This is a genomic window from Leptolyngbya sp. O-77 (assembly GCF_001548395.1).
GTDB lineage: Bacteria > Cyanobacteriota > Cyanobacteriia > Elainellales > Elainellaceae > Thermoleptolyngbya.
In genome coordinates, this window is the sequence record NZ_AP017367.1 from 2,523,278 (window position 1) to 2,580,948 (window position 57,671).

Sequence of the window (57,671 nt, forward strand, 5' to 3'; positions counted from 1 at the left end):
TACACAGGCATTTACACGCTTATTGTATGAATTCCACAGCAAGGTTGGCGATTCCGGATTTCCCTGATGGCACGGATGGGTTTCCCGATGATTTCCCAGCCACGCAACGCTAATTTGGAAAAGCTTGCGAGATGTGGAGAACCTGGAAGGGCGATCGCCAAACACGCCATCATAGAAAAGCCCCTCCCATCCTACTCCCCATCCCATCATCTCCTCATCTCGAACACCCCAACACCCCAACCCTCCCTCAATGACCCTTTCCACCGTTTCTACCCAAACCCTCCGCTACGCCTATTTTCCCGGCTGCGTCGCCCAGGGAGCTTGCCGAGAACTGTATCAATCGACCCAGGCGCTGACTCGTGCCCTGGGCATTGAGCTAGTGGAGCTAAAAAAGGCTTCCTGCTGCGGCTCCGGCACGTTCAAAGAAGATTCTCAACTGCTGGAAGACACCGTAAACGCCCGCAACATTGCCCTGGCTGAAGAACTAAACCTGCCGCTGCTGACCCATTGCAGCACTTGCCAGGGCGTGATTGGGCATGTGGACGAGCGGCTGAAGCACGCCAAGGAAGCCGATACTGCCTATTTTGACCAGGTGAACGGGCTGCTGAAGCAAGAGGGCTGCTCGCCCTACAAGGGCACCAGCGAAGTGAAGCATCTGCTGTGGGCGCTGGTCGGCGACTTTGGGCTGGAAGAGTTGCAGCGGCGGGTGACGCGCAAGCTGTCGGGGCTAAAGTGTGCGGCATTTTATGGCTGCTATCTGCTGCGGGCGCAAGATCATCTGGTCTACGACGATCCGTATAATCCCCAGTCGATGGAAAATGTGTTTCGGGCGGTGGGCGCAGAACCTGTGTTTTATCGGGGACGGACGCAGTGCTGCGGCTGGCCGCTGTCGAGCTACGCCACCGAAACTTCTTTCAAGATGGCGGGTGGGCACATTCTGGAGGCGATCGCCGCTGGAGCCGACTGCCTCGTGACACCTTGCCCGCTGTGCCACCTCAACCTGGATTCGCGCCAGCCCGAAGTGCAGCAGGTCATCGGCGAAACCTTGGGTCTGCCCGTTCTGCATCTGCCGCAGCTCGTGGCGCTGGCGCTGGGCATCAGCCCTAAGGAGCTAGGGCTGGAACGTCATGTGGTTTCGACTCGTCCTGTGCTGGAGAAGTTAGGGATTAGGGGTTAGGGGTTGGGGGTTAGGGAGCAGGCATCAGGAGGTGAGGCGGAATGACGGAGGCAAATTCGCGGGGGAATGCTGCGGGCAATTTTCTGCACAGCCTGTCGCTACTGCTGAGTGGCGGCGTGATGGCGGCGGGGCTGGCGGTGGGCGTGGGGCTGTGGCAGGGGGGCGATCGCTTCTTGACGCAGCTTCGGGCGTTTTTCACGGTGCAGCAGCCCGCCCCGCAGGTGGATGTGCAGTCCCTCGTGGTGCAGCAGGTGCGGACGATGAGCGAACTGACGACGGCGGTGTTTGGGATGCAGGCCGTGGTGCCCACCAGCCGCGATCGCACGTTTGGCGGCTACACCATTGGGCAAACAACGCTGCTCTACATTGCCTATGGCGAAGTGCGGGCGGGCATTGACCTGTCGCAGATTTCGCCCACCGATGTGCAGGTGGTGGGAGAGAGGGTGACCCTGCGCCTGCCGCCGCCGCGCATCCTGGACAGCAAAATCGACGTGACCCGCTCGCAAGTTTACGACTACGATCGCGGCTTTTTGGGACTGGGGCCAGACGTTGCGCCGGAGCTTCAGGAGCTGGCGCAGCGACAGACACTCCAGGAAATCATTGCGGCGGCCTGTAGCCAGGGCATTTTGCAAACGGCGAGTGATCGCGCTCAAATCGCCATTACCCAACTCCTCAGTGCCGCAGGCTATCAGATCACGGTTCAGCCCCAGCCGCCCGCCCCCGACGCTTGCCCCGCTGCCACTGTGCCCGCAGGCGACCCCACAAGCCTGCCCGCCTCGCCCTCGCAGTCACCCACCATCAGTAACACGCCCGGAGCCGCGATGAACCCTGCCCCAGCAAGTCCAACCCCGGTCAATGCTGCACCGCTGCGATCGCCGCTAAATCTGCCAACCCCAAACCCAGTGCCCCCCAACTCGCCCTCGCAAAATAACTCGCCCGAACTGCCAGGGACAGTCGGCAGCCGCCAACGTATGACCTTGCCGCTTGTCTGACTCTCTAGCGACAGAAATGCTCGACGCAGCGCACGAAGATTTCCACGCCCAGGCCCAGCGCCGTTTCGTCGAAATCGAAGCGGGGATGGTGGTGCGGGTAGGCCAGCCCCCGGTCGATGTTGGCGGAGCCGAGGAAGAAATAGCAGCCGGGGACTTCCTGCAAGAAAAAGGACATATCTTCGCCACCCATCGTCTGGCAGTCGGGCACTACGCCAGCGGGCGTTTCCACCACGTCTTCAGCAACCGAGCGGATCAGATGGGCGATCGCCCCATCGTTGATGACGGGCGGATAAAGGCGATGATAGTGGAACTCGTAGGTTGCGCCGTGGCTCTGGCAGGTGCCCGCGATAATCTCTTCAATGCGACGATCGAAAAAGTCCGCCAGCGCCGGGTCGAAATAGCGCACCGTGCCCCGCAGGTAGGCGCTGTCGGCGATCACGTTACTGGCTTTACCCGCCTCAAATTTGCCCACCGTCACCACGCCCGATTGCAGCGGGTCGAGATTTCGCGCCACGATGGTTTGCAGCGCCGTCACCACCTGCGCCCCCACCAGGATGGAGTCCACCGTCTGATGCGGCATTGCGCCGTGGCCGCCGCGCCCGTGAATCGTGCATTCAAATAGCTCCACCGCCGCCATCATCGCTCCGGCGCGAATGCCCACCTGGCCCAGCGGCAGATTGTTCCACAGGTGCAGCCCGATGATCGCGTCCACATCGGGATTTTTCAGCACGCCCGCCGCCACCATCGGCTGCGCGCCGCCGGGCCCTTCCTCCGCTGGCTGAAAGATAAACTTGACCGTGCCCGCAAAGTCCCGATGCTGCGACAGGTAATAGGCCGTGCCAAGGGCGATCGCCACATGCCCATCGTGCCCGCAGGCGTGCATCCGCCCGTCGTGCTGCGAGCGATAGTCCACCTCGTTTTCTTCCTGAATCGGCAGCGCGTCCATGTCGGCACGGATGGCCAACACCGGCCCAGGGCGATCGCCCTCCACCAAGGCCACAATGCCCGTCTGCGCCACCCCCACTTCATGCTCAATGCCCCACTCGCGCAGCTTGGCGGCGATAAAATCCGCCGTGAACTGCTCCTGAAAGCCTAGTTCCGGTCGCTGATGGAGCTGTCGCCGCCACACCGAAAGCTGCGGCTGCAAGGCGCGGATCTGGAGCCGGATGCGAGAGGTATCAACCGAAGGCGAGGCAGTGACAGTGAAAACCATTGTAGTTAGGGGTTAGAGGTTGGGGGTTAGGGGTTAGGCGCGTCCCTTCACATAATCCATGATTACAAATCTTCTTAATCTCACCCCATCACCCCATCACTCCATCACTCCCTCTCACTCCCGCAGACTGTGCAAAATCTCCCGCTTGAGGCTGAGAAACTCCGGAGACAGCTTCAGATCCAGATCGCGCTGTTCAGGCAGATCGATGGGGACTTCTTGCTTGAGGCGGCCGGGGCGGCTGCTCATGACGTGGACGCGCTGCGACAGGTAAATGGCTTCTTCGACATCGTGGGTAATCATCAGCACGGTGATGTGGGTCTGCTGCCAGAGGTCTTGCAGAAATTGTTGCATCTGCTCTTTGGTCTGAGCATCCAGTGCGCCGAAGGGTTCGTCCATGAGCAGCACTTCGGGTTCGGTGGCCAGGGCGCGGGCGATCGCCACTCGCTGCTTCATGCCGCCAGAAAGCTGCTTGGGGTAAGCTCCGGCAAACTGCGTCAGCCCTACAGTGTTGAGGTAGTAAGCGACGCGCTCTTGCTGCTGCGCTTTGGGCATTTTTTGCAGTCGCAGCCCAAAGGCAACGTTTTGCGCCACGGTTAGCCAGGGATAGAGCGTGTAGCTCTGGAACACCATGCCTCGATCGGCTCCCGGCCCCGGCACCACCTGCCCATCCACCCGCACTTCCCCGCTAGAGGGCGGCACCAGCCCCGCCACAATATTCAGCAGGGTAGACTTGCCGCAGCCCGAAGCCCCCACCAGACAGACAAATTCACGCGGAAAGATCTCCAGGTTAATCTCGTCTAAGACCTGAAGCAGCTTGCCCTGTACCCGATAGGACTTGGACACCTGGCACACTTCGAGCTTGGGCAACGCAGCGGATTCAGCAGCAAAATCAGGCATGGAGGGCGATCGCCAAAGGCTTCAGCACAAGGAGAATTGCCCAAAGTATAGCCTCCGCCCCCGCCCCGTTTGGTACTTTAGGTGTCAGGCTAAAGGCTTAGGCTGCGGGAGCGACAGTCCCAAAACCCAAAATCCCAAACCCAAAATCCCAAACCCAAAATCCCAAACCCCCCATTCTCTATGACCGCGCTCCCCGATCCCCCATTCGCGCCCGCGCCCAAACAATACCTCCAGCCCTCCGTCTTCTGGGGCATTCGTCAGGACTTTCCCAAACGGCTAGCGCTGCTGCTGATTGGGCTGGCGCTGGGGGTGCCGCTGCTGCTGTGGGCGATCGCCAGCTATGGCGGCTGGGTGCGACCGATATTTTTGCCCACGCCGACGGCTGTCGTTCAGGCGGGCATTGGGCTATTGCAGGATGGGCTGCTGCGCGATGTGCTGGCAAGCTGCGGTCGGGTGCTGGGGGGCTTTTTGCTGGCGGCGCTGGTGGGCGTGCCGATGGGCATTCTCATGGGCACGTTTGACAGCATGGAGAGTCTGTTTGCACCGCTGGTGGGCACGGTGCGCTACATGCCTGTGGTTGCCTTTGTGCCGCTGATTGTGATTTGGGTAGGGCTGGGGGAATGGTCGAAGGTGCTGATTATTTTTCTGGGCGTGGTGCTGTACAACGCCATCATGGTAGCGGATGCGGTGAAATTTATCCCCAACGAGATGATCCACGTTGCCTATACGCTGGGGGCCAAGCGGCGCGACGTGCTGTTTAGGGTGATCATGCCTGCGGTCTTTCCCAGCGTGCTGGATACGCTACGGGTGAATATTTCCGGCGCGTGGAACTATCTGGTGATTGCAGAATTGGTAGCAGCGCAGAGCGGGCTGGGCTTTCGCATCGTGCAGTCGCAGCGGTTTCTACAAACCGACAAGGTGCTGTTTTGCATTGCCATCATCGGCGGCATCGGGCTACTGCTGGACTACACGCTGCGGGCAATCTCGCGCCGCCTCACACCCTGGGCTGATCAAACCCGCTGAATCAGACAAACCGGCTGTTTCTGGTCATAGCAATGGGGAGTGCCCTTTCCTCTATTGCAATCATTAGGAAATCTTCAGATGGAATCACGGGCGATCGCCCCTCGGATTCTTGACGGCATCTTGAAGTTAAGGGACACTAACAACAAGAGTCATTACTATCCCTTCTACAACGTTTAGTTACGGTTTATCTCCAATTGACTCGATACATTTCTTTGGACTTGACCCAGCTTTTGAGCAAATTGCCGGATTTGGATTTCAGGAAATGTTGAGGGTCTGAGCCTTTAGGAAGCGTTGTGTTTTCCAAAAGTCCGTTGGCTTCGTTGGGCTTGCGGAGCAGCAAGGCAATTTTGAGGCAGGCGTTGTGGGGTGGATACAGACTTTGGCTTAATTTGGCTCAAACGTTCGTTCGATTTAGGATTCGCTGAACGTATGGAAACGCTAGAATTCATCATCTACCCCCGATGGTCGCGTGCAGGAAAAAAGTCACTGGCATTGTCGGTGCTTCCTGCGCCGAGGTCACTGCTGCGATTGAAGCGCAGTTAGGACAGGTGCTGAGCCAAGAGCCAACTTCTGAGTTTTTTGCACAGCCGAATACAGTCTCTCCGACCCAATCTCAGTCAGCCTTCAGCGAGTGGTAGGCTGAATTTTTCATCCAAACCTGCTGATCCTTGAGAGTTTCATTACTGTCGCTCCCCTCCTTTTATTCTTTGGTTTAGTTAGAAAACTCATGTCACACTTTAGCCAAATCAAAACTCAGATCCGCGATTTAACCTCCCTCCAGCAAGCCCTGACCGATTTGGGCGTGGAATGGAAGGCTGGCCCCCAGCCTGTGCGCGGCTATCGCGGACAAACCCACGAGGCAGAAGTCGTCATCGAGCAAGACAACGGCTACGATGTCGGCTTTAGTTGGAATGGTCAGGAATATGCACTGGTGTCTGACCTGCAATATTGGCAGCAGCCCTTGTCGGTCGATGGCTTTCTGCGCCGCGTGACCCAGCGCTACGCCTATCACACGGTGGTCAAGGAAACGACCCGCCAAGGCTTCCAGGTAGCCGAAGAGCAGCGCCAGTCCGACGGCTCGATCCGGCTGGTAGTGCAGCGCTGGAGCGCCTAGGTTTTCGAGCGATTCGCAGGACTATGAGGGGTCAGCCAGAGCGCTGACCTTTTGCTTATCTTCGTGCCTTTTGCGTATCTTCGTGCCCTTTGAAGTATTTTGAAGTGCAGTTTCATAGAAAAGCAGGTTAGGCCCGATTGGGGCGATCGCCCTATTGCGCTGACCGAACCGAGGTATATGGACGAATTCTCTTCCTCAAATCCGCCGTGGGATTCGGCAGAACCGACTGGACTGGAGCCAGAACTGGGCGGCGACTGGCGCGACTCGTCTGAGCGCACTGGCTTCGAGCCAGAACTAGGCGGCGAGGTGCGCCAGAAAGGGGTCTATGTGGATGAAGTGACCTGCATCGGCTGCAAGCACTGCGCTCACGTTGCCCGCAATACGTTTTTCATCGAGCCAGACTATGGGCGATCGCGCGTTATCCGCCAAGACGGCGACCTGGAGGAGGTCATCCAGGAAGCAATCGACACCTGCCCGGTGGACTGCATTCACTGGGTCGATTACACCGAACTCAAAAAGCTGGAAGAGGAGCGCCAGTATCAGGTGATTCCCGTCGCAGGCTTTCCGGTCGATCGCTCCCTGATTGCGGCCAATATGCGGCGGAAGCGGGCTGCGGCAAAGCGACGAAAGGCAGAGTGACCGGGATGATCGTGGGAGAGAGCTGAGGATAGCTGGGGATCGCCGGGAGATGGCAGGTAGCGATCGCCCCACCGCTCCAGCCCGATCACATCAAATTCAGCGGATCGACATCAATCGTCAAGCTGACACTCGTCGGGACGTGCGATCGCAGCGCTTTGAGCATTTCCCGCTCTGCATCCGAAAAGGTGTCGGCTTTCAGCAAAATCTGCCAGCGGTAGCGGTTGGCCACGCGGGCGATCGCCGCTGGGGCCGGCCCCAGCAATTCCGCCTGGGGAATCTGCCGAGCGAGTTGCGCCGCCAGGGTTTCTGCGGTGCGCTTGACGGCGGCATTATCCAGACCGCTAAGCCGCAGCAACACCAGTGACCGATAGGGCGGATAGCCCAAGCTCTGGCGGTGGGCCAGCTCTTGCTCGGCAAAGGGTTCGTACTGCTGTCCCTGCACGGCCTGAATCACCGGATGCTCTGGCGAGTAGGTCTGCACGATCACCCGCCCCGGTTCGCGGCCACGCCCTGCCCGCCCCGCCACCTGAAGCAGCATTTGAAACGCCCGCTCGCTGGCGCGGTAGTCTGCCAGGTGCAGCAGCCCGTCTGCCGCCACCACACCCACCAGCGTCACCTGGGGCAGATCGATGCCTTTGGTCAGCATTTGCGTCCCCACTAGCAAATCCGCCTCGCCTTGAGCAAAGCGGGTGAGGAGGGCCCGATGGCTGCCTTTGGCGCGGGTGGTGTCGCTGTCAAACCGCAGGCAGCGCAGGTCGGGCAGTTCGCGGGCGAGTTCCTGTACGACGCGCTGAGAGCCGCTGCCAAAGTGTTTCAGGTAGGGCGATTCGCACGCCGGGCAGCGATCGGGGTGGGTTTGCCCATAGCCGCAATAGTGGCATCGCAACGATTCATAGCCTTCTGCCTGCACCTGGTGATAGGTCAGCGAGATGTCGCAGTGGGGGCAGGTCATGACGTGGCCGCAACTCCGGCAGGAGACAAAGGTGCTGTGCCCCCGCCGATGGATGAATAAAATGCCCTGTCGTCGCTGCGATCGCAGTTCTATGAGCGCCTCTTGGAGCGATCGGCTAAAGATCGATCGGTTGCCCTGCTGAAGCTCGCGGCGCATGTCTACCACCTCGATGGGAGGCATCGGACGGGCGTGGATGCGCTGGGGAAGCGAGAGGGTGAGCAGGGCAGTGGGAGAGGGAATGGAAGCGCGGGCGGCCCAGGTGTCGAGGGCGGGGGTGGCAGAGCCGAGGAGCAGAGGGCAGTTGACCTGCTGGGCCCGCCACTGGGCGACCGTGCGGGCATGATAGCAAGGAGCGGGCTGGTCTTGCTTGAAGGTGGAGTCGTGTTCTTCGTCGAGGACGATCAGCCCCAAGTGGGGCAGCGGCGCAAAGACAGCAGAGCGCGTGCCGATGACGATTTGCGGCTCACCGCTGAGCATTTGTCGCCAAGTGTCGTAGCGTTCGCCGTCGGACAGGGCGCTGTGATAGACTCGCACGGCTTCGCCAAACCGCGCCCGAAAGCGATCCGTCAGTTGAGGCGTTAGCCCAATTTCGGGCACCAGCACTAGGGCAGACTGGCTGCGGGCCAGCACTGGGGCGATCGCCCTCGCATAGACTTCCGTCTTGCCCGACCCGGTGACACCATGCAGCAAGACGGGCTGAAACTGCTGGAGTGCCGTGATAGCCGCCAGTACCTTTGCTTGGTCTGGGGTCAGTTCTGCGGGGCCTGCGCCAACCCCCGCGACTGCCCCGCCCGCTTCCGCCCTCAGCACCTCTCGCGGCTGGATTTCCACCCACCCTTTTTGAGCCAGCCCCTTAACCACCGAGGAACTAACCTGGCAGCGTTGCAGCAGGTCTTGGAGCCACAGCTCGCCGCTGCTGCGCTTCAGCACCTCCACCACCTCTCGCTGGCGGGGGCTGAGGTCTGCGCCATCTGGATGCACCAGCGTTACTGCCTGCCGCAGTTTAGGACGCACGGGCGCAGGCGGCTCTAGATAGCTCTCCACCCAGCCCCGCGCCAGCAGTTCTTGCAGCCCAGCCCGCGCCCCCTTCACCTGCCGCTGCAAAAACTGCCAGGTATAGTCGCCCGATTTCTGAGCCTGGAGCTTGCTTAAAAGCTGCTGCGCTGCGGGATGAAAACAGTTAGGCGCCTCCGGCAGCGCGGCCCGATTCAAACGAATCCGACGCTGCGATCGCCCCAGCAGACCTGGCGGCAGCGCCGTCCGCACCACCTGAATCAGCGGCGTGCAGTAGTACTGCGCGACTCGTTGCAGCAGTTCCCAATACCCCGCTGGAAAAAAGCTGCGGCAGACGACCTCTTCTATCGGCCGAATTGCTGCTGCGTCTAAGCTGGCCGGAAGCTCAGTTACCAGGCGAATGGCGATCGCCCCCAGTTGCCGCCCGCCAAAGGGCACGCTCAAAATATCTCCAGGCGCAACCGCTATCCCTGGCGGCAGTCGATAGGTATAGAGTTCCTGCGCCCCCGGACAATCGACCAGCGCCTCGACCCAGCGGGCATCACCCTCCGCCGGTCGATAGGCAGCCCTTCCTTCCGCCACACTAGGGGCTGCCTGTCGCGGGTCGAGCGACTCTAGAGGATTTGCAAACGTTGGAAGCATGGAAACCGGAAATGCGGCGGGGTCTGACCAGGGGAATAGACGCTGTGTTCAAATGCTTTTCTCACTATAGAGCCTCTATTTGCCAGGTCTACCTAAAACCGAGAGGAGCCGCCTTCGCCCACTACAGCTGTCACTTTGGGGCAGATTCTATCGCTTGCGAGTCCACCCAGTCCATGAAAACCGAGTTTTTAAGTCTTGAAATTCCGCCTTTTTCTGGAAAAAATCTGGAAATTCTGGATAAAAACATGGCTTAGATCTGCCCAGATCGATCTAGATCGATCTGGGCAGATCTAGATCGATCTAGATCGGTTTTAGATCAATAAGCGCTTTGATCGATTTGATTTGTAACAAAATAATGAGTGCCAGACACCTCACTCGGAGTTGATGATCTGCGCTCAGATTTGTTGCTCAGAGGAGCGATGATCGACCCTAAATTTGCTCAAACGATCGCCCTGAAAGGCCTGGCGATCGCCGACAGTTAGAGATTCGATTGCCCAGCCGAAACCAAAAGCCTCCTTGAGTTAGCTTTTAGTGGACAAGTTGGAAGTGAAATGTTAAAAATGTCTTGCAAATTGACAGGAACTTAGGATATAAACCTGGACAAATCCCAAGTTTTAGATCAACATTATCGAAATGATCTCTCCTAATTTTTCGATTGAGGGATCTAAAGGTTAGAGAGCGGCTTCTCAGAACGGCCGCTCGTGAAGTCTTTTCTCTGATTCAGGGCAGGGTGAACCGCTAGATTTTTCGCGATCAATACCTCCGATGGGGGACTCGATCTAGAGGTCAATCTAACCAAAATAATCGCGCCGCTCAGCTCCCCCGCGTTGACCAGACCAGACCTGAAAGAAGACCTTGGAATGGTTAGAATACAGACTTTTCAGCACAATCACTCCTCGTGTGAAGCTAGATTCTGTTGAACTCCCCCAGGAAACACAACGCTCATTTGAGAACCCGCACCCCAAAAACCACCCAATCACTCAAGTCGTTAGGATGAATCCCTCTATGGCAGCGCTATTTGACCCAAATTCTAAGCAGACGATCGACAGTGTCGCGATGGGATTAACTCGCGTCATAGAACTGGAAACCTGTCGAGACATGGGTGGGTTCAGTCCGATCGAGATTCGAGTTCCGGCTCGCGAATCGCAGACGGGCGATCGCCGAGAAGACGATCAGCCCAGCAATTTTCTGATCAACGTCTCTCGTCCGGAAACGGCTGGACGCTTGGATGGAGAAATCCTGTCAAAGCTGCTGGAGGTGTCTGCACCCGATGAGGAAGATGCTACCGATCAAGAGACGGATTTAGACATTACGCCTGAGTCCGATCTAGACGCAGCCTTTCTGAGTGAGTTTTCTGATATCGAATCGTCAGAAGATGAGAGCGGCGATGATCTGGCCACGGATGATGAAGATATATTTGAACCGGACGTACATCGAGAATTTGATGAAGAATTAACAGCGGTCTACGCGCCTGGATACCGGAAGACCAACTCTGACGATGCGGTGGGCGCATTCTTTAAAGAAATGGCTCGCTATCCGCTGCTGAAGCCTAGCGAAGAAATCGAGCTGGCCCGCCAGGTGAAGTTCCTTGCTGAAGTGGAAGCGGTGCGCGATCGCCTCAAGACCTCGCTCCAGCGCACCCCCACCAAGTCCGAAGTGGCCCAGGAGTTCGGCCTGAGCGATCGCCAGCTCGACCATCGGATGCACCGCAGCCGCACCGCCAAGCGCAAGATGATTCGCTCTAACCTGCGGCTCGTCGTCTCTATTGCCAAGCGCTACCTGAATCGCGGTGTGCCGTTCCTGGATCTGATTCAGGAAGGCGCACTGGGGCTAAACCGCGCCACCGAAAAGTTTGACCCCGACAAGGGCTACAAATTCTCGACCTACGCCTACTGGTGGATTCGCCAGGGCATCACCCGCACCATCGCCAACGATGCCCGCACGATTCGCCTGCCCATTCACATCGTCGAAAAGCTGAACAAGCTGAAAAAAGCGCACCGAGAGCTGCGTCGCGACCTCAACCGCAACCCCACCGAAGCCGAGCTAGCCGCCGCGCTGGATATTCCCGTCGATCAGCTCCGCAACTTGCAGCAAGTCCGACGGCGATCGCTCTCCCTCAACCACCGCGTCGGCAAGGGCGAAGACACTGAGCTGATGGAGCTCCTCGAAGACAGCAGCACCCAGTCGCCCGAAGCCAAGATGAACGAAACCATGCTGCGTCAGGAAATCTACACGGTGCTGTCGGATGTGCTGTCCGAGCGCGAGAGGGAAATCATCTCCCTACGCTATGGACTGCTGACGGGCGAAACCCACACCCTGGAAGAAGTCGGCATCTTGTTTGACCTGTCGCGGGAGCGCGTCCGCCAGATTCAGACCAAAGCCATGCGGAAACTGCGTCGTCCCCAAGTAGCGGCCCGGCTGAAGGGATGGCTCCGGTAATGTTCAACATCCGCCTCGCCACGCCCGCCGATGCGCCCGCTGTGTTTGAACTCATTCTGGCGCTGGCAGAATACGAAAAGCTGACCCATGAGGTGGTCGGCAACGTAGACCTGCTGGCTGAGCATCTAGGCGGTGACCGCCCGCTTGTGGAAGCGCTGCTGGCGGAGGTCAATCAGCAAACCGTCGGCTTTGCGCTGTTTTTCAGCAATTACTCCACATTTCTGACCCAGCCCGGAATTTATCTGGAAGATCTGTTCGTGCGACCTGAGCATCGCGGTCAGGGCATTGGCAAAGCGCTCCTGTCTACTCTGGCAAAACTGGCCCTAGAGCGGGACTGTGGGCGGCTGGAATGGAACGTGCTGGACTGGAACGAACCCGCGATCGCCTTTTATGAGCGCATGGGAGCCAAGATCCTGCCGGACTGGCGCACCTGCCGGGTTACAGGCGGGGCGATCGCCCAACTCGCCAACCTGGGCCAATCTCCCTCGTTTCCTCTTTAATATCTATATCTCCCCTTCGCTCAATCCTGCATTCAACACAGAGGGTTCCATCATGGCGAAAACAATTTGGGTCAACGAGCAAATCGATCCCTCCGGTCTGGTCTACACCTGCATCGCCTGCTGCGACCAAACCCAGGCGCAAGAATGTCACAGCTCTTTTGAAAGCAACCTCACGCCAGAGCAAAAAGCCTCCGGCTGGATCGCCCGCATCCGCACCGTAGACACCTGGGAAGACGTGCCCGTCAACGCGCTCAAGCTGGATTAGCCCCAAATTCGGGCAATCCAAAATCGAAAATCCAAAATTGCGAATCGAGACGGGTCTCTATAATGCGAATCGAGACGGGTCTCTATAAATTGCTGCGATCTGCCGCTAGCGTTCGCCCGTATGGTTGCCAGATCGCACGATCAGATAGCTAATCGCCAGCGCAAAAATGGCTGCCCCCAGACCGATGAGGTCTAGCCCGCCGGCCTGCTTGGAATCAAAAATAATGATTTTCCTCGCCACCGCAGTTAGCGAGGTGACGATTACCAGCTCCAACTGAACCCGCGCCGTCTGCTTTTCCAGGTAGGCGGTGATGTTTTCCAGCACCTCCAGCGCAATCAGCACATTCAGAAACAGCCCAAAAATCTCGATCAGCGTCGTGGTAAAGAAGCCGTAGGGCGGATTCGATAGCTCCGTTGCCAGGAATCGGGCCAAGTCGGCGATCGCCACCACCAGCACCACAATCATCGCCAGCGATAGCAGCTTGGCAATTAGCACCTCAAACCCCTTCAGAAAGCCCAAAAAGCTTTCATCGCTGAGGTTCTTAGCCGTTCGTCGCGTTAGCGATCGGAGAAAATTTCGGAACGTCGCCATAAGCAGGTGAAGGATAAAATTCCGGGGACAGAAGCGAGCCAGAGCATCAAGCCCGCAAAAGTGCTAGAAGCTGCCGATAGCCCTCAAAGCAGGATTCCAGTCCAAGTTTCACCATCCTGAACAGCGCGAATCAACTAAACGGGCCAACCCAAGGGGGTCAGCAGTGGGAAAATTGTCCCGAAACTGTAAAGATTTCGTTACAAACTGCAAAGCCGCGCCATCATATTGAGTGGACTCGTTAGCAATCAAGCAAACTCACGCTAGAGCAGGTCTGGTTTCCATGCAAAACCGTGCAAAAGTCCAGATTTCGTTACAAACAAGGGTGAATATTTACCAAACTTAACAATCTTGGGCTATCCTAGATAGGTAGGCATAAATTCTTAGCAACTTCAATATCGACCTCATGATATCAGCTTGGTCTGTAGAGGAGAAGGTGACTGGAGCCACGAAGAGTCGTAAGCTGCACGCCCCAAGAGGATGGTCATTCATAATCCCCAAAAGCTGGGTTAAACGGATGGCTGCCCTTCTCTGCCTCTCACTTCAGAATTGGGCATCCCATTTCACAGGCTAAGCGCGGGCTACGACTGGTTCACGCCGGACTCTTTAAATCCCTTCCTGTAGCTCGAAATCCCTTCATACCGCAGTCTTTGGGTAAGCTCCCATGATGAGTACTCAATTTCCTTGGCTGACCGCTCTTATCCTGTTTCCGCTGGTCGCGTCCTTGCCGATTCCGCTCCTACCCAACAAGTCCGGCAAGACCGTCCGCTGGTACTCTCTCAGCGTTGGATTAGCTGAGTTTTCGCTGATGATCTACGCCTTCTGGAAGCACTACGACCTCCAGAACTCTGCTTATCAACTGGTCGAAGATTACAACTGGATTCCCCAGATCGGGCTGCACTGGTCACTTGCGGTCGATGGGCTGTCGATGCCGCTGGTGCTGCTGTCGGGACTGGTGACCACGCTGGCGATCCTTGCCTCCTGGCAAATCAAGGACAAGCCGCGCCTGTTCTATGTGCTGATGCTGGTGATGTATAGCGCTCAGATCGGCGTGTTCACTGCTCAAGATGCCCTGCTGTTCTTCTTCATGTGGGAACTGGAGTTAGTGCCTGTCTACCTGCTGATCGCCAACTGGGGCGGCCCGCGACGGATGTACGCCGCCACAAAGTTCATTCTCTACACGGCGGCCGGCTCGATCTTCATTCTGGTTGCAGCCCTGGCGATGGCTTTCTACGGCGGTGACTTTACCTTCAACCTAGCGGAGTTGGGTCTAAAGGATTACTCTCTGAGCTTTGAGCTGCTCATGTACGGGGCGCTGCTGGTAGCCTTTGGCATGAAGCTGCCGATCTTCCCCGCTGCATACTTGGCTGCCGGGATGCCCACAGCGAAGCGCCAGCACCCGTATCGATGGTGCTGGCTGGCGTGCTGCTAAAGATGGCAGGCTACGCGCTGATCCGCTTCAATATCGAAATGTTGCCCAATGCCCATGCCTACTTTGCGCCGATTTTGGCGGTGCTGGGTGTGGTCAACATTATCTATGCCTCACTGACGGCGTTTGCTCAGAACAACCTGAAGCGGCGGATGGCATATTCTTCGATCGCCCACATGGGATTTGTGCTGATTGGGATTGCCGCCTTTACTGACCTGGGTATGAGCGGCGCACTGCTGCAAATGGTGTCGCACGGGCTGATCGCGGCGGCGCTGTTCTTCCTGTCGGGTGTGACCTATGAGCGGACGCATACGCTAATGATGGACAAGCTGGGTGGTATGGCCAAGCAGATGCCGACGACCTTCGCGCTGTTCACGGCTGGTTCGATGGCCTCGCTGGCGCTGCCAGGCATGAGCGGCTTTGTGGGCGAACTGACAATTTTCCTGGGATTCTCCAGCAGCGAAGCCTACAGCCCTGCCTTTAAGGCCGTGATTGTGATGCTGGCGGCGGTGGGCGTGATTTTGTCGCCGATTTACCTGCTGTCGATGCTGCGGGCTGTGTTTTATGGCGCTGAAAGCAAGGACTTGGCTGGGATTATGCTGACGGATGCGAAGCCTAGAGAAGCGTTTATCGCGCTGTGCCTGTTGGTGCCGATTATCGGGATTGGCGTGTATCCCAAGCTGGCGACCCAGACCTACGACGCAAAAACGGTGGCAGTTGTCTCCCAGGCGCGGCAGGTGTTACCGATGGTGGCCCAGCAGCCCTGGCTGGATCTGAAGGTGCCCTTTGCTGCGCCGATGATCGTGGGCACAGAAGCGAAAGATTTGGCGGCTGCGATGAAGTAGCGGCGGCTGACAAGTTTCATCCAGGGGCGATCGCCCTCGATCATACCTGGGTGATGCGATCGAAGCGAATGGCTAGGAGGGAGGTGACTCCCTCTTTTTTTGTTTTTATTCTGTGTCTAGCGACCACTTAACCATTTGATAATGAGTCATGTAGGTTCCCTTAACCAGGGGATCTGGAGAGTTCGAGTATTCTGACAGAGAGCGGGATAAATCTGACCTGAAGGCAAGTGAGATGGCAGCGCTGATTGACTTGGTAATGAAAGGTGGCCCCGTGATGATCCCGATTGTGGGATTTTCGGTGGCGACGGTTGCCTGTGGGCTGGAGCGAGCCTGGTATTGGTATCGGCTGCTGACGCAGGAAAATCAGGTGGTGCAGGATGTGCTAGAAGCCGCCCGCCACGATTTATCTGAAGCCGAGGCGATCGCCGAGCAATCTCAGGATGTTCCGATTGGGCGCTTTCTACTAGCTCCGCTGCGGCTGCGGCAGCCCTCACCCGAAACCTTTCGGCTGGCAATGGAGGCGGCGGGCGATCGCGAGTTTGCCGAAATGCGGAAAGGCGACAAGCTGCTGGAAACAACAATTGCCGTGTCGCCACTGCTGGGTCTGTTGGGCACAGTAACAGGACTGATCAACACGTTTAACAACCTGAACATCGGCGGGGGCGGCGGCGAAGGCACCTCGGCTCAGGCGACCCGTGCAGCGGCGGGGATTGGGGAAGCGCTGATTACGACGGCGGCGGGGATGGTGGTTGCAATTATGGCGCTGCTGGTGTTTCGGCTGCTGGTGTCGCTGCAAGCACGCCAAATGGACTATTTCTCGGCGGCGGGCAGTGAGCTAGAGCTAATCTATCGCCAGTTTTGGGATGAGTCAGAACTGGAAGATGAGGAGGCACTGGAGGCGATCGCCCCTAGCGGTCGCAACCCCCTTGGCATTGAGCGACGCTAGGACAGGGCAGCGAGGGCAACTATGCGGTTCAAACAGCGCTCCTACGGCACACCACCACCCATCAACCTCACGCCCATGCTCAACGTGATGATGGGCATCCTGGCGTTTTTCGTCATGATTACCATGCTGCTTTCCGAAGAGCAGGGCGTTTCCATCATCCTGCCGCCCGGAGACAACACGCCGCAACCCACCGAGCCAGAGGAGCCGCCAGAGCCAATGCTAGTCACGCTGACGGCTCAGCGACAGTTACTCATCGAGGGTGAACCTGTCCCTGGAAACCAGTGGCAGGGGCCCGTGCAGGTCTACTTGCGGGCAAACCCTAAGGGATTCGTGATTTTACAAGCCGATCGCCGCTTGCCCTACGAGCAGGTCGTGCAAACCCTGGCGGAGATGAAGCAAGTTGGGGGCGATCGCATTTCGCTGTCGATTGATCCACCGAGTCCTTAGGAGACTTGGATTGAAAAGGGAGGGGCTGGTGAAGTTTAGAAGTCAGCAAAACCAACTGCCAGAAGTTGATCTGGTGCCAATGATGGACGTGCTGATGAGCGTCCTGACGTTTTTCATCATCATTTCTATGACGCTAACTGGGCAGCAGGTGATGAACATTGCCCCACCCGAAGCTCAAGGCGGGCGCGATCCAGCTCTGTCAGACAGTGGCAAAAAAGTGCCAACCCTGATTGTCGGACTCAATGCTCAGCGGCAGATCGTGATGAATAATGTGCCTGCCCCTGAAGCTCAAGTGATTACTAGCGTTCAAGATTTTTTGGTAAAAAATCCCACAGGCATTGTGATCCTCAAAGCCGACAGGAGTCTGACTTATAACGACGTAGCCAACGTGCTGGAACTTTTGCGGGATACTGGGGGCGATCGCATCTCGCTAAGCGTCAGCAGCAGCTAATTAATGCTAATCAACGCTAATTGCAATTCATCATCGCCGAACCACCTACGCCGCGCGGATAGTTGCCACCGCCACCTGCTGCATTTCGCTCACAGTCGCAAAACAGCCCCGGTAGCCACTCTTCTAAGCCCCTCGCAATGCCCTCAATCGTTCCGCCGGAACCCGACATCAGGTTTTGCACATCCCGCGCCGTCCGCATCAGCCCTAGCCCGTCGATATGCAGCTCCTGCGTAGGGTAGTTTTCCAAAATTTCCAACATCGAAACTCGGTTATCATCCGCCGCCGACAGCACCACTGCTGCCCGCATCGCTTGCAGGCTGGCCTCCTGGCTGTTGGGACTGATGATTTGCCCCAACTGATATAGCCCAAACTCACCCGGCAGCGAGTTCAGGATTTGATCAGCAAACTCCAGCGGCAAGGGCACGTCCTGAGTGAGGAGCGATTGCACAGTAGACGGCTTCACACCCGCCGTATTCAGATACCAGCGCAGCTTGCGAGACGGCTGCCCCGTTTCTGCAAGCGTCTGAAACTCTGTAATGGAAAACGAACGGCTGAGTGGGCCAAAGTTAACCACTACAGACTCAGCAGCGCTAGCGGGCGCAGTAGCCCCAAGTACGCCCACTCCCAGCATCAGGGCAAAACCTGCAAAAGCCCTCTGAACTGCATTCGACCCCCGCACCCGATCCAGGCGTGACATCCAAGCCATCATCCAACGCTCCTAAAGTTTGTCAAACGCTACTGACCTAGGCGTGGTAGCCTTCTAGCAGCTTGCCGACCAACGGGGGCAGGGTCTGCGGCCGCATCACAGTCACAAATCTGATTTTGCACGCTGCCTCGAATCAGATCAAAAAATGGCCCAAACCGCTCGACCAGAGAGGCTACCTCGTTGTAGGTCTGCTGTAAGCCGCGCACGTCTACTTGCACCTCGTCTTCGGGGTACTTTTTCAAGACTTCTAGCAGAGAAATCCGGTTGTCGTCTTGATAGGAGGCGATGAGCGCGTCTCGTAGGGGCTGGGACGAGCTGCGACGGCTGCGGCTTTCGGTTCTCAAGACCTGCTCCAATCGCGACAGCACAAACTCACCCGTTCTGCCCCGTAGGGCTTGGCGAAACAGGCGATCGCTCACTTCCACTTCATGGGTCAGCGCTCGGCGGGCCTGGGTTTGCACTTCGGGACTGACCCCCAAAAACTCGCTGAGTTGGTCAGTGGCAATCCCCGTGCGAGCATAGATTTCCAGAACAGAAATGGGCACCCGCACCCGGGTTTGGTCAAAGATCAAGACGACGCGCCTGGCTGCATGAGCAGGATTGGCGGTGGCCAGTGAAGCCAGCGCAACGCTGAGACCGAGCAGCAGGCGCATGCCCCAGCGGTGAAGCGGTGACGGGCGCTTGGAATGTGAAGCATGAGGATAAAACTGCATAGCGGCTGTGATGAATGTCGCGTGGACGATCGCGATTGCTCTCGCGGTTTCTCTGACGATCGCACGACGGTCTATGTTTCAGCAAACTCCGGTAGGATGATAGCGGCAATTCTAAGCGATTCAAAATAGCGCTGTGAAAAGTAACACAGTAACCCTAATCTAGTGAAAATGTGAAACATGGCACTGCGAATCACACTGCATAATCTTACTCGCTAACTGCCGCCAATTGACTAACCTTTTGCGGGGGACGTTTGTATGGGACTGTCTATCATCCAGGTCGATGCTTTTACCTCGGTGCCCTTTGCCGGAAATCCGGCTGCGGTGTGTGTGTTGTCTGCGCCCCACTCAGACGAGTGGATGCAGGCGGTGGCCCGCGAGATGAACCTGTCGGAAACGGCATTTTTGCTGCCAGAGACAGATGGCTATCGGCTGCGCTGGTTTACGCCTGCGGTGGAAGTGGCGCTGTGCGGTCATGCCACACTGGCCAGCGCCCATGTGCTGTGGAGCGAGGGGCATTTGGCACCGGGGGCGATCGCCCGATTTTACACCCTCAGCGGTCGGCTCACTGCCACTCAGCAGGGCGACTGGATTGAGCTAGATTTTCCGGCAACGCGGTGTACCCCCATCGACCCACCAGCGGGTCTGCTGGATGCGCTGGGCTTAGAACCAGGAACACAGGCGATCGCCGTGAGCAAAAACCAGTTTGATTATCTAGTCGAGGTCGCCTCTCTAGAGATTGTGCGTCAGCTTGCGCCGGATTTTACTCGCCTGCGGACATTGCCCGTGCGCGGCGTAATCGTCACAAGTCGCGCCGAAGTAGACTCCGAGTATGACTTTATCTCACGCTTTTTTGCCCCCGGCTCTGGTGTGGATGAAGACCCGGTGACGGGTTCCGCCCACTGCGCCCTAGCTCCCTACTGGGGCGATCGCCTGAGTAAGGATACGTTTCTTGCCTATCAGGCTTCGGCACGGGGTGGCGTGGTGAAGGCTCGGCTGGCGGGCGATCGGGTGTTTTTGGGTGGGCAAGCAGTGACCGTGCTGCGGGGTGAGTTGGTTCAGAGTTAGCAGTCAGCCCACAGGAATTGGGAGCTAATTTACTTCGATTTACGAACGGCAGCTAAATATCCTTCCGATCCTTTGATTCAATGAGGTGTTAGAAGCTGCGCTGTTCCGATGGCATTTCCAATGAATAACCTAATGCCTCAATTGCTTCTCTCTCAAATTGAGAACTTCTAATCTCGTCCAAATTAGCTGACATTATTGGTTGACACAAAAAGATTTTCAAAGCCATAGTTGCAAATGGCGATGAGAACATCGCAACTCAGGTATTGAATCACAATTCTTTCATTTTTTAAGGAGACCTTCAATGGAGGCTTCTGGCAGTAGTTGCTTTTTTGCAACACTTCAGGAAACCACTCTGTCTGACAAAGACGCTGACCCTCACCCTGCGCGTGGTCTGGGGGCGATTAGTTTGGTGAATCTGCCCAAGGTGACTCTAGCTTAGAGTCCTAGGTTCATCTCCTGATCGCCACTGGGCACGGCGATTGTACTGATAAAGGAGATGAACGATGCAAAGCTTGTGTAGTTTTCCCATTGGCTAGGCTGCAAGGCCTGAACAGACGCTGAGCCTCATGCTCAAGCAGTCCGTTCTGCAGCACTGATGGGTATCTGCCTGACCGAGGTGTTGGCGATCGCGCTGGGGCACGTATTGATGGCTGCCTACGAACAGGCCGTGGCAGAAGGTGTCCAGCAGTTTTTCTCAAAAGTCTGAACGTCATTTGAACCTAGCTAATTTACTTGATCCGGGAGGTGAGTCCAATGTTCGTGCTGTTTGAATTCGTTCTCGATCACGTTGATGATGTGCTGGCAATTGTGTGCGGGCAGTTTCTCAAGGTGCTGTTTGGTCGCTGGATCGATGGCTGGATAAAGCGTTCTGCTACTCGCAAGGCTGTCCCGGATGAACAGCCCGGTGAACTTTGCCTGCTGCCTTCGGTCTGATTTGTTTGACCACCAAGATACAGATTCACCACAGAGACACAGAGGGCACTGAGGGATTGCTCTGTGTTCTCAGTGCCTCTGTGGTGAAAATTTCCTAACAAACTAAGCGACACATCCACACAAAGGAGGCAATCATGAAAAAAACGCAACTCCAACAATTTGCCGGCCCGATCGCCCGCTATCGGGGTGTCAAAGACCCATTCAGCGTGGAATTTAACGCGCATCTCCAGTCTTTTGCCCATCGGGTGTCCCTGTTGGCTTGCCTGCATACGGGGGGAAAACTTCAAACTCAGGATCTCTATCGGCAATTGCTGAACCTTTGGGACGAGTTGCAGCCCTATCTGTCTTTGGTGGCTGATGGCGATCAAAGCCCAGTGCTGGAGCAAGATGCTTTGGATACTCGATTGCCCTTGAAGGACACTGCGGGCGATCGCCTTTCCTCCGCGCTGGATGGCGATTAAAAAAGGGCAGCATGGCGACCCAATCCTCGCGACTCCGTATCCAACTGGGCAGAGCCTTGAGGCAGCGTTATCGCAGCAAGCGACTGGCATTTTCTCTCTATCGCGCTCTGGCAAACCGTGAACCTATGAAAGCTCGTCAAGAGATTTTGCTAGCCCTGGCCCGGAATGCAGAACGTGCAGCAGCAGCCGATGCCATTCGCTTACTGCGCTTAAATCTGCCTGTACCTACAGAAAACACATTTGTCCAACGGCTCTGGCAGCAGTGTCTACTATGTTGCGGTCTGCGGATGACTTTGCTGTGGTTGGCATGGCAAGAGAAGCAGGTGAGTTGTCAATGTCTTCAGGTGTTTAGAATTCGCCAATAGTGAATGTTTCTATTCCAGAAGTGATTCCAGGAATGATTCAAGACCGGATTCAACTGTCAACGAGGGGAGATTTATCATGACGCAAAACACGTTCAAAGAACTACTGAACCAGCCGAAGGGGTTGGGTGCGGCTAAGCTAACGGCTAATCAGCTGAGCGTACCGGAGCTAGTGCGATCGCTGCTAGAGATTGACCTACCCCAGCGGGTTCTAGCGTTTCGGCTGCTGGATAAGGATAAGGCGATCGCCGTTTTTGAAATGCTCAGTCCCGATGGGCAGGCTGACCTGATTCGGCAGATGTCTGATCCGGAAATTTTGCCGATTTTAGAAGCCCTTGAACCCGAACAGCGGGTTCGTCTGTTTGAAGAGTTACCTGCCAAGGTCACCAAGCGCCTCCTTACCCAGCTCAGACCCACCTCCCGTGAGGCAGTCGATTTGCTGCTGGGCTATCCCGAAGGAAGTGCTGGGCGGCGGATGAGCTTGCGCTATCTGGCCGTGCGAGAAGGTTCAAAAGTTAGCGCAGTTCTGGCCTCCGTGCGAGAATCCCAGCTTGGAGATGATGACCTGGATTTGGTGTTTATGATTGACCAGCAGGGGGTTTATCGAGGCTTTGTCCGCACCGTGCGCCTGATCAAAGCCAACCCAGAACTGCTGATTGAGCAGTTGGCGGACGGACGGGATATTGCCATCAGCGCTACTTCGCCCGAAATGCAGGCGGCGCGTTTGCTCAAAGATTACGACCTGCCTGCTATTCCAGTGCTAGACAGCGAGGGACGGCTTGTCGGCGATCTGACCTTTGACGATGTAATTGACGTAATCGAAGAGGAAGCGTCGAGCGCGGCCCTGGCCCAAGCAGGGGTCGGGGGACTGCTAACCCGTGACCAGGCCTGGAGTGAAAAGTTGGTTCGCGGGCCAATTCGCTATGCGGTTCAGCTTCGGATTTTGTGTTTGATCATCACGCTAATTGGCGGCATGGTGGTTGGGGGGGTGATTCAAAACTTCGAGGAAATTTTGGAAGCCGTTGTTGTGGTGGCAATTTTTATTCCGGTGGTAATGGACATGGGCGGAAATGTGGGAACCCAATCTACGACGGTGTTTGCCCGTGGGCTGGCCTGGAGCCATATCGATATTCGGCATTACGGAAGTTACTTATTTCGGGAATTCCGCATTGGCGCAATCATGGGCGCAATCTTGGGGACGGTTGGGGGGGCGATCGCCTATTTCTGGCAGGGTGCCCCTAACGGCGTGCCTCAGCTTGGGCTGGCCGTTGGGCTGTCCCTTTTTGCGGTGATTACGTTAGCTGCCGTTTTGGGGGCGCTGCTACCCTGGCTGCTTCTCAGGTTGGGCTTTGATCACGGCCCGGCTGCCGACCCGTTCATTACAACCATCAAGGACTTTACGGGACTACTGCTTTACTTTTACCTGGTTTCTGTGCTGCTGGGCATTGAAACCTGAGGGAGGCTTGTCGCAACTGGGCGGGGTGTGGACATCATGCAGAAAGCACCCCTCCAAGCTCACGGGTTGCCCTAGACCAGATCTCCAGGCGGAAATCTACTGCTGATTACCCCTAGTTCTCCGTCCAAAACGGGCGGAGGGCATTAAACAGGGCCAGCAGGTTGGCAGTGTTATTAATTGCTACCACCAGCACCGGATCGAGCAGCAGCAGAACGCCGAGGGTGGTAGCTGTGAGGTTGGGTAGGGTAATCAGGGCGATATTTTGCTTCACAATAGCGATCGCCTCATCGGCTAGCTCAAAGGCAGTCACCAGAGCAGTGAGACGGCCCTGGGGCAAGGTCAAGTCAGCAATGTCTTGAATAGGATAATAAGAATGATGGGTGCTGACGGCCACATCGGCATAGCGCAGAGCGGGATAGTCATCCATCCCTTCCCCTGCGTAGATTACCGTGTGGCCAGCGGCTTGCAGTTGACAGACAAACTCTTTTTTATCCTGGGGGCTGAGTTCGGAGCGAATGTAGTCGGGGGAAAGCCCCACTTGGGCACCGATCGCCGCCGCCAGTTGGGGGGCCCCGCCCGTGACCATGTACACGGTCATCCCCCGCTGTTTCAGACCGGCGATCGCCGCCTCGGCCTCTGGCCGCACCTGGGCACAGCAGACAATCTGCCCCAGAAAGCGACCCTCCTGCGCTGCATAGACATACCAGTAGCCGTGGTGTTGTCCATCCTGGCTACCTGCTGGCCCGTCAAATTCTTCAGGAAAGAACACGCCTGCCTGTTGCAGATAGTTGCGGCTACCCACCACCACCCGTTGCCCATCAATCTGAGCGGAGACACCCAGCCCAGGGCCTTGTCTTGGGTAGCAGGCTTCGCTCTGAGGTAGCGTTAAGCCGAGGGCATTGGCTTCTGCCACGATGGCGCAGGCCACAGGGTGCTGCCACTCGGTTTGGTCGCACTGCTCGGCAGCCGCAGCTAAAGCCAGCAGGCCGTGGACTGGGTCGGCGATTGAATTAGGCAGGAGAGATTCGGTTCCAGGGGCAATACGCACTTCAACGACCGATAGATCGGACTCGGTCAGCGTGCCCGTGCGGGCAAAAACAACCGTATCTGCCGCTGCCAGAGTCTCAAATACCCGACCCGAGCGCACGTCAATTTGCAATCGTTGCGCCCGCTTCATCATGGCCAGGATAGCGGTGGGGGTAGACAGGTGAATACCCGTGATCAAATCGAGCTGGAGGATCGCCAATGCTCGCTCCAGGTTTTGAGTGAGCAGATAGATGCCCACAGAGATAGCGAGCGTGGGAAGGACTAGGGTCTGTCCAACGGCTTTGGCATAGTCACTCAGTTCTGTTTGCTGGAAGGGAGCGGCCTCAGCTAGCTCCAGTTCTTGACCGTACTGGGTTTCCGTCCCCAGTGCTTCCACCTCTATGACCAGTTCTCCGTCTAGGAGGGTGCTACCATAGAGAATCCGCTCGCCAGCGCTCCGGGGCAGGGGGGCGGGTTCGCCAGTCAGGGTGCTGAGATCGAGCCAGGCTTCTCCGGCGAGAATGCGGCCGTCGGCGGGGCTGGTGTCTCCCGCTTGCAGAAAGACGCGATCGCCCGGTTTCAGCTCCCCGATTGCAATCTCCTGGAGTTGTCTCTCCTGCTGAATCCGCACCCGGTCAATGGGGGGAATGAGATCGGTCGTTGGAACCGCAGTCGAAGCAGAAGTCGCCTCTTTCAGCACGTCGGCCACCTGCGCCAACACCAGATCCAGGTTAGGAGCTACAAAGTCGCCCGTGAACCCATAAAAAAGGGTCCAGGTGGATTCGAGCAATTCTTCATCGAAGCGACCCCGGATCAGGCTTTGGCGGGTGCGGTCTAGCAGCGGCACAGCGGCAGCCAAGGTCACGCCGCCCAGCAGCCAAGGAGACAGGGACCACTCTAGGGGCGTGATGAGTAGCGCTAAAGTCAGTCCCAGAGTCGGCAGGGCCATCCGCTGCAACAGTTCTAAATCCAGAGGGTCGGCGGCGGGAAAGAGAGATTGATCCGCGATTCTGGGCGCAGGTTGATCCAGCGCAAAGGACTGCAAGAAGTCCCGCAGGCGATCGCACACCTCCGTCACCCCCAGCCCCGGTTCATGCTCAATCACCACAGACTGGGCCCAGGGGTTGACGCGGACATGAGAAACGCCGGGGTATTGGGAAAGCTGCGATCGCACCTCCGCTCCTCCATCGACCGCCCACCGCAGCGCCGCTAGCCGCAGCCGCAGCCGCCCTCGGAGTTGGTGAACTACCTGGATAGTGCAGGGATTAGTGGGGCTTGCCGTCGGGGTTGCCATGTCGATTCTCACTCAGCACTTTTCGGTGCTGCGTTGGTCAATCAGGGTTGCTGGGCTTGGCGGTCGGATTGGTCTCTGAAAGCGGATGCTCTGAAAGCGGACGAAAAGTGCCGGAATCTGCCTCGTAGCACCAGGCGACCCCCTCTGGATCTTGTTCCTGGCTCCAGTCCTTAAAGGTCGGCTGCTGCCGTCGAGGCGTGATGCACTGGGAGGAAACCCCCAACCGTTCGGCCAAATCTCGCTGGGTGAGCGGCTCTGGCGAAGCGGCGGTCGGCTGCTCTTCAGGGGTCAAGTCGGTTGAGTTGGTTGAATTGGCTGACCCGGCTGAATTAGTGGGTCGATCTGGCTGCGGGGCAGGTGGGGCGGTTGGTAGGGACGATGTCGGGTCGGAGCGCTGGGCGATGAGCGCTGAAGCCTGTTCTAGAGTGGGTTCGGGGGCAGGGCGCGACCATCCTTCGAGTAAATCTAGGATTTTCGGTGGCACGGGATCAGCCGAGGGGCGATCGCGAAAGTGAATAATCACCGAGCAAGCCGCCCGATTAATCCGCACAGCCGCAACGCCCTTCACGGCCCCTAGTTTTGCCTGGAGGGTCGTCGCCATGGCCTCATCGTTGCGGAGGCGCGGCACCTGAATCCGCAGCCGCTTTGAGGTCTGATGCACAACCGCATACGCTAGGTCAGGGGTAGAAGGAGCCATAGGGGGTTCAATGGCAGCGCTGCACGGATTAAACAACGCTTTCCAGGTTATTTGTGGCTGGTTGCTCGAACGTGCTAATGCCAGCGTAGCTGATCAAAGTCCTGTGGGGTGGTCGTTATGGCTACGCCCAACAGCACCTTACAGCATGATTGATGGATACCCACTCACTTAATGATCATGGGCCAACTTAAAGCATAGGGCCGAGAGCAAAAAGAAAGGCGTAGCAGGAAGCCCCGGCAAAATGACACCCACAACTCCCACCACGAAGCTCACAACCCCTGCCGTGTAGAGAGCCACCTTTCGCAGATTATTAAGAGCAATGTCCATCGTTCAACCTCCAGCAGATAGACGACAAATGTACAGTGTTTAATTCAGCCTCAAGAAGTGCCTACTTTCTCCGATTCCGATTCAGCCAAAGTCCTTCTGTCTGCGACCTGTGACCTTGCCAGCCTACCCACTCGCCGCCAGAGCCGCTGCGACCCGATGACCAGGACGGCTAGTTGCTCCCCGCTCCTGACCTGGGCGAAAGGGCAGGGTATCAGCCAGCACGGGATGAAAGACTTGCTCTGTCTGCGAGTAGCGCCACGCCACCCGACCTGGGTCGCGGGTGCGGCTCCACTGGGCAAAAGTTGACTGTCGCTTGCGGCGAGAAAGAGTTTGAGGGGAAACCCCTAGCCGCGCTGCCAGATCTTTTTGGATCAGGGACTCTAGGGTGTCCGCAGGTTGAGGAACTTGGACAGAAGGCGCGATCGCCCCCAGGGGTCTAGCCTGAACGGCTCGGTTGTCGGAGCTTGCCTGCGGGTTTGCAGGAGTGCAGGATGCAGCAGCAGGGCGATCGCGCTCTGCATCCTCCGCGTCATCCAGCGGTTCTGCTGCGGCAGCCGACGACCGGATCGACCTGATCGCCGAGGATCTGGCGGGCGGCTGGAGCCAGTCAGGCAGCCCCGTCGGCCCCAGCAGCGGGCGCAAACCGTTCAGCTCCGCCAGAATTGCAGAGCCGTTGTTAATCAAAATTGCCAGGACTGGATTGATGACCAGGAACACCCCCGCCAGCACAGCGCCTACGTTAGGCAAAATGACCAGGGCAATGTTCTGGTTCACAATGTCCATTGCCTGCTGAGCGATCGCAATGGCAGTTTCCAGCTGAGTCAGGTTATCCTCCATCAGCACCACATCTGCTGTCTCTCGCGCAATGCCACTAGCTCCCGCAAAAGAAATCGAAACATCAGCGTAGGCTAGCGCAGCAGAGTCGTTGATGTCGTCGCCGCAGAAGGCGACGGTCTTGCCGCTGTCGTGGAGCGCTTTGACCACCTCCACCTTGCGCTCCGGAAACGATTCGGCGTAGACCCGCTCGGGGGGAATGCCCAGGCTGTGGGACACTGCCCGCACCACTCGCGCCTCGTCACCGCTCAGCACATACACCTCGATGCCCTGAGCGTGGAGCGCCTGAACTACAGCCGAACTCTCCGCCCGAATCGGGTCACTATAGAGAATGACCCCTGCCAAAGTATTCTCCAGTGCTACATACACCAACGAGTGGGGGCCGTCCTCAAGATTGGGGTAGCGGTGGTGCAACTCGTCCAGGTCGATGCCTCGATGAACCATGAGTCGGCGGCTGCCCACCCAAACTTGCCGCCCTCGAATCTGGGCCTCAACGCCCAACCCCACGTGATATTCCCATTCGTCGCAAGGCTGTAGAGACACTCCTTGCTCCTTCGCCTGACGGATAATTGCTTCGGCTACAGGGTGGGTGAGTCCCTGCTCAGCGCTGGCCGCTAAGCTCAACACCTCACGACTCGATAGTTCCGGTAGCAGAACATGAATCTCAGTGACTCTGGCTCGCCCTTCTGTCAGAGTGCCTGTTTTGTCAAAGACGATGGCATCGACTTCTGCCAACTGCTCGATTGTTCGACCCGTGCGAATTAGCACGCCATTGCGGGCCCCATAGGTCAGGGCTGAGAGGATCGTGGTGGGTACCGAAATCCGAATGCCTGTGCCCACATCCAGGGTCAAAATCGAAATAGCTCGGCTCACGTCACCGCTGACCGTGCCCACTATTGCTGAGGCCAGCAAGGTTGGCAGCACAAGCTGGTTAGCTACCTTGGTCGCAAAGTTAGATGCCCGCGTATCGTACACCGGGGCCTCTTTCATCAGGCTGGCAATCACTCCAGCCCGCGTCTCTACGCCGATGCGCTCTGCCTGGATACACAGATGCCCATCCACCAAAATCGTCGATGCAAAGACATCTTCCCCAGGGGCGCGGGCAATAGGGATAGATTCGCCTGTGAGCTTGCACTGATCTACTAAGCCAGAGCCGCGTAGCACCGTGCCATCAACTGGAATTTGGTCGCCAGGGTAGACCACGACGCGATCGCCCACCACCACCTGGTCGATTGGGAGTTTCACTTCCTGTCCGTCCCGCTCAACGAGGGTCTCCGTACCCAGACAACTAAGCAGATCGAGGGAGGCCCGTTCACTGCTGCGAGCAGTGATATCACGAATAGCCTCGCCCCCCTCCACCATGCCCAGCATCAGCGCTGGCGCAAAAAAGTTGCCTTCCAGCGTGTGCAGGGTAATCGCCAGCGCATCCAGCAGGTCGATAGCCAGCTCACCATGCTTGAAGAGGGCAGTTATGGCGCGATCGTAGACTGGGCGCGTCGCTGCCAAGATAATGCCGCCCACCACCAGCCCAGGCAAGGGCACGCCCACCATGGCCCCAAACCCCAGCAGCAACCCCGCTGCTGGCAAACCCAGACGAGCCAATAAGTCTACGCTCTGCGGTTCCGATGCCGGAGCTTTTCTGAGTGCCTGGGGATCTTCTAAATCGACTAAATCGACCTGATGCGCCTGCTGAATTGCCCTGAAGAGGTGGCGCTCTGTCTCCAACTGCTCGGCCCGGTCGATTCCCCTGACATACTCTACAATCAACGACTGGGCCAAAGGTTGACAGCGAACTGACTCCACACCCTCAAGGCGCTTGACCAGGTAACACAGCACCTGACCATAGTCTTCATCCACCTTCAACCGAGGAATGCGTACCCTAATCCGATGAGCCGTGCGGTGCACTACCTCATAGTGAATCAGGGGATTGATCTGGAATCCCGAAGCCGTATCCTCTTCGGGGCCAATGTCTACCTTTCGACAGTCCTCAGAACTAGGGATAACCGCAACGGAGCCTTTGATTTCGCAGGGCAAATGCCCCGATCTACTGCCAAAACCCATCGTTACCCTTTCGGTGAGCAATTTTCTAGTCCAAAAAGCACATAGAATTCGGACGAAGCTAGCTATTCTGCCTCGACATTGATTGAGCGAGGCGTAAAGGCTTCAGATTCTTCCTGGGCACGCTTCAGGTCTCTGGCTTCGCGTGCTTCTGCCAGCAAATCGTTAAAGGACTCCTGAGCTTCCGCAATCCCTGATTGCACATTGTCCACTAGGTCAATTCCCCAGACTAAGGCATCCTTGGTGGCTTGACGGGCTGAGGTCTTCACAGAGTCGCCAAACTTGCTGAGTCGTTCATCCTCTTTTAAAGCATCGCCCAAGACATCTACGAGTGGAGCCAGCAAAATCGCCCCCGCGCCGATCGCAATAGCCGTCACGGGTTCAAGACCGAGGAGCAACGATTCAAGTTCAAACATGGCAACAAAAGAAGGTAAATTTCGACTACAGAGACTCTTGCGAACTATCGGTCAGCTATTTGCAAATCGACTTCTTGAGCCAATTACGGCAATTTATGCATAGCTTACACAATCCTCTTCTGGTTGCAAGTCTTGCACTTGACATTCTCAGCTATAAAAGGTGCATTCCTTCCGAAATAATTTGCTAGTGACCAGGAGCCATTGACCCTTGAGTAAGCCATTTGTGCCCTTGATTCGCATTCTGCGAGATTCGGATTTGCGGGCGACCGTAGTGCGGAGCCTGCCGCTGTTCTATCGGGAAGGCGCAAATCCAGAGCTTGATCGCCCTCTGCATGTGCGGGCAGGCTCTAGCTTGAGTTGGTTTGGCGATCGCCTAGCGCTGGTGCAGGATGATGCCAACTTTCTAGTGCTGATTGACCCCCAGAGTTTTGCGGTCGAAGCCATTCCACTGTCGCCTGGGGAAGGGGGGCTGCGCCAGTTTGACGATCAGCGCGGCAATAAACGGTTCAAGCTAGATCTGGAAGCCTGCACCACGGTTCCCACACCGGATGGAGAAATCTTCCTGGCGTTTGGATCAGGCTCAACAGCCCGACGAGAACAGATCTTGATGGTGCCTGGGTCAGATCCCGATCGGTTTACGCTGCAACCTGCGGGGGCGCTTTATGCTCATCTGCGAGACTGCACCGCGTTTTCTGGGAGTGAGCTAAATCTGGAGGGTGCAGTTTTTCAGGCAGATTACATTCGGCTATTCAACCGGGGCAACGGCGCACCCCAAAATACGCTGCAAGATACGCGGCTGCCCGTTAATGCAACGGGTGATTTGGAGTGGGACGCGCTTGCATCTTATCTGGAGACTCCGGAGCATTGCCAGCTGCCTGCGTTGCAAAATATCTGCCAGTATGATTTGGGTCAGCTAGACGGGCTGGCGCTGACGTTTACGGATGCCACCGTTACGCCGAGGGGTATCTTATTTTCAGCCACCGCCGAAGACTCGCCCGATGCTACCCGCGATGGCGTGGTCAGCGGTTCGGCAATCGGGATTTTGGGCGATCGCCCCCGCTGGGTTGAACTCCGCACGCCCGATGGAGCCTTGTTTTTAGGTAAGGTAGAAGGACTTTGCCCAATGCCAGATACCCATCGGCTATGGGTTGTTGTGGATGCTGATGATCCGACGTGGCCCTGTGAACTGTGCCAGGTTGAACTGGAGGGCGACTGGTAGACGGGCGAGCTTTCCTGACTTGAATTGCCTGTATTTCTTATTTTAGCCGTTGCACACCTAACCTGGTATTGCCTCAATGTGGCCCGACTGCACGGCTTCCACCAGCTTTTGGTAGTCCTGTTCTACCTGGTAGGCATAGGCCACAGCAAAATCCGTCACTGCTTGATCAAAGGCATTGCTTTCGCCCAGGTAGCCGCTAATCATGGCCGGATCTCCGGTGCGGGCATGGGCCCGGGCCAGGGCAGCGCCACAGATCTCGGCATAGTCTTCCAGGCTGCGGGCCGACATGCCCTTGAGCTTGATGGCGGTTTTCATATCTTTCAGTTGTCGGAAGTAAAAATCATGTCCTTCGACGTTTGTCGTCCAGCCGAGGAAGAGATCGCTGGCCGCCTGCATTAGCCGCTGCCCGCTGACGATGCGCTGTCCTTCGTGGGGATAGGGACTCTTGCCTGCGTAGGGTTCCAGCACCGAGGGACGGGCTTCTTTGTATTGCAGCAGCAGCGGATCGTCATTGTCATCTAGCAGCAGCGCCACGCCGCAATGCGTCCCCACGCTGCCCACGCCCACCACTTTTAGGGCTACATCGACCAGACGATAGCGATCGAGTAGGAACTGGCGATCGACCTGAAGCGTATCTCGGTATTGCTCAAACAAAAGGCTGATTTGCTCAAAATATTCGGCTTGATGGGGCAGGTGATAAATCAGCGGCGGATTGTCGATAAAACGGCGCTGTCCGTCCACAACTTCGGTCAACTGCACAACCGCCCGATCCAGGGTACGGTTAAAAGCCCGGGTGGTCATTTTTTCCCAATGTCTGCGGGTAGCCTCGTCGGGCGCGTGTTTGATCAGCACCTTGGCATCCAGACGGGCGTACCACACGTCCAGGGTTCGCATCTGGCTAAAATGGGCGATCGCCAATCGATAGGCTTGAACGGCTGCCAGCGCTGCTTCCGAACTGTCCTGATCTGACAATTGCAAGTCTCGACCAGCCAAAATAAAGCTGGTGGTCAGCCGTTTGACATCCCATTCCCACGGAGCCATCAGGGTTTCATCAAAATCATTCACGTCAAAGATCAGGTTGCGTTCGGGGGTGGCAAATCCGCCAAAGTTCAGCAAGTGGCAATCGCCGCAGGCCTGCACCGGAATGCCCGTGGTCGGCGTAGTGGCTAGATCTGCCGCCATGATGATGGCGCTGCCGCGCATGAAGGTAAACGGAGACTGCATCATCCGCCAATGGCGAATGGGAATCAAATTGGGGATGCGCTGCTGGTTGGATTTTGCCAGCAATTCCAGCGGGTCAGGGCGATCGCCCTGCGGATGCCAGTCTCGATGGGCAGAGCGCGGCACAGTTTGGCGCAGGGACTTTCCAGCAGCCTGGCGATCGCCTCGCGATTTGGGCGTGCCGTCGCTATGCAGAGAAGCAGGATCATCCATAACGCAAACGCAAAAGAATGGGGCACTGCCCTTATGCTAATTAAAGTTCTGTAATACGGATAGCCTGCTCCCAAACAGGTGTAGATTCGCGCAGCGAGGGGCGATCGCCCTCCAGCCCATGAGCGCGGTTGAGAAACTGAGCAGTTCACGCCTGAGCAGTCCACTGACGAGATGAGGGGCATAGAGCATGACCTGGACAGAGTTTGTCGTTCGGCTAGCCATTGCGTTTCTACTCGGTTCGGCGCTGGGGCTAGAGCGCCAGTGGCGGCAACGCATGGCCGGGCTGCGAACCAATACCCTCGTGGCCACCGGAGCGGCGCTGTTTGTGATGCTGTCTGTGCTAACGCCGGGAGATTCCAGCCCCACTCGCGTTGCGGCTCAGGTCGTGTCTGGGATTGGCTTTTTGGGGGGCGGCGTGATTTTGCGGGAGGGCCTGACGGTGCGCGGGCTGAACACGGCGGCGACGCTTTGGTGTGCGGCGGCAATTGGCTCCCTGTCGGGCGCGGGACTCTTGCCTCATGCAGCGATGGGCACGGCTGCGGTGCTAGTAGCCAACTTGTTGCTGCGTCCTCTGGGATATCGCATCAATCAGCAGCCCCTTAAAGGGACAGAACTGGAACTGTGCTATCGCTGTGAGGTGGTCTGCCGCGCTCAGGACGAAGCCCATGTGCGGGCGCTGCTGCTCCAGGCAGTCGCTAGTGGAAAACTGCGGTTGCGATCGCTCTACAGCGAAGATCTGGAAGATAAGCCCGATCGCGTCAGTATCGAAGCCGAACTCGTGACGCAAGAACGCAACGATGCGTTTATAGAACAAGTCGTCAGCCGCCTGAGCTTGGAGCCGGGGGTAATTGCCACTCGCTGGCGCATTATTGAACAGGAGTTTGGCTAACTGAGTCAGAATCGGGTTTAGAGAAGATTAGCCAACGATTAGCCAAAATCTAAAACCTAAAATCCCAAAAATCCTGAATCCAAAAATCCTGGCTATCGTTTCCGTCGCCAGAGCCAGACCCCCAGGGCGATCGCCAGCCCGACCAGAACTAGCTTGGACACCGGGCCGAGATATTGTTCAACCTGGGCGTAGTTGTCCCCCAGCAGAAACCCGACGTAGGTCAGCAGCAGCGTCCAGATCAGCGTCCCCGCAGTGGAATAGAGCAGGAAGGGGAGAAAGCTCATGCGGCCCAGACCCGCTGGCAGGGAAATCAGCGTCCGCACGCCCGGAACCAGCCGCCCAAAAAACACCGCCCGCTTGCCATATCGGTTAAACCAGGCGATCGCCCTTTGGATATCTTGCCCGGAAATCGCCAGCCACTTGCCGTAGCGATCGGCCAGCTGCATCAGCCGCCGTTCGCTGACGAGTTGCCCAATCTCATACCACAGCACAGCGCCCAGCACCGTCCCCACCATCCCCGCCGCCACTGCGGGCACAAACTGCATCTTGCCCTGCGCCACGGTAAACCCCGCCAGCGGCATGATTAGCTCCGACGGAATCGGCGGAAACATGTTTTCCAGAAACATCAGCAGCCCAATGCCCCAATAGCCGAGCGCCTCCATTGTCCGCGCCACCCACTCTGCCATTCCCGCCTCCAAATTCCTGTGCTGATTTCTAAGACTTGACCTAGATGAAGGGGGGACTAAAGTGGAACCCGCACAGGCAGATACCGATCCAGAAACTCGCGGATCGCCTGACCGTAGCCGTCGCCATCCACATCGCCAATGGCGTGGCCGCCCGTGGGCGAGATCCACAGCATTTTGGGCGATCGCGTCGCGGCATAGAGCGCTTCGCTCATGTCGGCGGGCACTTGGGCATCCTGTGCGCCGTGAGCATACAAAACAGGCACTTGCAGATGGGGCACTTTGCCGATCGAGTCAAACCGCTGGGTCAAGATCAGGTCAATGGGCAAAAAGCCGAAGGGCGTGGTGCGATAGGCCATGTCGCGGATCGAGGTGAAGGAGCTTTCCACAATCAGCCCGGCCGCACGGGGCTGGCGCACGCCCAGATCAATGGCGATCGCCCCACCCAGAGAATGCCCGTAGATTAGGATTTCCTCTGGCGCAATGCCGCGCTCTTCCGTGAGGTAGCGCCAGGCCGCGTCGGCATCTTGATAGACCGCCGCCTCGCTGGGAAACGCCCCCTCGCTCTGCCCATAGCCGCGATAGTCGAACAGGAACACCGACAGCCCCAATCGCTGCCAGCGCACGGCATAGTCCGCATTTGCGCCAATGTTTAGCCCGTTGCCGTGGAGGTAGAGCATCACGCCCCGCTGCGGCTGGCCCGGCGGCACGGGAATCCACCAGCCGTGAATTCGCTCGGCGCGATCGCCCTGCTGCACCGACAGCCACACATCCTCATAGGCAGCTCCAAAATCGGCGGGCGTTTGGGTAATCGTCGGCGATGGAAAGAAAATCATCTGCTGCTGGCGACTGGCCACCCACAGGGCGATCGCCCCATAGACAGCGGCCGCGGCGGCCACCAGACCCGAAAGATTAAACAGAAAGCGCATCTAAATGATTCATACGCAAGAGGTCACTCTCCCTAAGATACAGGGCAAAAACGGGAATCAGGGGGCTTGATTCGGTTTGCGGTGGGACTGATTTCAACGGGCTTAAATTCTTACGTCCAAATTCTTATGTCCAAATTCTTATGTCCAAATTCTTACGGCTTTCTAAAGGTTGTTTGGCGGGCGTTATGGTGGAAAATTTTAATCTGTAGACGAATATATCCAGGTAACGTGCAAGCTGCACCTGGGTACGCCTGCATCTCCAGCTAAATCCCTTTCCCCCACCAGGAGTTCCCCATGACACCCGACGATTTTCAGAGCAATCCGCAGTCTCGCATTTCCTCATCCTCTGCAGGGCTGGCGGGCGCATCGCTTTCGTCTGTCAGTCGCAAGTCTGTGTCGCCGCTGACTAGGCGGGTCGCTCGCAGCAGTTCAGACGACACCTTTGCCACGGCCCGCAGCCTGGGAACCTATACGGGCGGCCGGCTAAACCTCAGACGGCGCGACAGCTTGAGCGGTCAAGATCGGATCGACATCTTCTCGCTGACCGTGCCCAACGGCGTGTCGTTGCCTGCTGCGGCTTTCCGATTCAGCATTCAAAAGGGCAGAGTGCGCTACACGCTCCTAGGCAGCGTCCCCAGCTTTGGTATTCCGCCCCAGGCGAGATTTACCCAGGTGCTAAAAGGCCAAGGGCAGATTAACACCGACGGCGTTTCCAATACCTTTGGTGCACCTGTGGTGGTCTATTTTCAATTTGAGCGATTGGGCAAAAAGCCGACGAAGTATAACTTCCGCGTGACTTCCAGCTAAAGGGGTTTGGAGTTTGGATTGGGGATTTTGGCTTGAGTTCCATTTCCTAAATCCATCCAAAATCGACAATCGACAATCTAAAACCGCTCAACTGAGGCTGCCGCTGCGGCAACGGTTGGCGGTGTTTGCCATGCCATTGCGAACTTGGTCAACCGAGACTCGACCCCGCACGTAGGACACGCTGAGGCTGTTTTGGCTGGCGTTGTGGCTATAGCTCATTTCCCCGACTTGCCCTACGCCAGCGGCAAAGATTAGAAGTCGTCCGCTATTGCCGCCCTCGTAGACGACGTGGCCAGCGGCGCTGCGGTTGTTGCGGCGCATACAGGCAAACACTTCGCTGGAAATATTGCTGAGGCTGGTGGTTTGGGCATAGAGGGGAGCGATCGCCCCCAGGCTAAACCAGTAGACTAGGGCAGCGCCGAGGCTAAAGGAACGTCTGGGATGGCTCAATTTGATACATTTTAAGGTGATTTGCATGGTCAGGGGTGGAGGTTGGGGGCAAAGTAGAGTGGCTGGGTAGAGAGTGCGGGTGTTTCAGTGATTTGACACCGTTCGGAAAATCAAGAAGGTCTTTTCAAAAAATAATAGCCTCTAGAAAATATTAGCCGCCCGTTTGTCGAGGCGGGGCTGGAGCAATGTCAATTTTTGTGGATGTTTCTTGGATCTTCGCAAGTGCAATTTGAGAAAAGTCTAAGGTAAAATAAGCTGCGAAATAAGCCATTGGGCCGAAATTTTGATGAATCTGACGCCGCTTCCAATCATGGCGATCGCCCTCCGTCTATTGCCCCAGCAAGACCTGAAGGCAGAACTGGACGCACTAGCGATCGCCCAAAACCTGGAAGCCGCCTGCATCCTCACCTGCGTCGGCAGCCTGACTCGCGCCGTGCTGCGGCTGGCTGGCCAGAGCGAACCCACAACCTACGACGGACGGTTTGAGATTGTGTCGCTGGTGGGGCTGCTGTCGCGGCACGGGTCGCACTATCACATGGCGATCGCCGACGACACTGGGCACACCCTCGGTGGACATGTGCTGACGGGCTGCCAGATTTACACCACCGCTGAAATCGTCATCGGCATCCTGCCGCACACTCGCTTTGGCCGCGAACTCGACCCCACCACGGGCTACCGAGAACTATCTATCGAACCGCTGGAGCCGCTGACTGTTTGAGCGGCCCGCTAGTTGAGCGGCCCGCTAGCTAAAATTCCACATCACCGGATTCGCATCGGGCAGGTGATCCGTCACGCTGCGACCGATAGCATCAATGGCGGCCAAATCCTCAGGACTCAGCTGCACCGTCGCTGCTCTGGCATTGTCTACCGCCTGTTCTGCACTGCGAACGCCGACGATGGCATGGGTCTGGGGCTGAGCGAGCAGCCATGCCAGCGCCAGGTTGCCCAGGCTGGTGTGATAGCGTTCGGCGATCGGGCGCAACTGGTCTAGGGCTTGCTGAGCGCGGGCGTAGTTTTCGCTGTGAAATAGCTTATTTTTTGACCGCACATCTTCGGGCGGAAAAGTCTTATCTGTCCCGAACTTACCTGTCAGCAAGCCTTGCGCCAAGGGCGAATAAGCCAGAATGGAAATCTGATGCTCGACGCAATACGGCATGGCATCTGTTTCCACATGCCGCCAGAACAGGTTATAGGGCGGCTGTAAGCTGTCGATGCGGGCATATTGCGCGGCTTCTTCGATCTGAGCGCGGGAAAAGTTAGATACGCCAATCGCCCGGATTTTGCCCTGCTGTTTCAGGTCGTTGAGCGCCGACAGAGTTTCCGCAATCGGCACAATTTCGGTGTTGAACGCGCCGGCGGGCCAGTGGATCTGATAGAGGTCGATATAGTCAGTTTTCAGGTTTTTCAGCGAGCCTTCGCAGGCGGCAATCACCTGGTCATACTTTAAGTGATTGGCAAAGACTTTGGTCATGTATACAGCGCGATCGCGCACATCTGACAGCGCTTCTGCCACCACGCGCTCCGAGTGTCCCTGCCCGTAGACCTCTGCTGTATCCACTGTGGTAATGCCCGCCTCAAAGGCTGCCCGCAGTGCCTTGATCGTCTCGGCATCTTCAATGCCCACCCACATGCTTTTGCCAGCCTGCCAGGTGCCCGTGATGATCGGCGTAATCTGAATGCCAGAAGTGCCCAGTTCCCGTGTTTGCATGGTTTTTTGGAGAAAGATTGTTTCGCCGGTGGTGGATGCGCTTCTTACTATAGCGAGTGATCTGGGACATCGGCGCGAGGGGGCGATCGCGCACCCCTAAATGGGTGTTCGACCGATAAGGTAATGTTTAACATTTCCCGCCAGCAGCATTGTGTCACCTATCTCTTCTCTACATCATATCTTTAGACATTTTTATTTTTAGGACTACCTAACCCGGAAGCTTTTTTGCAGGGTTGGTTTCCTAAGATACTCATAAAGCGTTGGAAGTTGGCGTATCTCATCTTCTGAAACGTCCACTTCAACCACGTCTACTTCAACCGGATCAATGCCTGCGCTCTGCCTACTGACCGTAGATTCGAGCGCCGTCCCCAGACATGAGATAAATCCAACTACATTTAGTTTCTTTTTGTTGCTATGAAGGTTTCAGTTACTCACACTATCGGGTTGATTCACCTTACTTCTCTGCTGATGGTTTCGATAACAACACGCCAGGCGATCGCCCAGGAGTATTCGGGTTGCTTTATGGTGCATCCCTCTGGGCTATTGGAAGACCTGTCCAGAATGTGCGCGGTTCCAGTTATTCCTGCTGTGCAAAGCAGTACTCCTGCCAGCAGTCCGATTCCACCGTCTCGCTCGACCGTATCAAGTTTCATGCGTAGCACCCGCGTGAATCTCAGCATGCCCCGTCCCACTGTGCTACAACCTGCGGACAATCCATTTGTCAGCGGTCGCCGTCGATATAGCACGAGAAATGACGACGGAATTTGCACGTATGCTAGCGATCGGGCTAGAGATGGCAGCCGTTGTGGTAGAAGAGCATCTCAGATTCGACCGGGTGGACGATGATGCTATCGGTGCCTCTCTCTAGCTAGCGGTTGTATCAGCCGCGATCGCCCACTTTTGCGCTCCCATCCTGCCACTTACACCAATCTATGAACCCAACAATTAGTCAGATAAGACTCTCGCAGGTACCCTTTATGAAGGTAAGTAAAATGAGCTTGATGATGAGCTTGGCGGCGATCGCACTGGGTTGCCAGTCCTGGCCGGTTGCAGAGCCTTCAGCAGAAGCGCCAACTCAGCCTCCAACTGCTGAACAAAGCAACCCTTTTCGAGATGCAGTCAACAAGGCAATGGAAGCTGCAACTCTTACACAAACGGCAAAGACCCACGACGAATGGAACACCGTATCAGCAGCGTGGCAACAGGCCATTGGTCTAATGCAGGCAGTTCCCACCTCTCACCCCAGTTACGAAACTGCCCAGGCTAAGGTGGGCGAGTATCAGCGGAACCTGGAATACGCACATCAAAACACACAAAAGGCAAAACTTACTGCCCAGCGTATGAGCGAGTGTGAAGCAGCCGTGCAAGCCGCCGCACGGGTGTCGTCGATGGCAGATCAAGTTGAGGATCTTGACCCTGCGATTCGTGTTTGCCAATCCCTAAATGAACTGACGGCTGCTAGCGAGAAGTTTCCAGCGGCGTTGGATGGGGCAGATCCCAAGACTTTCATATCTAATCGCTGTCGATATGAAGAATCGTTGAAGACAACCCCAATTTGCCGAACGCTGCTGGCGGCAATGCAAACGGTTCACTACCTTGCAGTTAGACCCGGCAGCCCAGCGCCCGACGATCCGGTTCCTGTGTTTAACAAGCAAGTAATGGTGGCATTGACAGCGGCGGCGGAGTCCCAAGATCTCAGCAGAGTTCGGTCAATCCTATCTTCTCCAGACGTTGAGCGAATCCCTGGTGGCTCAATTGTGGAAGTAGTAGAAATTTCAGGAGATCTCGCACTCGTCGAGTTGAGAACTCGAGATGTCCAAGGAAACGATCTGTCGGGAGAGATTCGTGCGACCCTTTCAAGATTTGTGCAAAGCCAGCAATTTTGAGAGGAGGCTAGCTCATGCTGTGGCTTAGGGCAGCGATTAGTAAATGACACGCTGCAAAACAGGGCGATCGCTCCCTCACCTCACTTGGGTCTAGAATGGGGCGATCGCGCCACCAACTCAACCTCAGCTCACAGCTTCCGCAAAATGCCGAGGCTAAGGGTAAATTCTTTGATAATTCCTGTCTTCTCAGGGGAATTCTGTAAGAGGTTTTGCTGAGGGTATGTTTGCAGCCCAGGCAGGGATCTATTACCTGCGCCCTGCCTTAGCGTCTTGGTTCCATCTTGCTAAAAGCAAGCTGTTTATTGCTTTCTCTCAACCCGGAAGCTTTTTTGCAGGGTTGGCTGTCTAAAATCCCCTTAGAGCGTTAGAAGTTGCCATGTCTCGTCATCTGGAGCGACTCCTTCAATTAGATGAATGTCTCCGGTTTGGACAGCGCTGGACGGCGGAAACGTTGGCGCAGCGGCTGGAGGTGAGTGAGCGCACCGTACGGAACGATATTGCTTTTTTGCGCGATCGCTACGGTGCGCCACTGGAGTTCAGCAAGGCCAAGGGGTTTCATTACACAGACCCAGCATGGCGACTGCCAACCATCACGCTCAGCAAGGGCGAACTCTTTGCCCTGACCCTAGGAGCCAGAATGCTGGAGGTATATGGCGGTTCTGCCTATGCTCAGGATTTGCGATCGGCGATCGCTCGCTTGGCTGAGCGGCTGCCAGAGCAAACCTGGGTCGATCTCCAGCAGGTGGCTGAGGAGCGCATTCTGTTTCGCGCTGGCGCCGAAGTGAACCTCGACCCCGACATCTGGCATCAGCTAGAGGCTGCTTGCCAAACCCACAAAACCGTGCAGATGACCTACTACACCGCCAGCCGCAACAGCACTTCGGAGCGCAAGCTCGACCCCTACGTGCTGCATATCTACCGAGGCACCAATCCCTATGTAATCGGCTTTTGCCACACGCGGCAAGAGGTGCGCTGGTTTCGGGTAGACCGGATTAAGCACCTCCAGGTGCTAGACGAAACCTTTGTGCCTGACCCCAGCTTTGATGCCAAGGATCACCTGGAAATGATCTTTCAGCATGAAGCGGGTGGAGTGCCGCTACCCGTTGACATCTGGTTTGATGCGGCTACTGCACCCTACATCCGCGAACGCCGCTGGCATCCGACACAGGAAATTCAGGAACACCCGGACGGCTCGCTGACGCTGCGACTGGTGGTGCGGGGGCTGAATGATCTGAAGCGCTGGGTGCTGGGCTATGGCAAGGGGGCAAAGGTGCTGGAGCCGCCAGAACTGGTGCAACTGGTGCGGGATGAGGTGGAACAAATGAACTATAATTACTCGCAATTCTTAAACGAACACAACGGAATAGCTAAAGATTGACTTTAGGGAGGAAAGATCGGTGAACTTTCTAGAAATTCAATTCGCAGTCGTTGGCAAAACATTGCCCGCAGATCATGGGTATGCCCTCTATTCTGCGGTTAAAAAATCGCTGCAAGCGGCTGAAGAGCCGGCATTCCCCAGCGATTTACCACCTGAGGTTCGACTATCCAGCATTCCAGGGATACCAGATCGGGCCGGCATGATCTATCTGAATCGATACTCTCGCTTTCGGTTGAGATGTCCCTCGGAACAGGTTCAAACCTGGTATCGGAGTTTGCAAAATCAGGTGTTGGACATTCGTGGACATCTAATTCGGCTGGTGCGCCCACGAATTACTCTGCCAGAACCCAGTGAAGTGCTAGCTGCGCGTCTGGTGACGTTTAAGCTGAATGCCATTGACCACGCAGACGTACCTCGATATTTCCTAGAGTCCTGCCAAAGGGGGTTGAAGCAATTGGAAATTAGCGGGAAGGCATTTATTCCCAGTGATACTAATGGTGACCTCGCCAGGCGCAGCTTACAAATTAAGGGCAAAAAAGTCGTGGGCTATAGCGTCGTTGTTGAGAATTTGAGTGCTGAGGACTCACTGAAGCTGCAATGGTATGGATTAGGCGGACGGCAACACTTTGGCTGTGGCTGGTTTTATCCAGTGAAGGAGGACTTTGATGCCGCCTAAACCGACACCACCAAAACTAAAGCCAGATATTCTCCTAGCAAAATCCTCGCTACCAGGAAATCCTGACTGGAAAGGAACCCATCATTTGGTCGGCCACACGGCAGCAGTTGTGGAGTCAGTGACAACCCTGGTTGATACCTTAGGCTCAGATTTGCTCCAGCAGTTTGGATCGAGTCATGACTTTGAAGCCCTGGAAGCCCTGCGGGCAACGGCACGGCTGGCAGCCTATTTACACGACTGGGGCAAGGCCAATGATCACTTTCAAATGGTCGTGAGAAATGATCTGACCTCATTGCCTGCCCAATATCGGCGCAATCCACTGCAACATCCGCAGATGATTCGTCATGAGGTGGCTTCTGTATTGCTAGCCTGGGAATTCCGAGAATGGCTTGTCCAATGTCCAAATGCTGACTTGATGACGGCGATCGCCGCTGCAGGTGGGCATCATCTAAAGCTAGGTGGTAAGCAGGGTCAGAATACAAGTGAACTAGGGGAAGTTCGGGACGGCACTGGAGATACTTGCCTCTACTGGTATGTCTGTCATCCTTACTTCCGCAAGCTAATTCGCTATGGGGTTAGAACCCTAGGGCTACCTCGGAAAATTCCCGCCTTTCGGTTCTCGCAACGATGGGAGATTCACGAAATCAAGCGAGAAAAACGCCAGGCAGTCCTCGATGCGTTTGAAGCTTGGACGCCAGATGCTACATTCCTGGCGGTAGTCAAAGCATTACTCGTAGCAGGCGATGCAATCGGTTCAGCGTCAGCACAGGTTGCGATCAATATCCAGCAGTGGGCCCAAGAAGAATTGCAGAAGACCCTGACAGAGGCTGATCTCCAGCGGGTTATTGATGCACGGCGAGGTAATCATCCACTGCGGCAATTTCAAGTTGATCTGAAGGAAAAGTCTACGCGGGTAACGATGGCGCGGGCAGGCTGTGGTACGGGTAAAACCCTTGGAGCCTACAACTGGGCACAGCGCCATGGGATTGGACGCAAGTTGTTCTTTTGTTATCCGACAACGGGCACCAGCACAGAGGGCTTTTTGGACTATGTGCACAACCAAGTGGAAGCAGAGCTTTTGCACTCTCGCTCAGACGTTGATTTGGAGTTGGCCTGCACAGGTGAGGAAGTGGACAATGGCGATGCAGCAGTTAATGAGGCAGCTCAGAAATTAGATTCGTTCAAAGCGTGGGGAGCGAAGGTCAATGTTTGCACTGTGGATACCGTTTTGGGGCTACTGCAATGTAATCGCCGTCCCATGTATTGCTTTCCAGCGATCGCCAATGCTGCTTTCGTCTTTGATGAAGTTCACTGCTATGATGATGCCTTGTTTGGGGCGCTGCTGCGATTTCTCAACGTCGTTAAAGCGCCAATCTTACTCATGTCTGCCTCGTTTTTACCCGCGCAGGTGGAGGCAATTCGCAATGCAGTGGGAGAGCCTGTTGAAATTATCCAGGGACCCCAAGATATTGAACACCTGCCCCGTTATCGCTTCCATGAGCTAGCACAGCCGGACTGGGAGCGGGTCAAGCAAGAATTGGTCAATGGCGGTAAAGTCCTGTGGGTCTGCAACCAAGTGAATACGGCGATCGCTGTTTATCAGCAAGCCAAAGCCTGGGGACTCCAACCCTTGCTGTATCACAGTCACTTTCGCTATGGCGATCGCGTCGAGCATCATCGTGCGGTCGTAGATGCCTTCAAACAAGATCAGCCCGTCCTAGCCATCACCACGCAGGTAGCAGAAATGTCGCTGGACTTGTCCGCAACGCTCCTGGTAACTCAAATTGCTGACCCCGCAGGGTTAATCCAGCGGTTGGGACGGCTCAACCGACAGTACTGCGGCCATGCCCTTGATGCCCTCTTTTACCCCGATGACAAGATAGGTTTTCCCTACAGTGCAGATGAACTGGATGCGGGCTGGGCACTGGTGCGAGGGTTCTCCGGTGAAGTCAATCAGGCGCAGCTAGCTGTTTGGCTGGAGAAACTCAACATTCAAGGCATACCCAAAGATCACTTTGTCTGGCTGGATGGCAAATGGAAAACGTATCCTGCACCGTTGCGCGAGGCGGGCTATACCGTAACTGCACTGCTCGAACAGGATCAGGCGACAATTGCCCGGCTCAAATCGAGTGAACTGCCCCGATACACTGTTCCCTTACCCACCAAGAACATTAAAGGTTGGCCGCGCCACAAGAAGGGGTATTTGATTGCCCCTAGAGATCAATGGGGCTATTCATCGGAATTCGGTGCGTTTGAACTCAAGTAGGAGGTGAGATTTTGAGTCAATTTAGCTTATCGATCTTTGATCCAAACTTTCTCTTACCCCATCGAGCAGGGATTGCAGGGTTGGCCCTGGCACTATCCGAACTGGAAAGCCAACGTGGGCAGGCTCCTTTGACTTGGAAAGTCACCGATGAGGCGGTTGAACTGGAATGGGAAGGGAGCGATCAAGCCGTTGTGAAATGGCTACTTGATCGAACGTATCGGATTAATAGCCAAGGTTATCTGGAAGTTCCTGCCCTCAAGCTAGATGAGCAGGGACAATATACCTTCACGCAGGGTGTGTTATCGACTTTTCTCCAGCACTCACAGCAGCGAAAACTAGATAGTAATTCTATAACCCGCACGTTTTTGATTGATCCAGATCAGCCAGAAATTCAAATCGACGTGAAATCGCTGTTGAGTTGCTATTACACCAGTGAGATGAAGGATGCCTTTAACAATAAGGGTGCCTTCAAGAAGGAAATTGCGCTAAAGGGAAATCACTTGCCCGGACTGGTGGAATGCTTTGTCAATGGACCTTACCAGGAGTCTCCTGAAGGGTTTCTGGCCTGGCTGTTTCTGCCCCTTGCCTGTGGCTACTACAAGCTGCCACCCCAGACTGTTGGCGGCAAACTATCAGGTCGGTCAGCCCTAGTTATTCCCGATGTTCAAAACTTGACGCACTGGGTCAGCCGCCGTCGAGCCATGCCAGGGCGTACTTATCGAGACTTTCGTAGCAGTGGTGCCGGCGAATCTGCCTTGCACTTCCTGTTGCAGGAGAAGGTTGTTGAAGCAGCCCAACCATTTCGGGTGAACTACTGCGAAGTCTATCAACTGGGCAAGCAGGTTTGGGATGGCAATCAGTCCTACTTGAAACAGGCGGTGTATCGTGTGCAGGTCACTGATGAAGTGCTGCACTTGTATGAAGTGGCCCGGCAGGTCTTTCCAGCGCTCGTTCGACAAACTGAAAACGGAGAAACTTGGCTGGCTGTTTCTAAAACACTGCCCTGGATTTGTGACAACTTGATTGCTGGCAAACCCTGGTATGCAGAATTTTTTGAGTTTCGCAAACGTAACGGAGTCTATGAACGCAAAGGATTGGTAAAAATGACTGAATATCTCAATGCCGAAGAACAAGTCCTCTTTGATGTAGTGCAGGGTGCGTTTAGCAAATACCTGTACGGACAGTTTAAGCAAGCTCAAAGACAAGGTCGTTCTTTGGATTATGGGCAAGTGACCGATAAGGTGATTTATCGGTTTCAGCGTCCCAGCACGCAGCAGGAATTTGCTACAGCGTTGGTCGATTTCTTGAGTCAATTTCGCAGTAAAGCGGCTCGTGATAAAGGGCCTCAGATTTTCCACTGGGTACATCGAGAGGAAAACTGGCGGCGGGCACGAGATTTAGTGCTGCTGGCGATCGCCACCTATACCAGCAAGAAAGGGGATGCCCTTGATGGGGTAGAGGTGCCGATTGAATCTTCTGCTGAACCAGAAGGAGATGAGGCTGAGATGTTTTCGATGAGTGTGTAAAACCTACCATTATCAATCAAGGCTTGACATGGTAAAAAAGATGCTCAACCGCATTCGTGGTACTACGCCGAATATTGAGCAGGCTGCCAAGCATCTCAGAAAACACCAAACGCCAGCAGAATCCCGCTTATGGGAGGCACCAAGAAACAAAAAGCTACATGGCTTGCGGTTTCGCCGTCAACATCCTGTTGGTAACTTTATTGCTGATTTTTATTGTCCAGCATGCAAGTTAGTGATTGAGTTGGATGGAGGAATCCATGCTCATCAAGCCGACTATGACGCTGCTAGAACACAAGAGATGGCAGCTTACGGCTATCGAGTGATCCGATTTGAGAACCAGCAGGTTCTGGATGATTTGAACTCGGTACTGGATGTGATTTATCAGGAAGCACTGCATCGATCGCTGCTTGAGTAAGCAATCAACCAACAATCAACCAACAATCAACTATGGCAACCTTGCCCTGTCTATCTTGCTCTCACCCCCTCAATCTCCCTCTCGTAACTTTGATATCCATTACGCAGAAGTTCGGTGAAACTTTTGGCGTGTTGGCTAGCCCTCATCCCCCAACCCCTTCTCCCGAATTCGGGAGAAGGGGAGCCTCAAAGCCTATTCCCATCAGCCGTTTTAGGACAAGGGAACACTAGGGAGGAGCCTGAGCCAGATTTGGCCGACAGATAGCCCAAGTTTGGAGCAGGGGGAAGCTAAAAGCCTTTTTCCGGTTTGGTTCCCCTTCTCCCAACGTTGGGAGAAGGGGCTAGGGGATGAGGGCAATCAACCCCCAAACACTCGGCAATAGGTCTCGTATTGCCCAGTTGGGCAGAATGAGGTCAGTTAGCCATAATACCAACCCACAAACACTCAATTTCAAGGAGATTCAAATCATGACCAAGCACTTGTTTGCCACCATTGTCACTGCGACTGCCATTGCCGCCAACAACCGAGGCGAAGGAGATGGCAGCACCCTGTCAACGCTGCAAAAAATCACACGCGGCAATGACCAATACACCACTGTGAGTGCAGAGGCAATTCGTTGGGGATTGCGGGAGTATCTCCAAAATCACTGCAAGTCTGAAACCAACCGTACATTCGACCCCGATGTGGATAGGTACAGCTTTAAGAATGAACAGTTCAGTGCTGAAGAATACATTGACGATGATTTATTCGGCTACATGGATGCTAAGAAGGGCAAAGACAACGAAGATGCTACGACAAAGCGGCGGGGTGCCCTAGAAGTTAGCCGCGCCATCAGTCTTGACCCTTACTGGGGTGATGTTGCCTTTGGTTCCAAGGGAGGCGAAAAGGGCAAAACATCAATCCACAGCACTGAGGTTCACTGCACGGCTTACCAATACACGATCGCCCTCACGCCTGAAAGCCTAAAGAAGCCAGAACGGGCTGCGCTGGCACTGGATGCCATTAGTGCCGTGCGTCATGTCGGCGGCAACCATGCCCGGTTCTTGTATGACTTCCGCCCGGAGTCTATCGTCATTCGTGTTACCGATGATCCTAGCCCCTGGATTATGGACGTGTTTAAGCGCATTGGCGAGTCGGTGGGGTGTCCACGTCTAGTGCGCCTTGTGGAGGTAGGTGATGTTGCGGCGAGTGAGCTGATTGTGGCGGGCGAAATTGCCGATACCCCCTACGGTAAGCAGCTAGAGGCTTTAGGTGTTAAGGTCTATCGAGGGGTGAAAGAGGCGATCGCCGCTGCTAAGGAACTGCTAAGCATGGAGGTGACCGCCTAATGCAACTCTATCTCGATTGCCCCTGCACTAGCTTTCCCCGCAGCTTTGCACGGGACTATAAAGAAACCTATCGCTACCCACCGCCATCCACAGTTTATGGCCTCCTGCTATCCCTTGTAGGGGAAGTTGAGATGGACAAACATCGGGGAGTAAAGCTAGCCATTGGAATCATCGGTGATGATCCACCGATTTCTCGAATTTTGAGAAAGCAGCGGCATCATAAGTTCAGCAAAACTCACTTGGGGACTTATCCGACTGGCAAGTTCTCAAAACCCAATCATCATGAACTGCTCACGGATTTACAAGCAGTTGTTCGGATTGATTCGAGTGAGGAAGCGGGAACGGTTAAGCTAGCTGACCGAGTAGCAATCGCCCTTTCCACCCCCGCGCAAATCACTCGCTTCGGGGGGCTGAGTTTAGGAGAGTCCTGGGCGATGATTAACGGCGTGCGTGCCTATCGTGAAACCGATGGACCCATTCGCTGGCTGATTAAAGACAATCGTGGACTTATCAGCTTACCAATTTGGATCGATCGCCAAACCACCCAAGGCACTTTTCAGCGGTTTAGCCAGAGCGAAGAGTTTTGCCCAGACTGCTGGGTGACGATTCCTAAACCCGCTGCGGCACCTGATGCGAAGAAAGGGAAGCGATCGCCCCGCAAATCGCAGTCCTAGCCCACACCAAGCGTCTGAACCTTGACAACTGAATACAATACTCGTCCTACCAAAACCTTAGATGCCGTTAGGCGTTCCCTTTTACCGAGTTTTATCCTGAGTTTAGGATAGGTGATTGCAAGCGAAGAAGAATAGTAAAGAGACAGGAGGCGATCGCTCTATAAGAACGCTATACAAATATTATTCGCACATGTCAGAGAACACTAGAGCACACCAGAATAGGGGCATTGCAATGCTTAGACTTGCCAACTAAAGCAGTGCAGATGAACTCACAAAAACTGCTGAAATACAGACGTATTTTCCCAAAAAAGCCGTGAATTTGCGGGCTGGCTCATGCCGAAATAAACGTGATTCTAGTTGTGGCAATAATCGAAACTTGAATTCGATTGCTCATACGGAGTCCTGAAGCAATGCCTGAGTCTACTGCGAATACGTCTACCGCAAGTACAATTGCAGCTCGCTCTGTTGAATGTGCTACTGAACAAGAGACACTGCGGGTGAATGCGCTCCATGCGCTTGCTTATTGCCCACGATTATTTTACCTAGAAGAAGTTGAAGAACTCTATACCCAGGATGATGCCGTATTTGCGGGTCGCCGCCTGCATGCAGAGCTAGAGCGTGACGAAGGAGACGACTGGGAAGAACTGGTGTTGGAGAGTGCTGAACTGGGTCTGCGAGGGAAAGTCGATGCCCTACGAAATCGAGATGGACAAACCATTCCCTACGAACATAAACGGGGACGCTGTTATCGCGATCGGGAGGGCAAGGCGCAAGCGTGGGAGAGCGATCGCTTACAAATCCTCGCCTACGCCTGCTTGATCGAAGCTGCACGGAAGATTCCAATTCAAGAAGGGCGCATTCGCTACCACGCGGATAACGTTGTCGTGAAAGTGATTTTAACCGACACAGGACGTCAGGAAGTTCGAGAAGCGGTGCAGCGCGCTAGGGCGTTACGCCAGTCCACAGAGCGCCCGCCCATCACCACCAACGAGCGGCTCTGTGTGCGCTGCTCCCTCTCGCCGGTTTGCCTGCCTGAAGAAACCCGCTATACCCAAGACCCAGAGCGGCATCCAGTTCGCCTATTCCCAGAAGATGACGATCGCGAAATTATCCACATTACGGAGGTAGGCACGATGGTTGGCAAAAGCGGTGAGCAGCTTAAGATTTCTCCCCGCGAAAAACCGCCAGTCACCTTGCCCGGTCGCCAAGTCGGACAACTCGTGATTCACAGCTTTGCCCAAGTTTCTACTCAAGCGCTCTATTTCTGCGCTGAGCAGGACATCGGGGTGCATTTTATCTCTGGCGGGGGTCGCTATTTGGGCAGTCTGGATACGCGGCAAGGTAGTATTCAGCGGCGGGTGCGTCAATATCGTGCCCTGAGCAATCCCGAATTTTGCCTGGAACTCGCTCGCAAACTTGTTCTCTGTAGAGGGGAAAGCCAACGGAAATTTCTCATGCGCGGCAGGCGCGGTTCTGAGGCGGAAAATGAGACGCTTAACCGCACCATCGACCAAATGCAACGAGTGCTAAAGCAGGTTCCTCAGGCATCTGCCCTGGATTCTTTATTGGGACTAGAGGGCAACGTTGCTGCCCTTTATTGGCAAGCCGTTCCAACAATGCTATCACAAAACGCACCGCCAGAATTTCACTTTGTTAGCCGTAATCGCCGCCCGCCGAAGGATCGCTTCAATGCACTGATTAGCTTCGGCTATGCGTTACTGCTAAAAGATATAGTAAACGCCATCCTGGTAGTGGGGCTAGAGCCAGCGCTAGGATTCTATCATCAGCCCCGCACCCAGGCTCCGCCATTGGCGCTCGATTTGATGGAAATTTTTCGGGTGCCGCTGGTCGATTTGGCGGTAATGGGGTCAGTCAATCGCAATCAGTGGGATGTTGAAACCGATTTTGACATCCGGGGCGAACAGGTTTTGCTGAGTAGTAGCGGACGGCGCAAGTTTATTGATCTCTACGAGCGCCGCAAGGAAGAGAGTTGGAAGCATCCTGCACTGGGTTATTCGCTCACCTATCGTCGCTTACTAGAGCTAGAAGTGCGCCTACTAGAGAAGGAATGGTCGGGCGAGGGCGGTCTATTTGGTCAGTTGGTTATCCGCTAGGAGTCCTTCATGGCAGAAAGCAAGAACTACTACATGATTTGCTACGACATTCGCGACCCCAAACGCTGGCGCAAGGCGTTTCAGTTGCTCAAGGGTTATGGCGAAAGTCTGCAATACTCTATCTTTCGTTGTCGGCTGACGCAGCGCGACCGGGAGAAACTGCGGTGGGAACTAGAGAAAATCTTGACATCGGAGGATAGTTTGCTGATTGCGGGTCTGTGCGATCGCTGTGTCGAGCGCATTCAGTCTTGCAATCGCCCTGAGGCATGGACGGTTCGCCATGACTGTCACCGCATTTTCTAATTTTCTAGTGCATGGATCGGTGTATGTTGCTTGAAAGCAAGACTGCCAACTGGACTGAAAGCCCTGTCTCAAGCCAGCTTGAGGTATGTGCAGAGTGTGAGTAGATCCTTGCACACCTCAAAGTTGTTGAAAAAAGGTTGATCTAGCGCTTGAAGGATGACTAGAATTGAGTGATAGGGTCTGTTTTTTGTAAATGCTGAAACCAATGCTTGCACAAAGCTTAGCTTCCATAAGCTGGACAAGGATTTCAGCAGTCGGAGTGCCAAACCTCTGATGCCGCAAGGCGTTGAGCACCCCTTGATCGCCTCAACCCCACCATTCCCGCCGAAGCCCGCGAGTGCCAAACCTCTGATGCCGCAAGGCGTTGAGCACCTTCCTCAAGGTGGTACGGTAACTGAAGCGGTAATGTGCCAAACCTCTGATGCCGCAAGGCGTTGAGCACTCTTTGCAGCCGCGTCATCGCGTTCTCTGCTGGATTGATGTGCCAAACCTCTGATGCCGCAAGGCGTTGAGCACTAGAAGAGAGGAGATCGCAGACAAGATTGTGGAGCTAGTGCCAAACCTCTGATGCCGCAAGGCGTTGAGCACCTTTCAATGATGTTTGGGCTACTTTTCACCTATTCCGGACGTGCCAAACCTCTGATGCCGCAAGGCGTTGAGCACGACGAGGCTGAGTTCTCCCTGGAGGGCGACTACTACGTGCCAAACCTCTGATGCCGCAAGGCGTTGAGCACAAATGAACGGATACCACTTGCGCCCCGCTGAAGCTGTGCCAAACCTCTGATGCCGCAAGGCGTTGAGCACTGGATACAGATGGTACGGTTCAACAGTCCTCCCAGCCTGTGCCAAACCTCTGATGCCGCAAGGCGTTGAGCACTTGTTAATAAAGGCGATCGCGTCCCCGCATCCGTCCGTGCCAAACCTCTGATGCCGCAAGGCGTTGAGCACATTAATGTCTTTGAGGAAACCATGAAGGAGATCCAGTGCCAAACCTCTGATGCCGCAAGGCGTTGAGCACTAACTGGCATCCTAGAAGCGAGCCAGAAAGCAGCAGTGCCAAACCTCTGATGCCGCAAGGCGTTGAGCACAGGCTCAGGACTTTGGTGGAGGTGATCTTGGGATAGTGCCAAACCTCTGATGCCGCAAGGCGTTGAGCACGTAGAGCGTCCCAGTTCCCGTGGCGGCCCGCTGCCGTGCCAAACCTCTGATGCCGCAAGGCGTTGAGCACGACAAAACCTAGTACACGAACCGTAATACCTGCGTGTGCCAAACCTCTGATGCCGCAAGGCGTTGAGCACGAGGGCTTTTGGGCGACTTATTCAGAAGCGGAGCGAGTGCCAAACCTCTGATGCCGCAAGGCGTTGAGCACGTAGGGGTGCTTGGCAAACTCTAGCAGAGCGGCATAAGTGCCAAACCTCTGATGCCGCAAGGCGTTGAGCACGCGTGGCCAGTCGTGGGAGCTTTGGAACTGAAGGGCGAGTGCCAAACCTCTGATGCCGCAAGGCGTTGAGCACTCGTTCCAGCAGTTGAACTAACTGCGGGAACGAAACTCGTGTGCCAAACCTCTGATGCCGCAAGGCGTTGAGCACACCTTATTAGCCATAAACGTATAGCTATCTTCACAAGTGCCAAACCTCTGATGCCGCAAGGCGTTGAGCACGACACAAACTCCCAAGGTAGGAGCAATAGACAAGGCGTGCCAAACCTCTGATGCCGCAAGGCGTTGAGCACTTGGATTCGGTGGGCTAAGGGACAAACAACTCGAAGTGCCAAACCTCTGATGCCGCAAGGCGTTGAGCACTTGTGACGAAGCGCCCGGTGCGCTACCGTGATCGCATGTGCCAAACCTCTGATGCCGCAAGGCGTTGAGCACTGATAGATCAAAAGCGACTACTGAAGCTTTCTGAGTACGTGCCAAACCTCTGATGCCGCAAGGCGTTGAGCACACAGTAAGTCCTTCATCCATTCTTTCTGGAAGATCGTGCCAAACCTCTGATGCCGCAAGGCGTTGAGCACGATCATTCGGAACGGCATTCACTTCTGGCTTCAGCCGTGCCAAACCTCTGATGCCGCAAGGCGTTGAGCACAAGACTGGCGATCGCCTGATCCAGGCTTTTGGAAAGTGCCAAACCTCTGATGCCGCAAGGCGTTGAGCACCGAAAGCATAGTCCCGTGCTGTGACGCACCGCAGTGTGCCAAACCTCTGATGCCGCAAGGCGTTGAGCACCTTTGATCAATTCGATCGCCCGTTCTACCCCGATGAGTGCCAAACCTCTGATGCCGCAAGGCGTTGAGCACGAGGGGCGCTGGGCATTGCGCCTCCACGCATTTTGTGCCAAACCTCTGATGCCGCAAGGCGTTGAGCACCATTCAGGGTTGTGTTGACAGGCAGTCCGGCGACGAGTGCCAAACCTCTGATGCCGCAAGGCGTTGAGCACTGAATTACTTTCCTTCCCCGGTGATTCCTTGGCGTAGTGCCAAACCTCTGATGCCGCAAGGCGTTGAGCACTGAGTGTTGGCGACTACGTGATCTGCACTCGCGGCGTGCCAAACCTCTGATGCCGCAAGGCGTTGAGCACGCGCTGCCCAGCAGAACGCCACCTTGGTGAACTTGTGCCAAACCTCTGATGCCGCAAGGCGTTGAGCACGCGCTCCAGGCGGTGGCGGCGATCGCCCCAACGGTCGTGCCAAACCTCTGATGCCGCAAGGCGTTGAGCACGTAGAGCTGCGCCCGCGTTGCGATGGGCAATCTCTGTGCCAAACCTCTGATGCCGCAAGGCGTTGAGCACCCGACGTGCTTGAGGTGGCCAGGGACATTACCAAATGTGCCAAACCTCTGATGCCGCAAGGCGTTGAGCACCGGTACCGGGTTCCGTCAAGGTGCGGGTTGATGGCTGTGCCAAACCTCTGATGCCGCAAGGCGTTGAGCACTTCTGCTGTTAGCTCCGCCAGTGTCGTGCCAACGACGTGCCAAACCTCTGATGCCGCAAGGCGTTGAGCACTGCCACAATCAAACTGTTTGAACAAGGAGATACAAATGTGCCAAACCTCTGATGCCGCAAGGCGTTGAGCACGCTCGTAAGCCGTGATCTGCCCTACCTAGATGCCTACGTGCCAAACCTCTGATGCCGCAAGGCGTTGAGCACGCAGCAAACTCCGAAAAGAACAACACCAATTGTACTGTGCCAAACCTCTGATGCCGCAAGGCGTTGAGCACGCGGAGGTAAAGATTCCGTGTGGCGTTGGGTTTGAGGTGCCAAACCTCTGATGCCGCAAGGCGTTGAGCACTTCTGGGTTGACCCAGAGGGCGGGCGATCGCCCCGGTGTGCCAAACCTCTGATGCCGCAAGGCGTTGAGCACGATTTGGCTATGCCGGAACACTGGCGATTGTGCAGTGCCAAACCTCTGATGCCGCAAGGCGTTGAGCACACATCGATGGCCGCACCAAGGGCGACGATATCAGGTGCCAAACCTCTGATGCCGCAAGGCGTTGAGCACATCAGTGATGACGGTAGTAGCCGTGTTGTGGAGAAGTGCCAAACCTCTGATGCCGCAAGGCGTTGAGCACTGAAGTGACGTGCCTACTATCTTACCCTGCGCCTATGTGCCAAACCTCTGATGCCGCAAGGCGTTGAGCACAGCGCGTTTGGAGTAGGCAACCTTGCGGTTGATTCGTGCCAAACCTCTGATGCCGCAAGGCGTTGAGCACTATTCAGATCCCCGACGCAGATTCTCGGCATATCAGGCGTGCCAAACCTCTGATGCCGCAAGGCGTTGAGCACTGTCCGCTACGGTCTCATTTCTGGAAAACACAGTGTGCCAAACCTCTGATGCCGCAAGGCGTTGAGCACGAGCCAGTCTGTTCGGAGATACGAGTTGGTGGTGTCGTGCCAAACCTCTGATGCCGCAAGGCGTTGAGCACCGTGAGGTTTTGTGTATCCAGTATAGCTAATTCTGGCGTGCCAAACCTCTGATGCCGCAAGGCGTTGAGCACCCGCCTGGAGCCAACGGGTAGAACACAATCTCGTCAGTGCCAAACCTCTGATGCCGCAAGGCGTTGAGCACTAAACATAGGACAAAACTTTCACTCCTATCTTGAATGTGCCAAACCTCTGATGCCGCAAGGCGTTGAGCACATCTGCCGTGTCGTGACCTCGCTCATTCAAGATAGGGTGCCAAACCTCTGATGCCGCAAGGCGTTGAGCACGCAACCAGGCAAACTTCACCCGTGATAGCTAGTCTTGTGCCAAACCTCTGATGCCGCAAGGCGTTGAGCACGGGCGGTTCAGTCGGCATTAACGTGGGGGCGGCGGTGGGTGCCAAACCTCTGATGCCGCAAGGCGTTGAGCACGGGCGATCGCTGGGCGGCGCTCCAGCGCAGCGGCACGTGCCAAACCTCTGATGCCGCAAGGCGTTGAGCACATTACTACTGGGGCACGGATTCATCATAGAGCTTGCTGTGCCAAACCTCTGATGCCGCAAGGCGTTGAGCACTTAACTACTGCCAGTGAAACTTTAACGGATGGTATGGTGCCAAACCTCTGATGCCGCAAGGCGTTGAGCACTTGGGGTGTGGTCTAGTAGCCAGTATAGCACTAACTTAGTGCCAAACCTCTGATGCCGCAAGGCGTTGAGCACACGAATCGCTAATCTGGAACACAGTTCAGATTTTCCTGGTGCCAAACCTCTGATGCCGCAAGGCGTTGAGCACTTAACGTCCGTTAGCAGAGCAGCATACTTTGCCATAGTGCCAAACCTCTGATGCCGCAAGGCGTTGAGCACTTGTCGGTGAGCACCCCACTGGCGGCACTGAGCATGGTGCCAAACCTCTGATGCCGCAAGGCGTTGAGCACGGGGTGGCGGCGGCGGGAACTGCTGCATTTGTGCCGTGCCAAACCTCTGATGCCGCAAGGCGTTGAGCACTTGGTCGCGTGGCGGCTGGCGTGGAGAGGCCGGAAGGTGCCAAACCTCTGATGCCGCAAGGCGTTGAGCACGTCTTCCGGCTAACGCCGATTTCTTTTGCGACATTGGTGCCAAACCTCTGATGCCGCAAGGCGTTGAGCACCCAAACAACGCGAACTAGGAACGTCCTGATATCCACGTGCCAAACCTCTGATGCCGCAAGGCGTTGAGCACATGAGGCGATCGATGATGAGGCGATCGCGGTGTCGCTAGATCGCTAGTGCCAAACCTCTGATGCCGCAAGGCGTTGAGCACCTTTCCGGCGATTGGCTGAGTTTGCGGGGCTGGAGGGACGTGCCAAACCTCTGATGCCGCAAGGCGTTGAGCACCAAGGTGATAGCGACCACTAGGGGGCGATCGCCGGTGCCAAACCTCTGATGCCGCAAGGCGTTGAGCACATGGCAACAGCGCGATCGCCCCCAACCAGTCCCTATGTGCCAAACCTCTGATGCCGCAAGGCGTTGAGCACAATCCAAAACTGTATTAGGGTATTACAAGCGTCATGTGCCAAACCTCTGATGCCGCAAGGCGTTGAGCACACCTCAAAGACTTGGACACTGATGGGCGGTTGAGCGTGCCAAACCTCTGATGCCGCAAGGCGTTGAGCACACGGAGAAGTTGAGATATGCCTAATCAGCCTGGTGCCAAACCTCTGATGCCGCAAGGCGTTGAGCACCGATCGCCAGTCAACGTTTAACTGGAACCTGGCTGGTGCCAAACCTCTGATGCCGCAAGGCGTTGAGCACGAACCAGGCGATCCAAACGTTTTCCCAATCGTCCATGTGCCAAACCTCTGATGCCGCAAGGGCGTTTGAGCACTCCCAACGGAAACCCGATATCCTGCGGCTGGCACTGCGTGCCAAACCTCTGATGCCGCAAGGCGTTGAGCACCTCTCTGACTTCCAACTCTTTGCTGACAGTGGCAAAGTGCCAAACCTCTGATGCCGCAAGGCGTTGAGCACATCCAGGAGGCGGCGGGGGAAACCATCGTCATCGCGGGTGCCAAACCTCTGATGCCGCAAGGCGTTGAGCACAGGCTCTGTGTGCCAGGGCTACTCATGGCAATGAAGTGCCAAACCTCTGATGCCGCAAGGCGTTGAGCACATCCGAGACTGGGCGATCGACAACAGTCACCTACCTGGTGCCAAACCTCTGATGCCGCAAGGCGTTGAGCACTGGGACTATCTCCAGTCTCAAAAAGCTCGTCTGATGGTGCCAAACCTCTGATGCCGCAAGGCGTTGAGCACGTGCTGTGGCGTGATTTCATCACCGAACCGATAGAGTGTGCCAAACCTCTGATGCCGCAAGGCGTTGAGCACCTCGTTGGTCAACCATTGCGCCCGCTTTGGGGCCTCGTGCCAAACCTCTGATGCCGCAAGGCGTTGAGCACATCTTGGTGTAAAAGCCGAGATTATTCGAGAGGATGTGCCAAACCTCTGATGCCGCAAGGCGTTGAGCACAGTGACAAATTGCACGATTTGAGATCTCTTCACGTTTTGTGCCAAACCTCTGATGCCGCAAGGCGTTGAGCACGGTAGATCGGGACGCGCCGCCGATCCTGCGGTTAACGTGCCAAACCTCTGATGCCGCAAGGCGTTGAGCACCTCGAAAAATCGTTCCGCGAGGTCGCCAGAAAGAGGGTGCCAAACCTCTGATGCCGCAAGGCGTTGAGCACTGATAAATCGTGTTAGCGGTGAGCGCTACGGCGCTGTGCCAAACCTCTGATGCCGCAAGGCGTTGAGCACATCTGTGCCCGCTCCTCGGCGCTCAGCTTACCCGTGTGCCAAACCTCTGATGCCGCAAGGCGTTGAGCACGTGAACAGAGTTTCCAGTCCGAAGGGGCTAGATCCGTGCCAAACCTCTGATGCCGCAAGGCGTTGAGCACTATCTTCATTGTAACAAAAAAAAAATCACCCCCGACAGGTGCCAAACCTCTGATGCCGCAAGGCGTTGAGCACTCGCGCTATGTCAATCCCAGCCGCCAGCCCCAGCGCGTGCCAAACCTCTGATGCCGCAAGGCGTTGAGCACGGCCGCTTTTGCAGATCGGCTTCATGGATGACGGAGTGCCAAACCTCTGATGCCGCAAGGCGTTGAGCACGGGA

At 55.8% G+C, this 57,671-nt stretch carries 47 protein-coding genes, 1 pseudogene and 1 CRISPR repeat array (1 of these 49 cut by a window edge); of the genes and pseudogenes, 32 read left to right on the plus strand and 16 right to left on the minus strand.

The window, feature by feature from the left end; translation table 11 throughout:
- The first annotated feature begins 250 nt into the window (after positions 1–250).
- Together O77CONTIG1_RS10795 and O77CONTIG1_RS10800 are read left to right on the plus strand one after the other, a co-directional pair.
- Positions 251–1,177, plus strand: coding sequence for a CoB--CoM heterodisulfide reductase iron-sulfur subunit B family protein (locus tag O77CONTIG1_RS10795; protein WP_068510479.1), 927 nt, complete (start codon positions 251–253; stop codon positions 1,175–1,177).
- Positions 1,178–1,218: 41 nt separating this feature from the next.
- Positions 1,219–2,169: a DUF4230 domain-containing protein gene (locus tag O77CONTIG1_RS10800; RefSeq protein WP_084782506.1), complete on the plus strand. Its 951-nt coding sequence runs from the start codon at positions 1,219–1,221 to the stop codon at positions 2,167–2,169.
- 4 nt (positions 2,170–2,173) lie between these two features.
- Here O77CONTIG1_RS10800 and O77CONTIG1_RS10805 read toward each other — a convergent pair whose 3' ends face one another.
- The gene (locus tag O77CONTIG1_RS10805; RefSeq protein ID WP_068510481.1) at positions 2,174–3,382 is read right to left on the minus strand and encodes a M20 family metallopeptidase; all 1,209 of its coding nucleotides are present in this window, start codon (positions 3,380–3,382) and stop codon (positions 2,174–2,176) included.
- Between the two features lie 114 nt (positions 3,383–3,496).
- A complete protein-coding gene (locus tag O77CONTIG1_RS10810; protein WP_068510483.1) occupies positions 3,497–4,279 on the minus strand; it encodes an ABC transporter ATP-binding protein in 783 nt (260 codons plus the stop codon).
- Positions 4,280–4,459: 180 nt separating this feature from the next.
- Here O77CONTIG1_RS10810 and O77CONTIG1_RS10815 point away from each other — a divergent pair, with 180 nt between their 5' ends.
- The 4 genes from O77CONTIG1_RS10815 to O77CONTIG1_RS10825 all read left to right on the plus strand — a co-directional run bounded on the left by O77CONTIG1_RS10815 (position 4,460) and on the right by O77CONTIG1_RS10825 (position 7,055).
- Positions 4,460–5,302: an ABC transporter permease gene (locus tag O77CONTIG1_RS10815; RefSeq protein ID WP_068510484.1), complete on the plus strand. Its 843-nt coding sequence runs from the start codon at positions 4,460–4,462 to the stop codon at positions 5,300–5,302.
- A 461-nt stretch (positions 5,303–5,763) separates the two neighbouring features.
- Positions 5,764–5,940: a DUF2997 domain-containing protein gene (locus tag O77CONTIG1_RS23485; RefSeq protein WP_317134252.1), complete on the plus strand. Its 177-nt coding sequence runs from the start codon at positions 5,764–5,766 to the stop codon at positions 5,938–5,940.
- A gap of 89 nt (positions 5,941–6,029) precedes the next feature.
- The gene (locus O77CONTIG1_RS10820) at positions 6,030–6,416 is read left to right on the plus strand and encodes a DUF1257 domain-containing protein (protein ID WP_068510486.1); all 387 of its coding nucleotides are present in this window, start codon (positions 6,030–6,032) and stop codon (positions 6,414–6,416) included.
- Between the two features lie 99 nt (positions 6,417–6,515).
- A complete protein-coding gene (locus O77CONTIG1_RS10825; protein WP_317134253.1) occupies positions 6,516–7,055 on the plus strand; it encodes a ferredoxin in 540 nt (179 codons plus the stop codon).
- A gap of 85 nt (positions 7,056–7,140) precedes the next feature.
- Here the strand turns inward: O77CONTIG1_RS10825 and priA are convergent, their stop codons facing one another.
- The gene (gene priA, locus O77CONTIG1_RS10830; protein WP_068510491.1) at positions 7,141–9,663 is read right to left on the minus strand and encodes a primosomal protein N'; all 2,523 of its coding nucleotides are present in this window, start codon (positions 9,661–9,663) and stop codon (positions 7,141–7,143) included.
- A gap of 1,005 nt (positions 9,664–10,668) precedes the next feature.
- Here priA and O77CONTIG1_RS10835 point away from each other — a divergent pair.
- From O77CONTIG1_RS10835 to O77CONTIG1_RS10845, 3 genes are read left to right on the plus strand one after another with little or no spacing between them, the layout of a single operon-like run.
- Positions 10,669–12,102 carry an RNA polymerase sigma factor, RpoD/SigA family gene (locus O77CONTIG1_RS10835; protein WP_286132655.1) on the plus strand — a complete coding sequence of 478 codons (1,434 nt, stop codon included), beginning with the start codon at positions 10,669–10,671 and terminating at the stop codon, positions 12,100–12,102.
- Positions 12,090–12,602 carry a GNAT family N-acetyltransferase gene (locus tag O77CONTIG1_RS10840; protein WP_225894744.1) on the plus strand — a complete coding sequence of 171 codons (513 nt, stop codon included), beginning with the start codon at positions 12,090–12,092 and terminating at the stop codon, positions 12,600–12,602. Before O77CONTIG1_RS10835 ends, O77CONTIG1_RS10840 begins: the two co-directional genes overlap by 13 nt.
- 52 nt (positions 12,603–12,654) lie before the next feature.
- Positions 12,655–12,867, plus strand: a complete 213-nt coding sequence (locus tag O77CONTIG1_RS10845; protein ID WP_068510497.1) for a glycogen debranching protein — start codon at positions 12,655–12,657, stop codon at positions 12,865–12,867.
- A gap of 105 nt (positions 12,868–12,972) precedes the next feature.
- On the opposite strand, the gene O77CONTIG1_RS10850 is transcribed toward O77CONTIG1_RS10845, so the two are convergent.
- On the minus strand, positions 12,973–13,458 hold the full coding sequence (locus O77CONTIG1_RS10850) for a phosphate-starvation-inducible PsiE family protein (RefSeq protein WP_068510499.1): 486 nt from the start codon (positions 13,456–13,458) through the stop codon (positions 12,973–12,975).
- 661 nt (positions 13,459–14,119) lie between these two features.
- Here O77CONTIG1_RS10850 and O77CONTIG1_RS10855 point away from each other — a divergent pair.
- The 4 genes and pseudogenes from O77CONTIG1_RS10855 to O77CONTIG1_RS10870 all read left to right on the plus strand — a co-directional run bounded on the left by O77CONTIG1_RS10855 (position 14,120) and on the right by O77CONTIG1_RS10870 (position 17,573).
- A pseudogene (locus O77CONTIG1_RS10855) lies at positions 14,120–15,729 on the plus strand (NAD(P)H-quinone oxidoreductase subunit 4).
- 232 nt (positions 15,730–15,961) lie between these two features.
- Complete coding sequence (locus O77CONTIG1_RS10860) at positions 15,962–16,675, plus strand: MotA/TolQ/ExbB proton channel family protein (RefSeq protein ID WP_068510501.1); 714 nt, start codon at positions 15,962–15,964, stop codon at positions 16,673–16,675.
- Between the two features lie 21 nt (positions 16,676–16,696).
- Positions 16,697–17,122 (plus strand): ExbD/TolR family protein, encoded by a 426-nt coding sequence (locus O77CONTIG1_RS10865; protein ID WP_068510503.1) that lies wholly within the window; start codon positions 16,697–16,699, stop codon positions 17,120–17,122.
- 28 nt (positions 17,123–17,150) lie between these two features.
- Positions 17,151–17,573: an ExbD/TolR family protein gene (locus O77CONTIG1_RS10870; RefSeq protein WP_068510505.1), complete on the plus strand. Its 423-nt coding sequence runs from the start codon at positions 17,151–17,153 to the stop codon at positions 17,571–17,573.
- A gap of 16 nt (positions 17,574–17,589) precedes the next feature.
- On the opposite strand, the gene O77CONTIG1_RS10875 is transcribed toward O77CONTIG1_RS10870, so the two are convergent.
- Both O77CONTIG1_RS10875 and O77CONTIG1_RS10880 read right to left on the minus strand, forming a co-directional pair.
- On the minus strand, positions 17,590–18,270 hold the full coding sequence (locus O77CONTIG1_RS10875) for an alpha/beta hydrolase (protein WP_068510508.1): 681 nt from the start codon (positions 18,268–18,270) through the stop codon (positions 17,590–17,592).
- Between the two features lie 38 nt (positions 18,271–18,308).
- On the minus strand, positions 18,309–18,932 hold the full coding sequence (locus O77CONTIG1_RS10880) for an alpha/beta hydrolase (RefSeq protein ID WP_068510510.1): 624 nt from the start codon (positions 18,930–18,932) through the stop codon (positions 18,309–18,311).
- A gap of 315 nt (positions 18,933–19,247) precedes the next feature.
- Between O77CONTIG1_RS10880 and O77CONTIG1_RS10885 the strand changes: the two genes are divergently transcribed.
- The 4 genes from O77CONTIG1_RS10885 to mgtE all read left to right on the plus strand — a co-directional run bounded on the left by O77CONTIG1_RS10885 (position 19,248) and on the right by mgtE (position 23,269).
- Positions 19,248–20,057 (plus strand): PhzF family phenazine biosynthesis protein, encoded by an 810-nt coding sequence (locus O77CONTIG1_RS10885; protein WP_068510512.1) that lies wholly within the window; start codon positions 19,248–19,250, stop codon positions 20,055–20,057.
- 753 nt (positions 20,058–20,810) lie between these two features.
- Complete coding sequence (locus O77CONTIG1_RS10890; RefSeq protein ID WP_156435153.1) at positions 20,811–20,990, plus strand: hypothetical protein; 180 nt, start codon at positions 20,811–20,813, stop codon at positions 20,988–20,990.
- Between the two features lie 134 nt (positions 20,991–21,124).
- Positions 21,125–21,451, plus strand: coding sequence for a hypothetical protein (locus O77CONTIG1_RS25505; protein WP_068510516.1), 327 nt, complete (start codon positions 21,125–21,127; stop codon positions 21,449–21,451).
- A gap of 441 nt (positions 21,452–21,892) precedes the next feature.
- Positions 21,893–23,269, plus strand: coding sequence for a magnesium transporter (mgtE, locus tag O77CONTIG1_RS10900; RefSeq protein WP_068510518.1), 1,377 nt, complete (start codon positions 21,893–21,895; stop codon positions 23,267–23,269).
- Positions 23,270–23,381: 112 nt separating this feature from the next.
- Here the strand turns inward: mgtE and O77CONTIG1_RS10905 are convergent, their stop codons facing one another.
- From O77CONTIG1_RS10905 to O77CONTIG1_RS10920, 5 genes are all read right to left on the minus strand, one after another.
- Positions 23,382–25,589, minus strand: coding sequence for an HAD-IC family P-type ATPase (locus O77CONTIG1_RS10905; RefSeq protein WP_068510521.1), 2,208 nt, complete (start codon positions 25,587–25,589; stop codon positions 23,382–23,384).
- A 37-nt stretch (positions 25,590–25,626) separates the two neighbouring features.
- Positions 25,627–26,286, minus strand: a complete 660-nt coding sequence (locus O77CONTIG1_RS10910) for an HMA2 domain-containing protein (RefSeq protein ID WP_068510523.1) — start codon at positions 26,284–26,286, stop codon at positions 25,627–25,629.
- A 168-nt stretch (positions 26,287–26,454) separates the two neighbouring features.
- A complete protein-coding gene (locus tag O77CONTIG1_RS23495; RefSeq protein ID WP_084782513.1) occupies positions 26,455–26,613 on the minus strand; it encodes a DUF454 family protein in 159 nt (52 codons plus the stop codon).
- 123 nt (positions 26,614–26,736) lie between these two features.
- Positions 26,737–29,508, minus strand: coding sequence for a heavy metal translocating P-type ATPase (locus O77CONTIG1_RS10915; RefSeq protein WP_068510526.1), 2,772 nt, complete (start codon positions 29,506–29,508; stop codon positions 26,737–26,739).
- 62 nt (positions 29,509–29,570) lie between these two features.
- Complete coding sequence (locus O77CONTIG1_RS10920) at positions 29,571–29,921, minus strand: hypothetical protein (RefSeq protein ID WP_068510528.1); 351 nt, start codon at positions 29,919–29,921, stop codon at positions 29,571–29,573.
- A gap of 208 nt (positions 29,922–30,129) precedes the next feature.
- On the opposite strand from O77CONTIG1_RS10920, the gene O77CONTIG1_RS10925 reads away from it, so the two are divergent.
- A complete protein-coding gene (locus O77CONTIG1_RS10925; protein ID WP_156435155.1) occupies positions 30,130–31,140 on the plus strand; it encodes a DUF6929 family protein in 1,011 nt (336 codons plus the stop codon).
- Positions 31,141–31,197: 57 nt separating this feature from the next.
- Here the strand turns inward: O77CONTIG1_RS10925 and O77CONTIG1_RS10930 are convergent, their stop codons facing one another.
- Entirely contained in the window at positions 31,198–32,574 is a 1,377-nt protein-coding gene (locus O77CONTIG1_RS10930; protein WP_068510532.1) for a DUF2252 domain-containing protein, read from the minus strand.
- A 187-nt stretch (positions 32,575–32,761) separates the two neighbouring features.
- On the opposite strand from O77CONTIG1_RS10930, the gene O77CONTIG1_RS10935 reads away from it, so the two are divergent.
- Entirely contained in the window at positions 32,762–33,463 is a 702-nt protein-coding gene (locus tag O77CONTIG1_RS10935) for an MgtC/SapB family protein (protein WP_068510534.1), read from the plus strand.
- A 92-nt stretch (positions 33,464–33,555) separates the two neighbouring features.
- Here the strand turns inward: O77CONTIG1_RS10935 and O77CONTIG1_RS10940 are convergent, their stop codons facing one another.
- Complete coding sequence (locus tag O77CONTIG1_RS10940) at positions 33,556–34,149, minus strand: DedA family protein (protein WP_068510536.1); 594 nt, start codon at positions 34,147–34,149, stop codon at positions 33,556–33,558.
- A 56-nt stretch (positions 34,150–34,205) separates the two neighbouring features.
- The gene (locus tag O77CONTIG1_RS10945) at positions 34,206–35,075 is read right to left on the minus strand and encodes an alpha/beta hydrolase (protein WP_068510538.1); all 870 of its coding nucleotides are present in this window, start codon (positions 35,073–35,075) and stop codon (positions 34,206–34,208) included.
- Between the two features lie 294 nt (positions 35,076–35,369).
- On the opposite strand from O77CONTIG1_RS10945, the gene O77CONTIG1_RS10950 reads away from it, so the two are divergent.
- Complete coding sequence (locus O77CONTIG1_RS10950) at positions 35,370–35,882, plus strand: hypothetical protein (RefSeq protein ID WP_068510540.1); 513 nt, start codon at positions 35,370–35,372, stop codon at positions 35,880–35,882.
- An 87-nt stretch (positions 35,883–35,969) separates the two neighbouring features.
- Here the strand turns inward: O77CONTIG1_RS10950 and O77CONTIG1_RS10955 are convergent, their stop codons facing one another.
- Entirely contained in the window at positions 35,970–36,359 is a 390-nt protein-coding gene (locus tag O77CONTIG1_RS10955) for a hypothetical protein (protein ID WP_068510541.1), read from the minus strand.
- A gap of 259 nt (positions 36,360–36,618) precedes the next feature.
- On the opposite strand from O77CONTIG1_RS10955, the gene O77CONTIG1_RS10960 reads away from it, so the two are divergent.
- Positions 36,619–37,050 (plus strand): PPC domain-containing DNA-binding protein, encoded by a 432-nt coding sequence (locus O77CONTIG1_RS10960; protein WP_084782516.1) that lies wholly within the window; start codon positions 36,619–36,621, stop codon positions 37,048–37,050.
- 24 nt (positions 37,051–37,074) lie between these two features.
- On the opposite strand, the gene O77CONTIG1_RS10965 is transcribed toward O77CONTIG1_RS10960, so the two are convergent.
- On the minus strand, positions 37,075–38,040 hold the full coding sequence (locus O77CONTIG1_RS10965) for an aldo/keto reductase (RefSeq protein ID WP_068510545.1): 966 nt from the start codon (positions 38,038–38,040) through the stop codon (positions 37,075–37,077).
- Positions 38,041–38,508: 468 nt separating this feature from the next.
- On the opposite strand from O77CONTIG1_RS10965, the gene O77CONTIG1_RS24455 reads away from it, so the two are divergent.
- The 11 genes from O77CONTIG1_RS24455 to cas2 all read left to right on the plus strand — a co-directional run bounded on the left by O77CONTIG1_RS24455 (position 38,509) and on the right by cas2 (position 50,606).
- The gene (locus tag O77CONTIG1_RS24455; RefSeq protein WP_156435157.1) at positions 38,509–38,886 is read left to right on the plus strand and encodes a hypothetical protein; all 378 of its coding nucleotides are present in this window, start codon (positions 38,509–38,511) and stop codon (positions 38,884–38,886) included.
- Between the two features lie 131 nt (positions 38,887–39,017).
- Positions 39,018–39,926 (plus strand): hypothetical protein, encoded by a 909-nt coding sequence (locus O77CONTIG1_RS10970; protein WP_172799667.1) that lies wholly within the window; start codon positions 39,018–39,020, stop codon positions 39,924–39,926.
- Between the two features lie 376 nt (positions 39,927–40,302).
- Positions 40,303–41,304, plus strand: coding sequence for a helix-turn-helix transcriptional regulator (locus O77CONTIG1_RS10975; protein ID WP_068510550.1), 1,002 nt, complete (start codon positions 40,303–40,305; stop codon positions 41,302–41,304).
- A 19-nt stretch (positions 41,305–41,323) separates the two neighbouring features.
- Positions 41,324–41,980 (plus strand): type I-MYXAN CRISPR-associated protein Cas6/Cmx6, encoded by a 657-nt coding sequence (cas6, locus tag O77CONTIG1_RS10980; protein WP_068510552.1) that lies wholly within the window; start codon positions 41,324–41,326, stop codon positions 41,978–41,980.
- Positions 41,970–44,246: a CRISPR-associated helicase/endonuclease Cas3 gene (locus tag O77CONTIG1_RS10985; protein ID WP_068510555.1), complete on the plus strand. Its 2,277-nt coding sequence runs from the start codon at positions 41,970–41,972 to the stop codon at positions 44,244–44,246. Before cas6 ends, O77CONTIG1_RS10985 begins: the two co-directional genes overlap by 11 nt.
- 11 nt (positions 44,247–44,257) lie before the next feature.
- On the plus strand, positions 44,258–45,772 hold the full coding sequence (gene cas8a1, locus O77CONTIG1_RS10990) for a type I-MYXAN CRISPR-associated Cas8a1/Cmx1 (protein ID WP_068510556.1): 1,515 nt from the start codon (positions 44,258–44,260) through the stop codon (positions 45,770–45,772).
- 28 nt (positions 45,773–45,800) lie between these two features.
- Positions 45,801–46,187, plus strand: coding sequence for an endonuclease domain-containing protein (locus O77CONTIG1_RS10995; RefSeq protein ID WP_068510559.1), 387 nt, complete (start codon positions 45,801–45,803; stop codon positions 46,185–46,187).
- A gap of 467 nt (positions 46,188–46,654) precedes the next feature.
- Positions 46,655–47,515 carry a type I-B CRISPR-associated protein Cas7/Cst2/DevR gene (gene cas7i, locus O77CONTIG1_RS11000; protein WP_068516416.1) on the plus strand — a complete coding sequence of 287 codons (861 nt, stop codon included), beginning with the start codon at positions 46,655–46,657 and terminating at the stop codon, positions 47,513–47,515.
- Positions 47,515–48,189 (plus strand): type I-MYXAN CRISPR-associated protein Cas5/Cmx5/DevS, encoded by a 675-nt coding sequence (gene cas5 / locus O77CONTIG1_RS11005; protein ID WP_068510561.1) that lies wholly within the window; start codon positions 47,515–47,517, stop codon positions 48,187–48,189. Before cas7i ends, cas5 begins: the two co-directional genes overlap by 1 nt.
- Positions 48,190–48,686: 497 nt before the next feature.
- Positions 48,687–50,303 (plus strand): type I-MYXAN CRISPR-associated endonuclease Cas4/Cas1, encoded by a 1,617-nt coding sequence (locus tag O77CONTIG1_RS11010; protein ID WP_286132656.1) that lies wholly within the window; start codon positions 48,687–48,689, stop codon positions 50,301–50,303.
- Between the two features lie 9 nt (positions 50,304–50,312).
- Positions 50,313–50,606 (plus strand): CRISPR-associated endonuclease Cas2, encoded by a 294-nt coding sequence (gene cas2, locus O77CONTIG1_RS11015; protein ID WP_068510563.1) that lies wholly within the window; start codon positions 50,313–50,315, stop codon positions 50,604–50,606.
- 259 nt (positions 50,607–50,865) lie between these two features.
- Positions 50,866–57,671: direct repeats of the CRISPR family, unit length 35 nt; unit sequence GTGCCAAACCTCTGATGCCGCAAGGCGTTGAGCAC; it runs 9,804 nt beyond the window's last position.

Coding starts and splice junctions, on each gene's coding strand:
- O77CONTIG1_RS10810 (WP_068510483.1), bottom strand. CDS start 4,279: ATGCCTGATTTTGCTGCTGAATCCGCTGCGTTGCCCAAGCTCGAAGTG.
- O77CONTIG1_RS23485 (WP_317134252.1), top strand. CDS start 5,764: ATGGTCGCGTGCAGGAAAAAAGTCACTGGCATTGTCGGTGCTTCCTGC.
- cas7i (WP_068516416.1), top strand. CDS start 46,655: ATGACCAAGCACTTGTTTGCCACCATTGTCACTGCGACTGCCATTGCC.
- O77CONTIG1_RS10815 (WP_068510484.1), top strand. CDS start 4,460: ATGACCGCGCTCCCCGATCCCCCATTCGCGCCCGCGCCCAAACAATAC.
- O77CONTIG1_RS10800 (WP_084782506.1), top strand. CDS start 1,219: ATGACGGAGGCAAATTCGCGGGGGAATGCTGCGGGCAATTTTCTGCAC.
- O77CONTIG1_RS10950 (WP_068510540.1), top strand. CDS start 35,370: ATGACACCCGACGATTTTCAGAGCAATCCGCAGTCTCGCATTTCCTCA.
- O77CONTIG1_RS24455 (WP_156435157.1), top strand. CDS start 38,509: ATGGTTTCGATAACAACACGCCAGGCGATCGCCCAGGAGTATTCGGGT.
- O77CONTIG1_RS10910 (WP_068510523.1), bottom strand. CDS start 26,286: ATGGCTCCTTCTACCCCTGACCTAGCGTATGCGGTTGTGCATCAGACC.
- O77CONTIG1_RS10920 (WP_068510528.1), bottom strand. CDS start 29,921: ATGTTTGAACTTGAATCGTTGCTCCTCGGTCTTGAACCCGTGACGGCT.
- O77CONTIG1_RS10795 (WP_068510479.1), top strand. CDS start 251: ATGACCCTTTCCACCGTTTCTACCCAAACCCTCCGCTACGCCTATTTT.
- O77CONTIG1_RS25505 (WP_068510516.1), top strand. CDS start 21,125: ATGAAAAAAACGCAACTCCAACAATTTGCCGGCCCGATCGCCCGCTAT.
- O77CONTIG1_RS10805 (WP_068510481.1), bottom strand. CDS start 3,382: ATGGTTTTCACTGTCACTGCCTCGCCTTCGGTTGATACCTCTCGCATC.
- O77CONTIG1_RS10845 (WP_068510497.1), top strand. CDS start 12,655: ATGGCGAAAACAATTTGGGTCAACGAGCAAATCGATCCCTCCGGTCTG.
- O77CONTIG1_RS10885 (WP_068510512.1), top strand. CDS start 19,248: ATGGGACTGTCTATCATCCAGGTCGATGCTTTTACCTCGGTGCCCTTT.
- O77CONTIG1_RS10940 (WP_068510536.1), bottom strand. CDS start 34,149: ATGGCAGAGTGGGTGGCGCGGACAATGGAGGCGCTCGGCTATTGGGGC.
- O77CONTIG1_RS10865 (WP_068510503.1), top strand. CDS start 16,697: ATGCGGTTCAAACAGCGCTCCTACGGCACACCACCACCCATCAACCTC.
- O77CONTIG1_RS10930 (WP_068510532.1), bottom strand. CDS start 32,574: ATGGATGATCCTGCTTCTCTGCATAGCGACGGCACGCCCAAATCGCGA.
- O77CONTIG1_RS10850 (WP_068510499.1), bottom strand. CDS start 13,458: ATGGCGACGTTCCGAAATTTTCTCCGATCGCTAACGCGACGAACGGCT.
- O77CONTIG1_RS10985 (WP_068510555.1), top strand. CDS start 41,970: ATGCCGCCTAAACCGACACCACCAAAACTAAAGCCAGATATTCTCCTA.
- O77CONTIG1_RS10890 (WP_156435153.1), top strand. CDS start 20,811: ATGTTCGTGCTGTTTGAATTCGTTCTCGATCACGTTGATGATGTGCTG.
- O77CONTIG1_RS10960 (WP_084782516.1), top strand. CDS start 36,619: ATGAATCTGACGCCGCTTCCAATCATGGCGATCGCCCTCCGTCTATTG.
- O77CONTIG1_RS23495 (WP_084782513.1), bottom strand. CDS start 26,613: ATGGACATTGCTCTTAATAATCTGCGAAAGGTGGCTCTCTACACGGCA.
- O77CONTIG1_RS10945 (WP_068510538.1), bottom strand. CDS start 35,075: ATGCGCTTTCTGTTTAATCTTTCGGGTCTGGTGGCCGCCGCGGCCGCT.
- O77CONTIG1_RS10965 (WP_068510545.1), bottom strand. CDS start 38,040: ATGCAAACACGGGAACTGGGCACTTCTGGCATTCAGATTACGCCGATC.
- O77CONTIG1_RS10860 (WP_068510501.1), top strand. CDS start 15,962: ATGGCAGCGCTGATTGACTTGGTAATGAAAGGTGGCCCCGTGATGATC.
- O77CONTIG1_RS10995 (WP_068510559.1), top strand. CDS start 45,801: ATGGTAAAAAAGATGCTCAACCGCATTCGTGGTACTACGCCGAATATT.
- O77CONTIG1_RS10835 (WP_286132655.1), top strand. CDS start 10,669: ATGGCAGCGCTATTTGACCCAAATTCTAAGCAGACGATCGACAGTGTC.
- O77CONTIG1_RS10840 (WP_225894744.1), top strand. CDS start 12,090: ATGGCTCCGGTAATGTTCAACATCCGCCTCGCCACGCCCGCCGATGCG.
- cas2 (WP_068510563.1), top strand. CDS start 50,313: ATGGCAGAAAGCAAGAACTACTACATGATTTGCTACGACATTCGCGAC.
- priA (WP_068510491.1), bottom strand. CDS start 9,663: ATGCTTCCAACGTTTGCAAATCCTCTAGAGTCGCTCGACCCGCGACAG.
- O77CONTIG1_RS10820 (WP_068510486.1), top strand. CDS start 6,030: ATGTCACACTTTAGCCAAATCAAAACTCAGATCCGCGATTTAACCTCC.
- O77CONTIG1_RS10970 (WP_172799667.1), top strand. CDS start 39,018: ATGAAGGTAAGTAAAATGAGCTTGATGATGAGCTTGGCGGCGATCGCA.
- O77CONTIG1_RS10905 (WP_068510521.1), bottom strand. CDS start 25,589: ATGGCAACCCCGACGGCAAGCCCCACTAATCCCTGCACTATCCAGGTA.
- mgtE (WP_068510518.1), top strand. CDS start 21,893: ATGACGCAAAACACGTTCAAAGAACTACTGAACCAGCCGAAGGGGTTG.
- cas5 (WP_068510561.1), top strand. CDS start 47,515: ATGCAACTCTATCTCGATTGCCCCTGCACTAGCTTTCCCCGCAGCTTT.
- O77CONTIG1_RS10975 (WP_068510550.1), top strand. CDS start 40,303: ATGTCTCGTCATCTGGAGCGACTCCTTCAATTAGATGAATGTCTCCGG.
- O77CONTIG1_RS10955 (WP_068510541.1), bottom strand. CDS start 36,359: ATGCAAATCACCTTAAAATGTATCAAATTGAGCCATCCCAGACGTTCC.
- O77CONTIG1_RS10935 (WP_068510534.1), top strand. CDS start 32,762: ATGACCTGGACAGAGTTTGTCGTTCGGCTAGCCATTGCGTTTCTACTC.
- O77CONTIG1_RS10915 (WP_068510526.1), bottom strand. CDS start 29,508: ATGGGTTTTGGCAGTAGATCGGGGCATTTGCCCTGCGAAATCAAAGGC.
- O77CONTIG1_RS10875 (WP_068510508.1), bottom strand. CDS start 18,270: ATGTCACGCCTGGATCGGGTGCGGGGGTCGAATGCAGTTCAGAGGGCT.
- O77CONTIG1_RS10880 (WP_068510510.1), bottom strand. CDS start 18,932: ATGCGCCTGCTGCTCGGTCTCAGCGTTGCGCTGGCTTCACTGGCCACC.